This is a genomic window from Streptomyces sp. NPDC037100 (assembly GCF_055606225.1).
Map to the genome: position 1 here is coordinate 282,760 of NZ_JBVJSX010000011.1, position 49,944 is coordinate 332,703.

The window sequence follows — 49,944 nt, forward strand, 5'->3', positions numbered from 1 at the left end:
CCGTCCCCGTGGGTCCGTGGGCGGGCGTTCCGCGGGGCGGAGCGCCCGCCCACGGACCGCCCCGGGCCGCCCACCGGTGGCACCCTCAGGTGCCCAGCCACTGGACCACCTGAGCCGCCCTCCCTCCCGCCCACTAAAATCCGCACGTCAGGGCACTGAACACCGCCGCAACAGGAGCCGCACCTCATGGCCGAACATCCCGCCTACCCCGTAGGTCTCCGCCTCACCGGCCGTCGTGTGGTCGTCCTCGGCGGCGGCCAGGTCGCCCAGCGTCGCCTCCCGGCACTGATCGCGGCGGGCGCGGACGTCCTCCTCGTGTCCCCCGAGGCGACCCCCTCGGTCGAGGCCATGGCGGACGCCGGCGAGATCACCTGGCAAAGGCGCCCGTACCAGGAGGGCGACCTCGCGGACGCCTGGTACGCCCTGATCGCCACCAGCGACACGGGGGCGAACGGCAGGGCATCGGCCGAGGCGGAGCGGCACCGCGTCTGGTGCGTCCGGTCCGACGACGCCGACCTGGCGACGGCCTGGACTCCGGCCACCGGCCACAGCGAGGGGGTCACGGTCGCCGTCCTGACCACCGACGCCAAGGGGCGCGACCCCCGCCACACCGCCGCCATCCGCGACGCGGTCGTCGAGGGCCTGCGCGACGGCACGCTGGTCGCCCCGCACCACCGCACCCGCACCCCCGGCGTCGCCCTGGTCGGCGGCGGCCCCGGCGACCCGGACCTGATCACCGTGCGCGGCCGCCGCCTGCTCGCCGAGGCGGACGTCGTCATCGCGGACCGCCTCGGCCCGCGCGATCTCCTCGCCGAACTCCCGTCCCACGTCGAGGTCATCGACGCGGCGAAGATCCCCTACGGCCGCTTCATGGCCCAGGAGGCCATCAACAACGCGCTGATCGAGCACGCGAAGCAGGGCAAGTCGGTCGTCCGCCTGAAGGGTGGCGACCCGTACGTCTTCGGCCGCGGCATGGAGGAGCTCCAGGCCCTCGCCGAGGCCGGCATCCCCTGCACGGTCGTCCCCGGAATCTCCAGCTCGATCTCGGTCCCGGGCGCGGCCGGCATCCCGGTCACCCATCGCGGGGTCGCCCACGAGTTCACCGTGGTCAGCGGCCATGTCGCGCCCGACGACGAGCGCTCCCTGGTCGACTGGCCCTCTCTGGCCCGGCTGACCGGCACACTCGTGATCCTCATGGGCGTCGACAAGATCGGAAAGATCGCCGAGACGCTGGTCACCCACGGAAAGCCGGCCGACACCCCCGTCGCCCTCGTCCAGGAGGGCACGACCGCCGCTCAGCGCCGCGTCGACGCCACTCTCGCGACGGTCGCGGAGACCGTGCGTACCGAGGACGTGAAGCCTCCGGCGGTCATCGTCATCGGCGAGGTCGTGAAGGTCGGCTCCCCGGCCTCGGCGACACATGAGTAACCCCGGGTAACCAACCCGTCCCGAGCCGTTGGCACCGCACCCAGGACAAGGCAGTATCACCCTGTGGCCGATCTCATCACCGTCGAGGATCCCGACGACCCGCGTCTGCGCGACTACACCGGCCTGACCGACGTGGAGCTGCGCCGCAAGCGCGAACCCGCCGAGGGCCTGTTCATCGCCGAGGGCGAGAAGGTCATCAGAAGGGCCAAGGAGGCGGGCTACGAGATGCGGTCCATGCTGCTCTCCGCCAAGTGGGTCGACGTCATGCGCGACGTCATCGACGAACTCCCCGCCCCGGTCTACGCCGTCAGCCCGGAGCTCGCCGAGCAGGTCACCGGCTACCACGTGCACCGTGGCGCGCTCGCCTCCATGCAGCGCAAGCCCCTGCCCACCGCCGCCGACCTCCTGCGGACCGCCCGCCGCGTCGTCATCATGGAGTCGGTCAACGACCACACCAACATCGGCGCCATCTTCCGATCGGCCGCCGCCCTCGGCATGGACGCCGTGCTGCTCTCGCCCGACTGCGCCGACCCCCTCTACCGCCGCAGCGTGAAGGTCTCCATGGGTGCGGTCTTCTCCGTCCCGTACGCCCGTCTGGACACCTGGCCCAAGGGCCTGGAGTCGGTCCGCGAGGCGGGCTTCACCCTGCTCGCCCTCACCCCCGACGAGAAGGCCCGGTCCCTCGACGAGGCCGCCCCGCACACCATGGACCGCGTCGCCCTCATGCTCGGCGCCGAGGGCGACGGCCTGTCCACCCAGGCCCTGGTCGCCGCCGACGAGTGGGTCCGCATCCCCATGTCCCACGGCGTCGACTCCCTCAACGTGGGCGCGGCCGCCGCCGTGGCCTTCTACGCCGTGGCCACCGGCCGGCACACGATCTAGGGGCGTCCGTGGAGCAGCGCGAGGCGATCGTCGCCGTGCTCCGGCGCGGCGAGCGCCTCCTCGCGATCCGGCGCGGCCCGGCCGTCGCCCGGCCCGGCTACTGGCAGCCCCTCAGCGGCAGAATCGAGCCGGGGGAGACCCAGGAGCAGGCGGTCGTCCGGGAGGTCCACGAGGAGGTCGGCCTCACCGTCGTCCCGGAGGCCAAGGTCTGGGAGTCGGAGACCGACGACCACCGTTTCCGTCTCCACTGGTGGACCGCCCGGGCCGACACCGGCGCGGTGGTCCCCGACCCGCGCGAGGTCGCCGAGACCCGCTGGGTCACCCCGGAGGAGTTCCTGGCCCTGGACCCGGTCTTCGACGGCGACCGCGAGTTCTTCGAGCGGATCCTGCCGCAGCTGTGACACCCCGCTGAAGCCGGGCGTCGCTCCACGGCCGCGGTCGCGCGACCCGGATTCCTAAGGTTCGAAGTTCCGCGGGCGGTCGTCCCGCTGGACGTGCTCCTGCCGTACGCCGCCCCCGTCGCCGCCGAGTCCCCGCGCCGGGCCCTGGCAGCCCTGCACCAGGGCGATACCGACTGCCACCAGCAATGTCACCACGACGAACACGAACAGTCGCTGCCGCAGCAGCCGCGGATTGGCGGGCCGTAGTCTGGTGCCCGTGTTCCTGGACGCCGGGCGCCCGGCACCGCTGTGCGGAGTGGGGCGTCCGCCGCTGCCCGACCGCGTCCCGTCGCGCCCGGTGGGCGTCGGCCGCGGCCCCGACCGCGAGGGGGTGCCGCCCCGCGAGGCACCGGGCCCGCGCATCGGGGGCCTGCCGCGGCTTCCGCTCCCCGTCGACCGGTTCCCGCCCCCGGTCGCCCGGGCTCCGCCCCGCGCCCCCGTCCCGCTCTGCGAAGCCGTACCGTCCGGCGAGGCATGGCCGTCCCGGGAGGGGGCGGAACCCCGGGGCGGGGGAGTGCCCCGACCCCGCTGCGCTCCGGTACCTTGCTGCCCCTGCGGACGCCGGGCCCGCTCGGGGTAGGTGTCGACGGGCCGGTCGCTGTCGGCACCGCGCGGCGCGGGCGGCCGGACGCCGGCGAGGTCCTGCGACTCCCGGGCCGCGATCTCCTTCAGCCGCAACGACAGTTGGAGTGTGCTGGGCCGCTCCTCGGGGTCCTTCGCCAGACACGCCCGGACGAGCGGAGCCAGCGCGTCGGGTACGCCGTGCAGCTGCGGCTCCTCGTGCACCACGCGGTACAGCATCACCTCGGAACTGCCGTGCCCGAAGGGCGAGTCGCCCATCGAGGAGTACGCGAGCGTGGCACCGAGCGAGAACACGTCCGTGGCCGGTGTGACGGCGGCACCGCGCACCTGCTCCGGCGCGAGGAAGCCGGGCGAGCCGACCGCCGTGCCCACATGGGTGAGCGTCGAGGCGCCGGTGGCCCAGGCGATGCCGAAGTCGATGATCCGCGGCCCCTTCGGGGACAGCAGGATGTTGGACGGCTTCAGGTCCCGGTGCACCACCCCGGCCTCGTGCACCGCGACCAGACCCTCCGAAAGGGCGGCACCGACGGCCGCGACATCGGCCGCGCAGAGCGGCCCCTCGGCCGCGACCTTGTCGTGCAGCGAAGGGCCGGGTACGTACTGCGTGGCGAACCAGGGGCGGTCCGCGTCGAGGTCGGCGGCCACCAGCCGGGCCGTGCAGCCACCACGGATCCGCCGGGCCGCCGAGACCTCACGGGCGAACCGGGAGCGGAACTCCTGGTCCTCCGCCAGGTCGGGACGGATGACCTTGAGCGCGACCCGCTGCCCCTTCTTGTCGGAGCCCAGGTAGACCACGCCCATCCCGCCCGCGCCGAGCCGTCTGTGAAGCTTGAACGAGCCGACGACGCGCGGGTCCTCGCGCCTCAGGCGCATCATCGCCATGTTCATCCCCGCTGCCCGGTCCTGTGACGAGCCACAGCTTACGTTTCCGCGGCCGCCCGCGCGCAGAGGCCGCGCCCTCTCAGCGTGATGGATTGTCAGTGGTGGGTGGGAGACTTGAAGGGTGGTCAGGGAGGGCGCGAAGAGGCGGACTTCGCGTGTGGAGTGATCCCAACCACCCGTCGCAGAAGGGGGATTGGTCCTGTGAAGGGTGATCGTGTGGAGATAGTCGTGGACGCGGGTGACACGACGCGCACGTATGAGGTCGTGGCGAGCAGGGCGGGCCGCAGGGTGGAGACAGCGGTACGCCGGGGTGTCGTGGAAGTGAGCGAAGTCACCCGTACCGGGGCGGTCGTGCGTACCGCCCGCTTCATGGCGAATCGGGTGCTGGCCCTGGTGGAACAGCCCGTTCCGCGGGAGGAGAGCTCGGACAGAGCGGGATGATCCAGGCGTCCCGTCGGGGAAGTCCCTGAGACCCGCGCCCCCGTCTCCACCCAGGGGAGTACATCGCAGGTGGCGGCTCATCCTCGGGGAGGCCCGGCAATCGGTACGAGGGCATGACGCCGGCGGAGGGCCGGACGCCTAGATTTGAGGTCAAGCGGCGGGTGGCAGCACTCGTCCCCCGAGGTCAGACGCCCGCCGCTGCCAACGACAACCGATACGGTCAGGAGAGGGACCATGGCCCAGACGGCACCGCGGACACTGCTCCGCGAGGAGGGACGCAAGGCGTACGCCGCCGTGTTCCGCCCCCGCCGCCAGGGTCGTCGCCACCCGCTGGTGGCGACGCTGATGGCCCTTCCCCTGGCGGTCCTGCTCCTCCTCGTCTTCGACGGGTGGGAGACAGTGGCCACACAGGCGTCGTCCGTGGGAGAGATGCTGGGGCGCTGAGCGGCGACCCCAGGCCCGGAAGAGCGGTCCGGGCGGGGACATCACACCCATGAAACCCCGTGGGGACGGGGGTGCGGCGGACGGCACAGATGCCGGCGCAGCTGGGGAGCTGCGCCGGCATTGCTTTTCCTTCCGCCGGCGGCACCCGCCTCCGCTACGGGCATGCGTGCGGCCGGCAGCGGCACCGACGGGCGCCGCGGCGCCCCGCTCCACCGGGCTACGCCCCACTCCCGACACCGAGCACCCCATGCCGGCAGTTCCCGACACTGCGCACCGATGCCGAGTTCCTCACGCCGAGCACCTGACGCCGGCAGGCCGTCCTGGCACCGAGCACCCGATGCCGACAGTTCCTGACGCCGCGCATCCCACCGCGCGTACCCTCGCCCCGTGACCCCCGCCCCACTCCTGCGCGCGCTCGCCGCCAGGGTCCGAGTCGCCGCCCACGCGCGCTCGTCGGCCTGCTCCTGCGGCGCAGCCACGCTCGCGGACCGCCCCGACGGCATCGTCGTACGCCACGCGGACACCGTCGCCAAGGCCCACCCACCGGAGAGCGACCCGGCCGAACTCGCCGGCCGCCTCACCCTGGCCACCCACCTCCCCGGCATCCTCCTGCCCCCACTCGACCCCACCCCGCTCGCCCTGCACGGCCGCCTCGTGACGTTCTGGCCGTACGGCGCCCCCGTGGATCCCGGCGACCCGGACGCCGCCCCTTGGGAAGCCGCCGCCACCCTCCTCGCCCGCCTCCACCGCACTCCGGCCCCGCCGGGCCTGCCCCCCATGCGTGGCCCTGCGAAGGCGGCCCGAGCGATGGCCCGGCTCCGCGAGGCCGGCCCGCACCCCGCGGCCGCCCCCGTCCTGCGCGCCTGGGCCACCCTCCCGCCCTGGGCCCGGGCCGAGGCCCCGATGCCGGACACCGGCACCCTCTGCCACGGCGACCTCCACCTCGGCCAGCTCGTACGCCGCCCCGCCCCCGACGGCCCCTGGCTGCTGATAGACGTGGACGACCTCGGCACCGGCGTCCCCGCCTGGGACCTCGCCCGCCCCGCCGCCTGGTACGCCTGCGGCCTGCTCCCGCCCGAGGAATGGACCCGGTTCCTCACCGCCTACCGCGAGGCCGGCGGTCCCGCCGTCCCGGTCCAGGGCGATCCGTGGCCCGCTCTCGACACCGCCGCCCGCGCCCTCACTGCGCAGACCGCGGCCCGGGCCGTCGCCAAGGCGGTCGCGGCCGGGCGCCCGCTGGACGAGGTGGAGCAGTCGGTCGTGGACGCCTGTGACCGAATGGCTACCGTCCCGCCACAGTTGGCGCAGGAGCACACGAAGTAGGGTGCAACCGACGGCAGCGGGACAGAGTCTGTCCTGGCGAGATGTGAAGCAGGACCGACCGGCGAGGAGTTGAACGACCATGCAGTGTCCGAAGTGCCGTGCGCCGATGCACACGTACAACCGCAACGGTGTCCAGATCGAGCAGTGCAGCGGCTGCCGCGGGATCTTTCTCGACTACGGCGAGCTGGAGTCGCTGACCCGCCTGGAGGCGCAGTGGTCCCAGCCTGCCCCGCCGCCCCCGCCCGCCCCGCAGGCCTACCCCGCCCCGCCGGCTCCCGCCTGGGGCGCTCCGCACGGCGGCCACGGTCATCACGGCCACCACCGCAGCAAGAGCTTCGGCCACATGCTGTTCTCGTCCTGACGCGTCGCAGAACGACGTCGCGCAACGCAAGGAGCCCCCGGCCGCGAACGGCCGGGGGCTCCTGTGTGATGTGGACGATACTGGGATTGAACCAGTGACCTCTTCCGTGTCAGGGAAGCGCTCTCCCGCTGAGCTAATCGTCCTCGGGGCCATGCATACGGAGTGCATCCGTTCATGGGCACTGCGTGCGCGATACTGGGATTGAACCAGTGACCTCTTCCGTGTCAGGGAAGCGCTCTCCCGCTGAGCTAATCGCGCGGGTGGGATCTTGAGGGATCCAGTGGACGATACTGGGATTGAACCAGTGACCTCTTCCGTGTCAGGGAAGCGCTCTCCCGCTGAGCTAATCGTCCTTGGAGGTGGAGACGGGATTTGAACCCGTGTAGACGGCTTTGCAGGCCGTTGCCTCGCCTCTCGGCCACTCCACCAGGAGTGTAGGGGACCGGGATCCCCCTCTTCCTTCGAGCGGACGACGAGGTTCGAACTCGCGACCTCAACCTTGGCAAGGTTGCGCTCTACCAACTGAGCTACGTCCGCCTGTCGTTTTCGGTCCGCTCTCGCGGCCCGGCGACGAGTTGAACTCTAGCGGATTCCGGGGCCAGTACAAAAACGCGTTTGTGCAGCGTGCTGCGCTTCACCTGCTCAACGAGGTCACAGGGCCGCCCGACGGGACATCCCCCGGCCACCCGCGAGACACCCGCCATAGACTCGACTGCGTGCTCGACCTCCCTCCTCTCGCCCGCTTCGGCGACCGCGTCGCCACCGGGCTCCTCGATGTCACCGACGACCCCGAAGCCCTGGAGTCCAGCGGCTTCTGGGCCGTCTGCGCGGACTTCGAGGGCCGTCTGACCTGCGCCCGCTTCGCGGAGGTCCGGACGGCGGACGTGCCCGTTCCCGCGCCCGGTGCATGGCGCGGCCCCGCGCCCGGTGACTGGACGTCCTCGCTCGATCGCGCCGCGTACACGGCCGGGGTGCGGCGGATCCGCGAGCACATCGCGGCCGGCGAGGTCTACCAGGCGAATCTGTGCCGCGTGCTGTCGGCGCCCGTCCAGCCCGGCGCCGACGTGGACGCCCTCACGGCGCTGCTCGCCCGCGGCAACCCGGCACCGTATGCGGGAACGATTCGCCTGCCCGGACACGGCGTGGAGATCGCCACCGCCTCTCCCGAACTGTTCCTGCGGCGCGAAGGCCGGATCGTCGAGTCCGGGCCGATCAAGGGCACCGGCAGGACGGAGGCGGACCTGCTGGAGAAGGACTACGCCGAGAACGTGATGATCGTGGACCTCGTCCGCAACGACATCGGGCGGGTGTGCGCCACGGGCAGTGTCACGGTGCCCGACCTGTGCGCCGTCGAGAAGCACCCCGGGCTGGTCCACCTCGTCTCGACGGTCCGCGGCGAGCTGGGCCACGGGGCCGGCTGGGCCGAGCTGATCGGCGCCGCCTTCCCTCCGGGGTCGGTCACCGGCGCGCCCAAGTCCAGCGCCCTGCGGATCATCGACACGCTGGAGACGGCGCCCAGAGGGCCGTACTGCGGCGGGATCGGCTGGGTCGACGCCGACCGGGGGGCAGGAGAGCTGGCCGTCGGCATCCGCACCTTCTGGATCGACCGGGCCGAGGGCGTACTGCGCTTCGGAACCGGTGCCGGCATCACCTGGGGTTCCGATCCCGAGGCGGAGTGGCGGGAGACCGAGCTGAAGGCGTCCCGGCTGCTCGCGATAGCGTCGGGAGCGTACGAGGTGAGTGGAGAGGACCTGCGGGAGGACCTGACGTGAAGATCTGGCTCGACGGCGGACTGCAGGACATCGAGTCCGCCCGCGTCTCCGTCTTCGACCACGGCCTGACCGTGGGCGACGGCATCTTCGAGACGGTGAAGGCCGTGCACGGCCGGCCGTTCGCCCTCACCCGGCACCTCGACCGGCTGACCCGGTCCGCGCGCGGCCTGGGCCTGCCGGACCCGGACCACGACGAGGTGCGCCGCGCCTGCGCCGCGGTCCTCGATGCCAACCCCGTGCCGCTCGGCCGTCTCCGCATCACCTTCACCGGCGGCCACGGCCCCCTCGGCTCCGACCGCGGTGAGCACGGCCCGACCCTCGTCGTCGCCCTCGGCGAGACGACCCGCCGCCCCGACTCCACCGCCGTGATCACCGTGCCCTGGACCCGCAACGAGCGCGGCGCCCTCACCGGCCTGAAGACCACCTCGTACGCCGAGAACGTGGTCGCTCTCGCCCGGGCCCGCGAACAGGGCGCCTCCGAGGCCCTGTTCGCCAACACGGTGGGACAGCTGTGCGAGGGCACCGGGTCGAACGTCTTCGTCGTCCTCGACGGCGAGATCCACACTCCGCCGGTCGCCTCGGGCTGCCTCGCGGGCATCACCCGCGCGCTGGCGGTCGAATGGACCGGCGCGAAGGAGACCGACCTGCCGCTGGACGTCCTGGAGCGGGCCGAGGAGATCTTCCTGACGTCCACCCTGCGGGACGTGCAGGCCGTGCACCGCGTCGACGACCGTGAGCTGCCCGGCGCGCCCGGCCCGGTGACCGTCAAGGCCATGCGGACATTCGAGGAGCGGGCCGGGAACGACCTCGACCCCTGACAGCCTCCGGAAATTCGGCTGAACAGGGCCCTGGTTGCGGGTAGAACACCCCTGATGACCACGACCCTGCGGCCGACCGAGCCGCTTCAGCAGAACGCCGACGGGACGCGCTCACGCCACTACCAGGTGTGCGTGAACAGCCGTCCCGTGGGGGCGATACACCTCGGCACGCATCCCGTGTTCGGCGGGGCGGTGGCCCGGATCATGAAGCTGCACATCGACGAACCGGACCGCAGGCGGGGCCGGGGCACGGTCGCCGCGCTCGCCGCGGAGGAGGTGGTGCGCGGCTGGGGGTGCCGCCGCATCGAGGCGGCGGTCCCTGCCACGTCCGAGGCGGGCCTCCGGCTCGCCACGGCGCTCGGTTACGTCGTCCGCAACCGCGGCATGGAGAAGCAGCTCGGCGACACCCCGCCGGAGCTGCCCGAAGGCAGCCGTGCCCGGCCCATGACCGAGGCCGAGTTCGGCCCTTGGCTGGAGAAGGGCAAGGAGCACTACGCGCGCGGCTGGATCGAGCGAGGCGTCCCGGAGGCCGAGGCCCGGGCCAAGTCGGAGCGCGACCACGCCACTCTGCTGCCCGACGGCCCTGCCACCCCCGGCATGCTGATCAGCGTCGTCGAGCACCTGGGGACACCGGTGGGCACGCTGTGGCTGGCGGTGCGCGCGGACAACGCCTTCGTCTTCGACGTCGAGACCGACGCCGCCCACCGCGGAAAGGGCCACGGCCGCACCCTGATGCTGCTGGCCGAGGCTCAGACGATCGCGGAGGGCAGGCGGACCCTCGGTCTCAACGTCTTCGCCGGCAACACCCCGGCCGAGCGGCTGTATACGTCGCTCGGCTACGAGACCGAGCAGTACGCCATGTACAAACCGCTGCTCTAGCGCCGCGGCAGACAACGTTCGCCCCGTCGCGACGCCCGGCACCTCTCGCCGCACCGTCCGAAGGCCCGAGCGCGCCCAGCTCGAGGGCTTCCGGCCGGCACTTCCCCGGCCTGCGGCCGGGGGCCCGGAGCACGCACCGGACGCCGCTCCTCGACGGGCAAACGTTGGCTGCCGCGACACCAGCGGCCCGGGAGCCGGGAGCGGGGCGAGGAAGTCAGTGTTCCTGCCCGGCCAGCAGCCGGTCCGCGATCTCCTCGATCCGCTCGCGCAGCCCCTCCTGGCTCTTGCCGCCGTCGAGCCGCTCACCGCCGATGACGTACGTCGGGGTGCCGGTCACGCCGATCGCCTTGCCCTCGGCCTGGTCGGCGTCCACGATCAGGATGTGCCGGCCGTCGACCAGCGCGGTGTCGAACTCCTCGGCGTCCAGGTCCAGTTCGCGGGCCACCTCGACCAGGAAGGGTTCCCCCTCACGGGCCAGTTCCTCGACCCGCCCCAGCAGGGCCTCCACGTACGGCCACCCCCGGCCCTGCTCCCACGCCTCCTCCGCTGCCTGGGCGGCGGCGAAGGCGTGCTTGTTCTTCTCCAGCGGGAAGTGCCGCAGCCGCAGCTCCAGACGGTCGCCGTAGCGGGCGCGCAGGGCACGGAGATCGTTCAGCGCGGTACGGCAGTCCGGGCACTGGAGGTCGCACCAGACCTCGAGGACGGGGGCCGTGGAACGGTCGGAGGAGTCACTCATACCGACAGTCTTCCAGCAGGTGCGACCGGGAGCGCAGCCCGCATCGGCACCTGCGGAGGAGGAGACCCGGAGATGTCCCTGATGTCGGGCCCGGAGCATGGCCCGCCGGGGTGCGGCGGGTGCAGGATGGAGGGGACGAAGTGTTGTGACCCGACCGCGCCACGCCTGGAGGACCGGATGATTGCCGAGACCGTCTGCTCCGCCGTGTCCGCGGCAGGCCTGGGCATTGCGGTCGTCACGGCGTACCGCAAGCGCTACCTCGCGGCGGTCCGTATCGCGGCCTACTCCCTCGTCCCGATCGGCCTGGTGATGACCGGGATCGTCGAGTGGCTGGCCGACACCGCGTTCAGTCCGACGGCCTGGGCCGGGTTCGGGGTGCTCGGCGTCGCGTGGGTGCTCTTCATGACCACACGAGTCGTGGAGCGCCGCCGTGGCGGCACCCGTAAGGAGCGCAGGGCCGCGGCCCGGGCGGCCGAGCGGCCCGACGCGGTGGCACCCGCCTCGGCGCCCTCCCTGGGCCAGGGCTCCCGCCCGGCGGCCCGGCCCGCGTCGGCGTCCCGCGGCGAGGACGACTTCAGCGACATCGAGGCCATCCTCAAGAAGCACGGCATATGACGGCCACCCGGCCGGCGGCTGAATCGTCACAGTGAGTCCGCTGACGCGCGGAAGTGATCACAACCCGAACGGGACCTCGCGGAATCGGCGCACTCCCGCACGGAACGAGCGCACTGATCGCGTTCGGCCGGGCGGCTGCGTCATCATCGCCGCGAGATGCTGGACACGACGAAACAGAGCGACCCCGCACCGCCGCAGGACGAGCCATGTCCTGAGCGGGACGAGCCCTTTCTCCCACAGGACGAGCCACGTCCTCGGCAGGACGAGCCGCGCGGTTGCCTCTTCGCCCTCTCCCAGCCACCGCTGATGATCTTCCTGGCGGTGATCGGGAGCCTGCTGCTCATGGCCTCGTTGCACGATCTGCTGTTGCTGTGAGCCTGACCCGCGGTACCCGGCGCCACCCGCCGGGGCCGTGTCGGCATCGACGACCTCCACATGGGCCCCCTCGGCACCGACGATCTCCACAGCCACCGGGCCGGCGACGGCTGTCAGCCCGCGGCCTCCTTGCGGCGCGCGCGATAGGCGGCCACGTGCAGGCGGTTTCCGCAGGTGCGGCTGTCGCAGTAGCGCCGCGAGCGGTTGCGGGACAGGTCGACGAAGGCGCGCCGGCAGTCGGGCGCTTCACAGCGCCGCAGCCGCTCCTGCTCCCCGGCGACGACGAAGAACGCCAGCGCCATCCCGCAGTCGGCGGCCAGGTGATCGGCGACGGAGGCACCGGGGGCGAAGTAGTGCACATGCCAGTCGTAGCCGTCGTGGTCCGTGAGCCGGGGCGTGGTGCCGGCGGCCGCGACCAGCTCGTTGATCTGGCCGGCCGCGGCCCGGGCGTCCGGGGCGGCGAACACGGCGGCGAAGCGTTCGCGGATCTTGCGCACCGCGGCGAGGTCGAACTCCGAGAGCACCCCGACATCGCTGATCTCGTGGTTCCGCACGAAGTCCGTGAGGGTCGCCACGTCCGGCAGCCCGTCCGACGCCGTGTCGTCCTCCGGTGCGGTGTTCACCAGATCGACCACGGTGTCGAGGGCGCACCGGGTGTCGTGGGTGATCAGCACGATTCGCTCCCTGGCCTGAGGGTCGGGCGGGCGCCCGCCGATGCTGGCCGATGGTAACGGCTCCACCACCGCCGGACCCTCCACATGCCCGCACATGGCTTCGAATACAACGCCGCAGGGCCCGCGGGGGTTCCCGAGCGGTGCGGGCGAGCGGCGGAGGGGCGCACACGCTGACCGGCGCCGTACCGCGTGAGCCGCGGTATCGGCGCCGGTGTCATCCCGTATGCGGTTGTCCGGGCCCGAGCCGTCTCCCCGAGTCGACGGCGCCGGGCGGCTTTGTGGGGGTCTCGCTCTAGCTTTCCGCCAGGATGTGCGAGAGCTCCTGGTCGAGGTCGAAGTGCCGGTGTTCCGTGCCGGGCGGCACGGCGGCGTCGGTCCGCTTCAGGAAGGACTCCAGGGCCCGTGCCGGGGCCTCCAGCAGGGCCTCGCCCTCCGGCGAGCTCAGGGCGATGCACACGACGCCCTGGCCGTGACTGCGCGACGGCCAGACGCGGACGTCGCCGGTGCCCGTAGGGCGGTGAAGTCCCTCGGCGAGGAGGTCGCGGGCGAACACCCACTCGACGGTTTCCTCGGCTCCGGTGTGGAAGGTGGCGTGCACGGCGTAGGGGTCGGCCGTGTCGTACCGCAGGCCTGCGGGGACAGGCAGGGAGGACTCGCTCGACACAACGAGGCGCAGGTGCAGCTCGCAGCTGACCGTGGTGTTCATAAGCGCCAGGGCCTTTCGCTCAGTGTGCGCTCGGGGATTCGCACGTCGGCGAAATCGACATGCCACCTACGGTGCCGTTGTAAACCCCTCTGAGTGTTTTGCGTGCCTTTACGTAACTCTTCCGGCCGAGAGATCGTTCGCGTCGTGCGTCCATTCCGGTGACTGGTTTCGCTCGGGTAGTGTTCGGCCGTATGAATACGGGGAGTAACGAGCCGGGCGAGGTGGCCGTGGCGTCGGACGGGACGGGGCCGGGCGAGGTGCACGGCGAGCAGGACCGCGGGCTCGGCTCGCGGGCGCCGGAATTCATCAAGGCGCGCCGGGCGCTGCACGTGAGCTGGCAGGTCGGTGTTTTCATCATCGGGCTCGCGGTCGTGGTGGCCGGCATCATCATGCTGCCCCTTCCCGGGCCGGGCTGGGTCGTGATCTTCGGCGGCATGGCGATCTGGGCGACGGAGTTCGTCTGGGCCCAGCTGGTGCTCCGCTGGACCAAGCGGAAGGTCACCGAGGCGGCCCAGCGTGCCCTCGATCCCAAGGTGCGGCGCCGCAACATCATCCTGACGTCGATCGGGCTGGTGATCGTGGGCGTGCTGGTCGGCTTCTACCTGTGGAAGTTCGGCATCACGATGCCGTGGAAGATCAAGGACCAGTGAGCGTCACAGGCACCCCCTGACATGGGGTAATGTTCTTCCTGCGTCCGGGCGATTAGCTCAGTGGGAGAGCGCTTCGTTCACACCGAAGAGGTCACTGGTTCGAACCCAGTATCGCCCACCCGGACCGGCAGCCCACCTGCGATGACGCAGGTGGGCTGCCGTTGTTGTGTCTGCGGGGCATCGTCGGGCCTCCGGGTCGAGGGGCGGAGTCGCGAGATTGCTGACGGAAGCCTTGCCCGCGGCGGTCAGTGCCGTCCGGAGGCGTGGCCGGAACGTCGCCCTCGCCGATGATCGCTCGGCAGGGTGCCGCGCGCGCCTCCAGGTCCCCCTGGTGACAGGGAGGCCCCCCGCTGAGGGCTGTCGCATCCTCCGTCGGACGGGGGCTCCGGCAAGCCGCGGGGGAGCGGTCGGCCCCCGGGCGCCGCGCTCAGCCCGGCCCGGCGGCCACAACGACTCGGCAGGGACATGGCCGAGTGGGGGAGCGGCCGGTCCCGGGCGCCACGCTCAGCCCGGCCCGGCGGCCACAACGACTCGGCAGGGACGTGGCCGGAAAGGGCCCCCACTCCCGCACCCTCGGTCCGTCGGCCCGGCGTCGCTTTTCGGTCGCGCCCGAAAGCGGACCGGATCGCCCCTCCGTGTTCGGCGCCTCGGTCACATCGTCGTCACCAGCGATGTCGCCCGACCCGGTCCAAGGCCTCACCTGCACGGTCCGCTCCGGCGCCCACCGCCTCGGTAAGAAATTCTTGTCCGAATCATTGACGCACTCTCAGCCCCTCCGTACCTTGTGCCAGCAAGCGCTTACTTGAAACGATTCATGCGAGCGGGACGACGTGCGGGGAGGTCCAACCGTGGTGAACGGCAGGAATGTTGAGAGACGTACGATCCTGAAGGCGGCCGGAGCCACGGCGGCCACGCTGGGGCTGGCCGCGACGACCGGCTGCGGTGGTGACGGAGGGGCCTCCGCGGACGGGACGGTGACGATCCGTTACGCGTGGTGGGGTGCGGAGGACCGCGCCGAGAGAATCAACAAGACGATCGCCCTCTTCGAGAAGAAGTATCCGAAGATCAAGGTGAAAACGGACTTCCAGCCTTATCTCGACTTCTGGAAGAAGTTCAACACCCAGGCCTCCGGCGGGAATCCGCCGGACGTGTTCCAGAATGCCATCGGCTTCCTCCGGAAATACGACGCGAAGAACGTGCTGCTCGATCTCGGCGAGCAGGTCGAGGCCGGCAACCTGCGGATGGACGGATTCCGCGCGGGCCTCGAGAAGTTCGGTGAGATCGACGGCAAGCTCCTCGGCGTTCCGGTCGGTTCGAACTCCATGGCCCTGGTCATCGACAAGCCCGTCTACACGCGGGCCGGGGTGAAGCCGGAGCAGGGCTGGACCTGGGACGACTACCACGCGGCGATGAAGAAGATCCGTGACAAGACGGGACGTGCCGGTGACACCGGCCCGTACAACGTCATGTACCTCTACGACCTCTACCTGCGCCAGAACGGCAAGGCGTTCTTCACCGAGGACGCGCTCGGCTTCACCGAGGCGGATCTGACGGACTGGTGGACGAAGGCCGAGGAAGGCGTCGAGGACGGCAGCTACGCCAACCAGAAGAAGGTCGCCCAGATCAAGCCCAAGTCGGCGGTCGCCGGGGAGATCTCCGGCGGTGAGTTCACCTGGGACAACTTCACCGTCCGCTACACCTCCGAGGGCAAGAGCGAGTACGGCCTGGCCCCCATCCCGACCACGGACGGCAAGAAGACCGGCCAGTACCTCGGCTCCCTCATGCTGAGCGCATCCAAGCGCACCCAGCACCCCAAGGAAGTCGCCCAGTTCATCGACTTCATGGTGCACGATCCCGAGGTCGCCAAGATCATGGGCTACGACCGCGGCGTGCCCGCGACACAGGCGCAGTACGACGCGTACAAGCCGACCGACGAGGTCAACAAGGCGATCGCCGCCTACGAGGAGTCCCTCGTCGAGGCGGGCGTTCTGGAGCCCATCACCCCGCACCCGAACGGCGCGGACGTCTGCGAGGCCGCCTTCCTGCGCATCGGCGAGGAGCTCGGCCTGGGCAAGCGCTCGGTGGGCGAGGCCGTCAAGCAGTTCTTCACCGAGTCGAAGACGGCTCTCGGCACCTGATGGGAACCACCGTGACACACGCCCCTGCGATGGAGGGCCTGTCCCAGGACTCCGAGCCGCGGCACGGTCCGGTGACGCCCGAGCGCCCCGCCGCCCTCAAGCGGCGGCGGCGCCGGGAGAACCTGGCCGGCTATCTCTTCATGTCCCCGTGGATCGCCGGGTTCCTGCTGCTCACCGCGGGCCCGATGATCGCCTCGCTCTACTACGCCTTCACCGACTACAACCTCTTCGACGCCCCCCGGTGGATCGGCCTCGACAACTTCTCCGAGATGTTCGGCGATCCGCGCTGGCGCCACTCGGTGCAGGTGACGCTCTGGTACGTCGCCGTGGGTACGCCGCTCAAGCTGATCGCCGCCCTCGGCGTGGCCCTGCTGCTCGCCCAGAGCCGGCGCGGGCAGGCCTTCTACCGGGCCGCCTTCTACGCGCCGTCGCTCATCGGTGCGAGCGTCTCCGTCGCGATCGTGTGGAAGGCGATCTTCTCGGACGACGCGATCGTCGACCGTACCCAGAAGATCTTCGGCATCGACGTCGGCGGCTGGACCGGCGACCCGGACATGATCATCTACAGCCTGGTGGCGCTCACCGTCTGGCAGTTCGGCGCCCCCATGGTCATCTTCCTGGCCGGCCTCAAGCAGGTCCCGCGCGAGCTGTACGAGGCGGCCGAGGTCGACGGGGCGGGCAAGCTGCGGCGGTTCTGGAACATCACGCTGCCGATGATCTCCCCGGTCCTCTTCTTCAACGTGCTGCTGGAGACGATCCACTCCTTCCAGATCTTCAGTTCGGCGTACATCGTCGGCGGCGGCGCCGGAGGCAACGCCTGCGGTCCGGCCGACGGGTCGATGGTCTACACCTGCTACCTCTACGTCCAGGGCTTCGAGAACAGCCGCATGGGTCTGGCCTCCGCGATGGCCTGGCTCCTGCTCATCGCGGTCGCCCTGGTGACGGCGGTGCTGTTCTGGTCCCAGAAGCGCTGGGTGCACTACGAGGAGGGCGCCCGATGAGTGCGCAGGCCACCGACGCCAAGGCCACAACCGCAGCCGGAGCGCTCCGGCACAAGCTGCCCGGCTCCCTCGCCTGGCACATCGGCTCCCTGCTGATCCTCGCGGTGATCCTCTATCCCGTGTTCTGGGTCGTCGGCGGGTCCTTCAAGAAGAGCGAGGACATCGTCGGCAGCCTGGACCTGTTCCCGGGCGACCCGGTCATCGCCAACTACACGAGCCTCGCCGACGGCATCGCCGACATCTCGATCTCCACGTTCTTCTTCAACTCGCTCTTCCTCGCGGTGGGTTCCGTGATCGGGGTCCTGGTGTCCTGCTCGCTCACGGCGTACGCCTTCGCGAGGATCCGGTTCGCGGGCCGCAATCTGCTGTTCACCCTGATGATCGGCACGCTCCTGCTGCCGTACCACGTGCTGCTGATCCCGCAGTACGTGCTGTTCCGCAACCTGGAGCTGATCAACACCTACACGCCGCTGCTGCTCGGGAAGTACCTGGCCATCGAGGCGTTCTTCGTCTTCCTGATGGTGCAGTTCATGCGCAACATGCCCAAGGAGCTGGACGAGGCGGCCCGCCTCGACGGCTGCGGGCACGTCCGGATCTACTGGTCGATCGTGCTGCCGCTGAGCCGGCCGGCCCTGATCACCAGCGCGATCTTCACCTTCATCAACTCCTGGAACGACTTCATGGGCCCGCTGATCTACCTCAACGAGCCCGACAAGTACACGGTCTCGCTCGGCCTGAAGATGTTCGTCGACCAGGAAGGGCTGGCCAACTACGGCGGCATGATCGCCATGTCGCTGGTCGCGCTGCTGCCGGTACTCGCCTTCTTCCTCGCTTTCCAGCGCTATCTCATCGACGGCATGGCCACGTCGGGGCTGAAGGGCTGAGGCGGGCATGGCCGGGACACGGGTGAAGGCACGGGGGGAGTCGGTGTTCGCCAATGGGGCGTCCCCTGCTCGAGCGGAGTCGAGAGCTTGGGGAAGGTTCGCGGTGTTCGCCGAGTGTCTGCTGACGGGCGTGTGGATCGCGGTGGCCTCACTGGGAGTCGTCACCTACCCCGCCGCGTTCGCGGCCGGGGCGCGGCATCTGCGGCGTCGCACCGCCCATGAGGGCGGAGGCCGGCGGGAGTTCGTCGCCGACTTCCGCGCGGCCCTGCGCGGCGGGTGGCTCGCCGGGCTCGCCGGGTGGGCGGCGGTGGCCGCGGTCTGGGTGGACGTGCAGGCGGCGCGGGCGGGGATACCCGGCGGACCGCTCGTGGGGGCCGTGGGAGTCGTCGCGCTGATCGGGCTCGTCGTCGCCGGCCTGCGTGCGGCGGCGGTCTGGGCGCCCGGAGCGCGCTGGCGCACGCTGCTGGCCGAAGCCGGGCGGCGCACGGTGCTCGATCCGGCCGGGTCCTTCCTGATCGTCGGCGGACTGGCCGTGGTGGCGGCGTCCGCTTGGTTCTCCGCACCGCTGGCAGCCCCTGTCCTCGGGGCCGTCGCGGCGGCGGCCGTCGCCGTGGAGGAGCGCTACCGGCACCGCTGAGCGGCGGTGCCTTTCTTCCAGGTCGGCGCCCAGACGCCGCACCTCTCCCTGTCATGCCCCTGACCAGCGTACGGAACCGCTTCCCGCACGGACAAGGAAAGGCAGCATCGCCATGTCTCCCATCCCCCGCAGGTCCCTCCTCAAGGCGGCCGCCGTCACCGGAGCCGCCGCCCAGTTCAGCTGGGCGCTGGGAGCCCGGGACGCCCAGGCCGCGCCCGGAGCCGAACCCGCCGACGCGGACCCGGTGACCCTGGACTGGCTGGAGGACGGCGGCCTCGGCGCCGCACCCGGCTCCACCGTCGGCGTGCCCTGGCCGAAGGGCGCCTACCGGAAGGACCAGACCTTCGCGCTGACGGACGCCGACGGCAAGTCCGTCCCCGTGCAGTCCTGGCCGATCGCCTACTGGCCCGACGGCTCCCTGAAGTGGACCGCGCACGCGGTCGCCTCGGGCGACGGCAAGCTCACCCTCGCCGCCGGGACGCCCGCCGCACCCGAGAAGAAGGTCACCGTCGAGAAGCGCGGCGGCACCATCGGCATCTCGACCGGCGTCATCACCGCGAAGATCGCCACGTCCGGCTCCACGATCGTCAAGTCCGTCACCCGCGGCTCCACCGAGATCGCGAAGAACGGCCGGCTCGTGCTGATCCGCCAGCCCGAGATCGAGGACGAGGACCAGGGAGCGGTCAGGACCGAGCGCTTCGACGGCGCGATCTCCAAGGTCGAGGTCGAGCAGGCCGGCCCGGTCCGCGCTGTCGTCCGCATCGACGGCAAGCACCGCAAGGGCGGCCGCAGCTGGCTGCCCTTCTCGATCAGGCTCTACTTCTACGCCGGCGCCGACTCCTTCCGCATGGTGCACACCATCACCTACGACGGCACGCAGGAACCCGGCAAGGCCAGCGGGGACTTCATCCGCGGCCTCGGCGTCCGCTTCACCGTGCCCCTGCGGGACGAGTCGTACGACCGCCACATCCGCATCGGCGGTGACGGCACCGGACTGCTGCGCGAGGCCGTCAAGGGCATCACCGGACTGCGCAGGGACCCGGGGGCGGCCGTGCAGGCGGCCCAGTTCGAGGGCAGGAAGCTGCCCGATCCCGCCACCTGGGACCAGCGGGTGACGACCCGGCTCCAGTACATCCCCGAGTGGGGCGACTACACCCTCACCCAGCTCTCCGCCGACGGCTTCACGCTGCGCAAGCGCACCAAGAAGGGGCACGGCTGGGTCGCCGCGGGCGGTGGCCGGCGCGCGTCCGGCTTCGGCTACGTGGGCGGGGCGAGCGGCGGATTGTCCTTCGGGCTGCGCGACTTCTGGGAGAAGTTCCCCGCCCAGCTCGACATCCGGGACGCCCACACCGACGAGGCCGAGGTCACCCTCTGGCTCTGGTCGCCCGAGGCGCAGCCCATGGACATGCGCTTCTACCACGACGGCATGGGCCAGGACACCTACCCCGAGCAGCTCGAAGGCCTCAACATCACCTACGAGGACTACGAGCCGGAGTTCGGCACCCCGTACGGCATCGCCCGCACCTCCGAACTCCTCTTCTGGGCCAACGACTCGACCCCGAGCCCCGACCGGCTCGCCGAGCAGGTCGAGGCCGTCCGCGTGCTGCCGCAGCTGGCCGCCCCGCCTAAGCAGCTCATCAGCGCCAAGGTCTTCGGGCCGGGCCTGTACTCCGAACCCGACCGCTCCACCCCCGCCAAGGCGAAGATCGAGGACCACCTCGACTTCCTCTTCACCTACTACAAGGACCAGGTGGAGCAGCGCCGCTGGTACGGCTTCTGGGACTACGGCGACATCATGCACACCTACGACACCTTCCGGCACCAGTGGCGGTACGACATCGGCGGCTACGCCTGGGACAACTCCGAGCTGTCGCCGGACCTGTGGCTCTGGTTCGCCTACCTGCGCTCCGGCCGCGCCGACATCTTCCGCTTCGCCGAGGCGATGACCCGCCACACCGGCGAGGTCGACGTCTACCACCTGGGCAAATGGGCGGGCCTGGGCACCCGGCACGGTGTGCAGCACTTCGCCGACAGCGCCAAGCAGCAGCGCATCGCCAACACCACCTACCGGCGCTACTACTACTTCCTCACGGCGGACGAACGCGTCGGCGACCTCATGCACGCCAACGTCGACTCCGACGAGACGTTCCTCGTCCTCGACCCCATTCGCAAGATCCGCACCGAGCCCTACACACCCGACCGGCACGCCCTGTCGATCGGCTTCGGCACGGACTGGAGCGGCCTGGTGTCGGCCTGGCTGACGGAGTGGGAACGCAAGGGCCCCAAGTGGGAGAAGGCCAAGGCCCGCGTGCTGTCCACGATGGAGACCATCGCCGCCCAGCCGAACGGCTTCGTCCAGGGCACCGGGCTCTACGACCTCGACACCGGCAAGTTCGCGATCGCGGACAAGCCAGTGGTGAGCGTGTCCCACCTGTCGGCCGTGTTCGGCCTCAACGAGCTGTGCGCCGAGCTCATCGACCTCGTCGACATGCCGAAGTTCAACGAGGCGTATTTCGACTACTGCCGCCACTTCAACGCCACCAAGGCCGAACAGAAGGCCCGCTACGGCTCCGACTTCGGCAGTCTGCTGCTGTTCCAGGGCCACTCACGCCTGGACGCGTACGCGGCCGTCAAGACCGGGGACGAGAAGCTCGCCAGGCGGGCCTGGGAGAAGTTCTACAACTCCGACGGCTACAAGGAGTCGGCACCCTGGCGGACGGAGAAGGTGAGCGGCCCGGTCGCGCTGGTGCCGGGCAGCGAGGCCACCTGGGTGTCCACGAACGACACCGCGCTGTACGGTCTCGCCGCCATCGAGAACCTGGCGCTGCTGGGCGACAAGATGCCGTAGCGGGAAGCCGGACCAGCGGAAGGCCGTGACGAGCGGTTCCCGTGGCGACGCCGTGGCGGGAACCGCTCGTCCTGGATGATCGATTCCAAGGGGTCGGTGATCGTAGGGGGAAGGCAAATCGTTCGTGTAACTCCCGATCACGGAAGATGCATCTTTGGACCGCGCGCTGGGATTCGCCGGCGCCCCAGTCGATCTCCTCCAGGTGGAAGCCGACCGCACCACGGCCCATCACGTTCTGGTCCTGCGCGATCAATAGCGCCACGAAGCGAAGGTCCCAGGCCTCGGATGCAAGATCGGACACAGCGAGCATCAGCGCCTCAACAAACGCCTCGGTGCCGCCGTTGGACAGATCCAGCTCCCGGCACGAAGGCGAAGTGGCTGCTCGCGTAGTGGGGTGCGACCCGTGGGCGCGGATCTGCCGCAAGGCGCAGGGACGTGAGCGGCAGCGCGTGCAGCCGGCGATCCTGCCGTGGGACGCCCTCGATGAGTAGTCCTGGCCCGGCATGACGGAGATGGTGCCGGCCGACATCGCCCGTGTCCTCGGCCTGTACGCGACCCGGGTCATCACGTTTGCAACGGCGCACACCGCGAGCAGAGTTGTCGGTGGGTGATGAGGCGGCACGCGAGGCCGGGAGCATTGTGGCTGTCGGCTTGTCGTTCCCAGCGGCTGCGCGGGCGTCGGAAGCCGACCCCGGCCGACCGCCGGCCGAGCCGGCCATGGCGGCCGGGCACCCCGCCGCGGCCGCGGCGTCCATCGACCCGAACTGCCGAGCGCGGACATCCATCACCTGCACCGCGAGCCCACCAGTCCCGACGTCGCTGTAGCGTGCTTGCCGAAGTAAACGGGCAGCAACAAGCGGGACAGGAGCGAAAATGCCAGGTGGCATAGACCGCAGCATGGTGACACCGGCGGACAGTGCGGATCAGCCGCCCGCTGAGGCCGTGGCACCGTGGAAGTCGGTGCGGCGTACCCTCGCGTTGGTGGCCTTCGGGTGGGCGACCGCTGTGGGTACTGCCGGCGTCGCGTACCTGACGTTGGGGTCGGAATGGATCCCCATCATGGTCGGGGTGGTGCTGTGCCTGGCGTTCGCTGTGGCGCTGCTCTTGCTCCATCGGGCCCTGTGGCTGACGGTCCTGTCTTCGGTGCCGGCGCTCTTCGTACTCGTTGGGGCCGTGCAGTACGCGCCTGAAGCGGCGCTGGAGTTGCGCGGTGTTAGGGAGAACGTCGTCATCGTGGCCGACAGTGCGGCCGGAACGTCGAGTAACAATCATCGCTTCACCCTTCGGGCCACCAACGGGGACGAGCTGGAGGAGAAGCTGGGCTACGACGGTGACGCGTGGGTTCCCAAGGTGGGAGACCGGCTCGACGTTATTCGTGATCCGAAGGGTGACGTTCCGATGGAGCAGGCGGATGACGTGGACGCTGCGGGGCGGATGAGTGGCCTGATCTCCGGCACGGTGGGTTGGACACTGATCGCGGTTCTGGCCGGCTGGCGTGGCCACGTCCGACGCCGCCGGGGCCACGGCGAGTCCTTGCTGCTTCAACTCGCGTACTGACGGCGGCTCCCGAGGAGCCATCGCGCTGACGAACCTTCGGATTCCCTGAATTCACGGGACACAGGCAATCCCGACCCCTCCCTGGGCCCCAGTGGTCACCACCCTCGCCGGAGCGAGCGCCTGAAATCGCTGGGCTGGTCGCCGGAGTCTGGCTGTGGGGCAGGTGTTCGGGTTAGACGGGGCCGCTTCAGCGCCGCCGGCCACCCCGCAGCCCTCCGTCTCCGCATCAGCCGGCCGCTGGTGGTCCAGCGGTGGTCGCTGTTTCGACACCCGCGCAGCCAGGCCGAGTGGCTGGCGACAGCCCTCGTCGCCGTCGCGGCGGTGGTCCTGGCTGTCCGGATGGTCACAATGGCGACGAGGGGCGCCTGCAGGATCTGAACAGGCTCCCCTGAAGCCGGAGTCGCCGTTGGAGCACACCACCAGGAGGGACCAGTGTCATACCCGCATCTGCTCACCCCCGAGGAGAAGCTCGCCGATGCGAAGAAGCTGTTGAGCCTCCCGCGTATCGTCGTGATCTGCGGCTCCACCCGCTTCACGACCGAGATGAACGAGGCCGATCTGCGGGAGACCGCAGCCGGAAGGATTGTCGTCAAACCAGGCTGTGACATGAAGTCGCCGCACGAACTTTGGTCCGATCCTGTCGATGCCGAGGCACTGAAGGTTCGATTCGACGATCTGCACCGGGCGAAGATCCGGCTCGCTGATGAGGTGCTCGTAGTCGGCGACTACATCGGAGACAGCACCCGAGCGGAAATCGCCTACGCCCGGTCGCTGGGCAAGCCCGTGCGGTTCATGCACCCCGAAGTCGACCCTGACGCCTGACCGCCCGCTGCCACCTCGACAACCAGGGCCGGCAGTCCGCCGCCTGACCGTCTCGCGGTGGCTTCGGCCGCCGCCTACCCCCACCCTCCGCAGGCGTCCCTTGGAATTGATCATCTAGTCGATGATCTGGTTGAAGAACAGGACGGCCGGGGCCACCACCCCGCCTCCGACGCTCACCGCGACCGGCCACATGTTGCCGGCCAGTGCCGCCAGGACGGTGGCACCGATACCGACCAGGGCTGCCAGCAGGAAGACGATCGCGGCGCGCTGACTGATGAGCGGTCCGTCCCGGCCGGGCCCTCGGCGGTCGGCCTGTGCCACCCCGGCTCCCTACACCACGCCGTGAGCGGGCTCGTGCGCCCGTGGCCGCACGGACACGCCGTGGCCGCCCGGGCCCGGCACGTCCCAGGGGTCCTGCGCGGGACGCAGGAGTTCGAAGCGGACACCGCCGCCGGCACCGCTCGTCCGGACCCCGTACACGGCGGGTTCGGGCAGGCTGTTGTAGTGGAACGGCGTCGAGAAGTAGTAGGCGCCGGTGTCCGGGACGGTGATGAGGTCACCGGGTTCCAGAAGGGGCAGAGCGCGATCGCGCGCCAGCAGGTCCCCGGCGAAGCAGGCGGGTCCCGCGATGTCCTGGCGGACCGGTCCGCCCCGCTTTGCCCTGCCGCTCGCGTCGTGCGCCTCGATCCGCAGCGGCCAGGCGTCGGGGTTGAACACCGTACGGGTCGCCACCTGCACACCGGCGTGGGTGACCGCGATCGGCCGGCCGCCCATGCTCTTCGTGTACTCGACGTACGCGGCGGTGAACCCGTTCTTGGCGAGGACGGACCGCCCGAACTCGGTGACGATCTCGTACCCGCCGGAGAACAGGGCGGGAGCCTGGGCGCGCAGCTGCCGGGCGTACGTGTCGAAGGTGGGCGTGGTCTCGTCGTCGGCGAAGTTGACGGGGAGTCCGCCGCCGATGTCGATGCCGACGACCTGGCGCCGCCCGAGCGAGGCGTTGACCTCCTCGGCGAACGCCACCGCCTGCCCGACCCCGCCGGCCATGAGGTCGAGCGGGCAGCCCTGCGAACCTGCGTGCGTGTGAACCCAGGTCAGCCACGGGTGGTCGTGGTAGGCGCGCAGCAGCCGCTGCCGGCTTCCCGGGTCCGCCAGGGGGACGCCGAACTTCGAGGTGCTCGTCGCCGTGCTCATCGCGGCGATGCTGCCGCCGCCGAGCTGGGAGTTGACGCGCACCCCGATCCGCGAGACCGGGACACGGCCGCCCAGTGCCCGGTCGATCCTCGCCAGTTCCTGGTAGTTGTCCGCGTTGACGGTCACACCCAGGTCGAGGGCGTGCCGCAGTTCGGCCTCCGTCTTGGCGGGGGAGTCGAAGACGATCCGGTCCGGCGCGAACCCGGCGGCCAGCGCGCGGGCCAGCTCACCCGCGGTGGCCACCTCGCAGCCCATGCCGAGCCGCCGCAGCTCCGCCAGCACCGGCACCAGGCAGTTCGCCTTGGCGGCGAACGCGTGCAGCACACGCGGCGCGGAGGGGAAGGCGCGGTGCAGGGACGCGACGGTCGCGGCGACGCCGTCGAGGTCGACGAAGGCGGCCAGCTGGGACCGGCCGGCGTCCAGCAGCCCCTGCCGCACCGCTTCCTGGAGGATCCGTTCGCGCCGCTCGGCGGCGGTGGTCAGTCCGGTCATGGTGAGCCTTCCGGTGTCGTACGCGGCACCCGGGACCGCCCCGGGTGTAACACCAGGCTGCGGTCCGCACCGGCGCGGCGTCTTCGTCGAGTCGGCAAGGACGCGGGCCTCACCCACGGCGTTCGGACGCAACAACTCCTCAGCCGGGCAGCGGCATTGTGCGATACGACAACACGGAGGCCCTTCGACGGTGGCCCGGGCCGAACGGCTGACGGCACGCGCGATGGCGCCTCGCCGCCGGACGCTCGGGGGCGTGCGCCTCAGGCCTCCCCGCCCAGACGCAACTGCAGCGATGGCGCCTCGCCGCCGGTCGCTCGGGGGCGTGTGCCTCAGGCCTCCCCGCCCAGACGCAACTGCACCTGGGCGAGCAGCCGGGCGTCGGGATTCTCCAGGTCCAGTCCTGACACCTGCCTGATCCTGCGCAACCGGTAGCGCAGACTGTTGGCGTGCACGCCCAGCGCGCGCGAGGCGGCGGACACGTCGCCGAAGTGGTCGAGGTAGGCGCGCAGGGTCTCCACCAGGCAACTGCCGCCGTGATCGGCGTCGAACTCCCTCAGCCGGGCCACCGAGGTCCTCGGGGGCAGCGCCAACCCGCGCAGGGCCTCGACGACCTGGAGGACGCCCACGGTGTCCGCGACGTCCTCGCTCCGCGCGACGGTGTGCGGCCCGGCGGCCGCGATGAGCGCCTGCAGGGCCCGCTGCGCCGACCGGCGGGATGCGGATGCCCCTGCCAGGCCGGGCACCACGTCGCCGAGCCCCACCCGCACCGTCGAGCCGATCGTCGCCGACAACTGATCGGCCAGTGCGTTCCCGAGCCGCCTCACCTGGCCGTCGGCCCGTTCGTGATCGCGTTCCAGCCCGCTCAGCAGCACCAGGGCCCCGCCGCCCGCCGGGACCACCACGACTCGGTGGCCCAGGGCCGCGCAGTGCAGGGTCAGCAGGCCGTACAGCCCGGACGGACCGTCGTCCGTGGGGTCGCCGGACCCGATGCCCACCGCCAGGACGGCACAGGGCTCCCGGGGCGGCAGCGAGGCCCGCTCCGCCAGCACCTCGACGGACCCCCGGTCCTCCAGCAGCGCCCGGGCCGCATCCTCCACCAGTCGGCCGTCCGAACGGTGGGTGCGGTGATGGAGCAGGTGGGCGGCGGCGGTCCGGACCGCCGCGCGCAGCGTCTGTGCGGCGTTCGGCGACAGCGGGCGGCCGGCCACCGCCGCCACCCAGATGGACCCGAGCGCCTCTCCACCCGCTCGCACGGCGCCCACCAGACGCTCCGGATCCTGCCCGTGCGCGGGCCGGTGCAGCACATCGCCCGCACCCCACAGCGCCTGGAAGAACCCCGCCTCCCGCATGGCCGCCACCCGCCAGGGCGGCACACGACGGCCGAGGATGGTCAGCCGGCGCATCTCGTCCACGTTCTCCTCGGTGGACGAGTACGCCAGTACCCGCGACTCCGTGTCCTCGATCGTCACCGAGCCTCCCACCAGGGCGGCCACCGCATCGGCCAGTGAGTCCAGATCGCCCAGGGACACGCCGCCGGCAGCGGGCATCGGGGGAGCACCCGCCGCGGCCAGCCCGGCCCTCAGCACCCCCACGAGTTGTGCCCAGGTACACCAGGCGGTGCGGAAGAGCACCGCCGTGCCGCCTTCCTCCGCGGCCGCCTGCAACGCCCGTGCGGTGGGCTCGGGCCGGCCCGGGCCGAACACCACACCCGACGCGCCGGCCTCACCGGCCCGGCGCACCACGTCGACCGCATGCGCGGAGCTCGGGTCGACGCCGACCGCGAGCAGTAACTCCCGCGGTCTGATGACCGGTTCCAGGGCGTCCAGCACATGGACGCCGGTGACCTGCGTCCGCAGGCCCTCCGGGGCCGTGAGCAACTCCACGGCTCCCACCCCCACCACCGAGAGCAGGCGCTCCAGTGACCCCTGGTCCCCGGCGCCCGTGCCGCCGCCCCGCGATTCCCTCAGGTCCGTCATGCCGCCCCCTGTCCCCGCCCGAGCGTGCCGTTGTCGCGGCGGCCGATCGGAGAACGTATGACATCACGGGATTCGTCCGCGGTCGAGACGGCCTCAGCGCACCTGGTGCCGCACCATCGACCGCCGCGGCTCTAGTTCATCCTCCCCAGGACCTCCCGCACCCGCCGGACGTCCCGGATCCGCTGCTCGTACGTCGCGCCGAGGGCGAGCAGCAGGAGCCCGGCGAGGGCGGGGGGTGCCCAGCGGGGGAGGGCTCCCGTCACCTGCACGACGTACGGGGCGAGTTCGTGCAGGGTGACCAGGGCCAGCACCGAGCCGCCGAGCACCAGGGGTGCCCTGAGGTGGTGCCGGGCGCCCAGCAGGGTGACCAGCAGCGCCGCGCCGCCGAGCAGCAGCGGCCGCGTCCACAGCGGGTCGGCCCACGCGGCGACCAGGCTCGGCAGGAGGGTCGCGGCGAGCCCGGGGCCGTACGCCGTCCAGGAGGAGGCCTGCGGGTCGCGGCGTCGGCGCAGTGCTCCGACCAGCAGCGCCGGGACGGTGACCGGGAGGGTGTAGGCCTCGGGCGTGCCGACATCCCAGGCGGCCAGCCGGACCCAGGCGGCCAGCACGAACAGGGCCGTGGCCGCGTAGCCGACGGGACGGCGCCCGGCGCGCAGGGCCGTGCCCGTCGCGATCACTCCGCACAGGGCCAGCACCAGCGCGAGCATCGGCGGGTCGGTGACGGCAAGCGCAGCGGCGAGCACACCGAGGGCGGCTCCCACGGATTCGACGGGCACCGTGGCCCGCGACGCACCGGGACGCGCCGCCAGAAGAGCGGCGGCAGCCGCAACCGCCAGGATCAGCAGGGCTGTTCGGGCCGCCGGCCAGTCCGCCGCGGCACCCGTCGCCGAAGCCAGTGCGGCGGCGTACACGAGAGCCGCCGGAGCGGTGAACGGGGAGACGTCCGACCGCCACGAGGCCGCGGCGAACAGCGCCGTCAGCACGGACAGCACCACGAGGGTCGCGGACTGGGACGCGAGGGAGACCAGGGTGAGACCGGCGGCCGTGACCAGGGCGAGGACGAGTGCCGTGACCTGCGCGGCCGACGCCGTGATTCGGCACGCGGACAGCGCGGCCGCCGTCATGACGCCCAGGACCAGCATGCCGGCGGCATACGGGATCTCCAGAACCGCCGGGAGGATCAGTGCCGTGCCCCAGAGGAGGCCGAGAGCGCCGAGCCGGGCCCGTGAACGCCACACCTCCGCACGGATCGCCAGGGCGAGCACGGCCGCCACGGCCCCCAGCACCACCGGAGTCACGGCCGCGTGCGGCGGCCAGGGCGCATCGACTGCCACCGCCGCACGGGAATCCGACGGCGCCCCGCTCCACACCCGGCCCAGCCATCCGGCCGGGCCCAGCAGCACCACGGTCACGACGGGCAGCGTCCACAGCACGGCGAGCGCCTGTACGGCACCGGAGGCCCAGGCCAGCCCCTGCCGCATCGCGTCCGGCAGCCGTTCGACCCGTACCAACGCAAGCAGGGCGATGCCGACGACCAGGTGAGCCGGAACCGCCCACTGCGACGGCAGCCCGGAACGCGCCACCCCACCGAGCGCCCCCACGACGAGCAGCCCGGCCGTGATCGCGAGGCCCAGGGCGTGCCCGACTCCCGGCCCTCGCCGGGCCGAACCCACCGCGATCGCCGCGGCGAGCAGGAGCAGCGCCCCGGCGCGGGAGGCGTCGACCGGGCCGCCGGCCGTCAGGGACAGCCAGCCGGCACCCAGAACGCCCAAGCCGCCCACGCCGTACGCACCCACGACGGCGGTGATCCGCACCGCCCCGGCCGGCAGCCGCACCACCGCGACCGCGTCGAGCCCGGCCGTCACCAGCAGCGCGGCCGTGATCGGGTGCGGACCCGCGTCGGCGGCCAGGGCCCCCAGCAGCAGCGGGAACTGGGCCGCCGCCAGGGCGCAGGGCCGGGGCAGACGCAGCGCGGACGTGGCCGGCAGCAGGCCGTACGCGGTCCAGGTCGCCGCCAGCACCGCCGTCGCGGCGGCCGCGTACCCGGTCCCGTCCGTCCCGGCGAGGGCCGCCGCGTGCAGCGCGTAGGCGTCCAGGACGGTCAGGGCGAGCCCGAGGCCCGCCACGGACTCGGCCGTCGACCGCAGCCCCCGCTTCAGCAGGGCCACGGGTGCGGCGAGCGTGGCCACCGTGACCGCGCCCAGCACCAGGGCACGCCCGGCGATCCCCATGTGCCCCCAGCTGACCAGCGTGAACACCGCCGCCGCGAGCGTGAGCAGGACACCGCCGAGGACCAGCAGCACGTTCTGCACGCTGGGCGCGGCCGTCTCAGGCCGGGGCGGTGCGGGTGCGGCGTGCGGCGGCTGCGGCGACGCCTGGGCGGGCGACGGCTGCTGCGTCCGGTGCAGGGCCGCGACCAGCCAGGCGCGACGGGTCAGCAACTGGGCCCGTCGGGCGTCCAGTTGCCGGAGCTCGGCATCGAGGAGCCGCAACTCCTCGGCCGGGGGCGGAAGGTGGGTCATGGATCGCAGTGTGGTCCGCGTCACCTCGCACGGCATGAGTGCGAGTACTCAGGCGCGTACTCAGACAGTCCAGGCGGGAAGTGGGCAGACTGCCGGAATGGACTGGAACCATTACCGCTTCCGCAGTCTGTGGACCCTCCCGGCGCCCTCAGTGACCGTGTACGGCGTGCTGGAGCGCCCCGAGGACTACCCCCGCTGGTGGCGCCAGGTCCAGGAGGTGACCAGGCTCGACGACGCCACCGGGGTGATCCGCATCCGCTCCGCCCTGCCGTACGACATGACCTTCACGGCGCGGGAGGTGCGGCGCGACCCCGCGGCCGGTGTGCTGGAGACCGCCCTGTCCGGGGACATCGAGGGCTGGGCACGCTGGACCGTCACACCGCACGGGGCGGGCAGTCTCGCGCGGTACGACCAGGCCGTCAGTGTGCACAAGCCGCTGCTGCGTCGCTTCGCCGTACCAGGACGGGCCCTCTTCCGCGCCAATCACGCGGTGATGATGCGGTCCGGGCGGCTCGGACTCCTGCGGCACCTCCGAGCGGTTTGAAGGAAGCGTGCCCGGACCTGTATGGTTCAGTGCGTTCCCGGGCGATTAGCTCAGTGGGAGAGCGCTTCGTTCACACCGAAGAGGTCACTGGTTCGAACCCAGTATCGCCCACCGGAAACAGCCGGTCCGTCGCAGACGGACCGGTTTTTTTCATGCCCTCGCGGGCGCCACGCCAGGTGCGTGCTCAGGCCGCCGCCGGCAGGTCCGGACGCAGCGGCCACGCCGGGTCGACCGCCTCGTCCACCCCGCTGCGCGCGAACCACGCCTGCAGTCCCCGCGCCTGCGCCGCGTGCCACACCGCCTGCAGGGTGTGCAGCTCACCCGGGGCGAGACGCTCCAGCCGGGACGCGAACCGGCGGCCCACCGCCCGGGTGACCTCCAGTGCCGCCACGGCGTCGGCCGCCGCGTCGTGCGCGCCCTCCAGGGCCACGCCGTAGTGCGCGCACAGGTCGGTCAGGGTGCGGCGGCCCTTGCGGTAGCGGTCCAGGTGCTTGTCCAGGACCCGCGGGTCGAGCACGGACAGCGGCGCGGACTCGAACCAGCGGCCGAGCGCAGAGGCGCGGTGGCGGCGCAACTCCCGGTCGAGCAGGGTCAGATCGAACGGCGCGTTCATCACCACGACCGGGCGCCCGGCGTGCGCCTGCTCGGCCAGCGCCTGCGCTATCTCGTACATCACCGGCGCCGGCCACCGGCCGTTGCGCTGCAGGTGCTCCTCCGTCAGGCCGTGCACCGCCGTCGCCTCGGCGGGCACCGGCACCCCCGGGTTCACGAGCCAGCGGCTCACCCGCGGCCGGATGCCCGGCGCATCCTGGACCACGACGGCGGCCGACACGATCCGGTCGGTCTCGACGTCCACGCCCGTCGTCTCCGTGTCGAAGGCGGCCAGCGGCCCCTCGTACCAGTACGTCGTCATAGCCACACAACCCCTCGTTCACCTTCGGCAGTTGACGCACCGTCCGCTGCCCGATCCGGTGATACCCGGGCTGTTTGCGCCGTACGCCGGAAGGAGACAACAGGAGTACGGGTTGTTGCAGTTCAGCGGCCCGCAACGGGGAAACACTTGTTCTGGAAGGCTGTTGGCCATGGCCATTGCGCAGCCCGAACGGGGCGGGCTGCTGCCCGAGCGCACGGCTCCCTCTCGCGGCACTCTCGCCACCACCGCCTGCATGGAGACACTGCAGGTCGGCTATCTGCACGCCGTCGCGGCAGCCGCCGGCTGTTCGCTGTCCCAGCCCTTTCCCGACAACGGCATCGACTGGCACGTCAGCCACAGCGCCCCCGGGCACACGGTCGACGACGAGGTCACCATCAAGGTGCAGCTCAAGGCCACCTACCAGGTGCCGCCCAACCCACCGGGCCGCACCTTCTCCTTCACCCTCGACAACGACCACCTGGCGAAGCTCGCCCGCACCCCCGTGTCGGTGCACAAGATCCTCGTGGTGATGCTGGTGCCACGCTCCCAGGACGACTGGCTGCGCGCCGGCCACGACCGGCTGGACCTCAGGCACTGCTGCTACTGGACCAACCTCGCCGGACAGCCGATCACCGGCCGCCGCCGCACCACCGTGCGGATACCGACCTCACGCATCTTCGACGACCGGGCCCTGTGCGAGATCATGACGCGGGTCGGGACGGGAGGGAAACCGTGACGCACCGTCCGACCGAGGAGCCACTGAGGCAGGTCCGGCCGCACCCCGAGGACACCACCTGGAGCGGCTCACCGCCCGAGCCGCCCGAGACCGCCGACATCGACCCGGCCGTGCTGGGCGCCCTGCTGCGCCGGCACGGCTGGCAGCGGCGCGGCGGCGCCCCCGGACGCTACGGCCGCTGGACCCCGCCCGGCCCCGGCGGCACCGGCACCAGCCTCCTGGTGCCGGAGAGCCGCGCCTTCCCCGACAGCGACGAGCTGCTCGGCGAGGCCCTGCTCGCCCTCTCCCGCAGCGGCTCCCCCTCCGCCCGTGAGGTCCTCGTCTCCCTCGCCGTGCCCAGCGACGAGATCCGCTGGTGGCACGACGTCCCGGCCGGGCCCGCCGGCGCCGCGTCCTGGACCGTCGAGGACCGGCTGCGCGGCGCGGCCCGCCGGATGCTGCTCGCCGCGGCCCTCGCCACCCGCGCCCGGGCCGGCTACCACGGCGCCCGCCACCGTCGCTCCGCCGCCGCGGCCCTGGACAACGTCCTCGTCGGCTCCGCCACCGACGGCCGGCTCACCGCGTTCGTGCCGGTCGCCGGCGGCCGCCCCCTGGCCGTACGCCTCCACCAGGCGCTGTTCGCCGCCCGGGAGGCCATCGACTACCAGCGGGCCACCGGCGGCATGGACGGCTTCGACACCGCCGTCGAGGCCGGGGTGAGCCACGAGCTCACCGAGGCGCTGGTGACCCTCGTCCGGGGCACGGAGGGGGCCCGGATCGCCGTCGAGTGGGCCCCGGCGGCGGGCGTGCCCGAGGGCTGCGCGCCCTCCGCCGAGCCCGTCGAGTTCTCGCCCGGCGACCTGGCCGTGCTGCGTGAGGCCGGCGCTCGCTACCTGCGTGAGGAACCCGCCGTGCCGGTGCGGATCACCGGAGCGGTGGTGCGGCTGCGCCGGTCCGGGCCGCGCGGCGACGGCACCGTACGGCTGCGCGTGCTGGCCGGGGCCGACGTGCCGAACGTCCGGATCACCCTCGACGAGGACGCGTACCGGATCGCCGGGCACGCCCATCTCGTGGGACTTCCGGTCCGGGTGCAGGGGCGGCTGGAGAGCCGGGGCGGGTTCCGCCGCCTCACCGGCGCCCACGGCGTCGTGCCCGTCCAGGTCGACGACGCCGAGCGGGACCGCCTGATGAAGGAGCTCCACGAGAACCTCGACTTCTTCGAGGGGGCCTGCGAAGGGGACTGACGAAGCTTGCGGCGGGGGACTGACGAGGTCTGCGGCGGGGGCTGCCGAAGCTTGCGGCGGGGGATTGACGAGGTCTGGGGCGGGGGCTGCCGAAGCTTGCGGCGGGGGATTGACGAGGTCTGGGGCGGGGGCTGCCGAAGCTTGCGGCGGGGGATTGACGAGGTCTGGGGCGGGGGCTGCCGAAGTCTGCGGCGGGGGACTGACGAAGTCTGCGGCGGGGGGCTGCCGAGGCCTGCGGCGGGGGACTGACGAAGCCTGCGGCAGCGGACTGCCGAGGCCTGCCGGAGGGGGCTGCCGGGACTGATTTCGCGTCGGGCGGTCCCGGGTCGGTACGATCCTTACTCGTGCGCGCGCTCGGGTATGGCGCCGCAGCCCCCTTCAGTCAGGAGAGACCGGTGTCAGACGTCCGTGTGATCATCCAGCGCGATTCCGAGCGGGAAGAACGCGTGGTGACGACGGGCACTACGGCCGCCGAGCTCTTCGCCGGCGAGCGCTCGATCATCGCCGCGCGCGTGGCAGGCGAACTCAGGGACCTGTCGTACGCCCTGTCCGAGGGCGACGAGGTCGAGGGCGTCGAGATCTCCTCCGAGGACGGCCTGAACATCCTGCGCCACTCCACCGCGCACGTCATGGCGCAGGCCGTGCAGGAACTCTTCCCCGAGGCCAAGCTCGGCATCGGCCCGCCCGTCAAGGACGGCTTCTACTACGACTTCGACGTCGAGAAGCCCTTCCACCCCGATGACCTCAAGGCCATCGAGAAGAAGATGCAGGAGATCCAGAAGCGCGGCCAGCGTTTCTCCCGCCGTGTCGTCACCGACGACGAGGCCCGCGAGGAGCTGGCCGACGAGCCCTACAAGCTGGAGCTGATCGGCCTCAAGGGCTCCGCCTCGTCCGACGACGGCGCGGACGTCGAGGTCGGCGCCGGCGAGCTGACGATCTACGACAACCTGGACGCAAAGACCGGTGACCTGTGCTGGAAGGACCTCTGCCGCGGTCCCCACCTGCCCACCACCCGGAACATCCCGGCGTTCAAGCTGATGCGCAACGCGGCCGCCTACTGGCGCGGCAGCGAGAAGAACCCCATGCTCCAGCGCATCTACGGCACCGCCTGGCCCACCAAGGACGAGCTCAAGGCGCACCTGGAGTTCCTCGCCGAGGCCGAGAAGCGCGACCACCGCAAGCTCGGCAGCGAGCTCGACCTGTTCTCCGTTCCGGAGCAGATCGGCTCCGGCCTCGCCGTCTTCCACCCCAAGGGCGGCATCATCCGCCGGGTCATGGAGGACTACTCGCGGCGCCGCCACGAGGAAGAGGGCTACGAGTTCGTCTACACCCCGCACGCCACCAAGGGGAAGCTCTTCGAGACCTCGGGCCACCTGGACTGGTACGCCGACGGCATGTACCCGCCCATGCAGCTCGACGAGGGCGTGGACTACTACCTCAAGCCCATGAACTGCCCGATGCACAACCTGATCTTCGACGCGCGCGGGCGGTCCTACCGTGAACTGCCGCTGCGCCTCTTCGAGTTCGGGACCGTGTACCGGTACGAGAAGTCCGGTGTCGTGCACGGCCTGACCCGGGCCCGCGGCTTCACCCAGGACGACGCGCACATCTACTGCACCCGTGAGCAGATGTCGGAGGAGCTCGACAAGACGCTCACCTTCGTCCTCGGCCTGCTGCGCGACTACGGCCTGACCGACTTCTACCTGGAGCTGTCCACCAAGGACCCGGAGAAGTTCGTCGGCTCGGACGAGGCGTGGGAAGAGGCGACGGAGACGCTGCGTCAGGTCGCCGAGAAGCAGGGCCTGCCCCTCGTCCCCGACCCGGGCGGCGCCGCCTTCTACGGCCCGAAGATCTCCGTCCAGACCAAGGACGCCATCGGCCGCACCTGGCAGATGTCGACCATCCAGCTCGACTTCAACCTGCCGGAGCGCTTCGACCTGGAGTACACCGGTCCCGACGGCGCCAAGCAGCGCCCCGTCATGATCCACCGCGCGCTGTTCGGTTCGATCGAGCGCTTCTTCGCGGTGCTCCTGGAGCACTACGCGGGTGCCTTCCCGGCGTGGCTCGCCCCCGTCCAGGCCGTCGGCATCCCGATCGGCGACGCGCACGTGGAGTACCTGGAGAAGTTCGCCGCCGCGGCCAAGAAGAAGGGCCTGCGCGTCGAGGTCGACTCCTCCTCCGACCGCATGCAGAAGAAGATCCGCAACGCCCAGAAGCAGAAGGTGCCCTTCATGGTCATCGCGGGCGACGAGGACATGTCCCACGAGTCCGTGTCCTTCCGCTACCGCGACGGCTCACAGGAGAACGGCATCCCCTTCGACGAGGCCATCGCGAAGATCCTGAAGGTCGTCGAGGAGCGCGCCCAGGTCTGATCACGCGGTGCACGGGCCCCCGGGGAGATCGCGGGGGCCTTTGCCGTCCCCCCAGCTCGACGCCATATGCTGCACTGCATGACGAGTGAGCCGGAGCAGCAGCTGGGAGTGGGGACGCAGGACGCGTTCCAGCGTCTGTGGACGCCCCATCGGATGGCCTACATCCAGGGTGAGAACAAGCCCACCGGCCCGGGCGCCGGCGACGGCTGCCCCTTCTGCTCGATCCCGGCCAAGTCCGACGAGGACGGGCTCGTCGTCAGGCGCGGCGAGCAGGTCTACGCGGTGCTCAACCTCTACCCGTACAACGGCGGCCACCTGATGACCGTGCCCTACCGGCACGTCGCCGACTACACCGACCTCACCGCGGGGGAGACCGCCGAGCTCGGCGAACTCACCAAGCAGGCGATGACGGCCCTGCGCACGGCCTCCGGCGCCCACGGCTTCAACATCGGCATGAACCAGGGCACGGTCGCCGGCGCCGGCATCGCCGCACACCTGCACCAGCACATCGTGCCGCGCTGGGGCGGGGACACGAACTTCATGCCGGTGGTGGGGCACACGCGCGTGCTGCCGCAGCTGCTGGCCGACACGAGGAAGATGCTGGCAGAGGCCTGGCCTACCAGCTAGGGGCGCTGAGCCTGCGGGCAGTCGTGCCTCCCCCCAGTGCCTTAAGGGCCTGGGAGGTGCCCCCAGGGCGGCACGGGTGGGCGCAGGCGGCGCCTCGCAGCGCCGAGTCGCGCACGCCCCGCCCCCGCCCAAACGCCGGGCACCTCAGCACCTAGGCATCGTAAACGTCGGCCTTCTTCGGCGAAGCCTCCTGCACCGCCCCGCTGAGCGCCGCCGACCTGGACCCGAACTTCTCCACGTCCACCCCGTTCTCCCGCAGCACCTTCAGCGCCGCCGTATGCACCACCCGCAGCACCGGCGTAGCCGCCCGCAGCGCGTCGTCGGCCATGAACCGGTGCCGCCACGGCTGGTCGGCCCACGCGTGCCGCAGGCCGAACGGCTCCGGCAGCGTCAGACTGCCGCCGAGCCAGTTCAGCACCGGCGGGTACCAGGTCAGCGGGGCGCGCGCGGCCAGCCGTACCACCTCGTCGGCGTCGATCAGCGGGAGCTTCACCGTGCGGGTCTCCCAGAACCGGAGCGACTTCTGGACCGTCTTCTCCTTGGCGGCGGGCTTCTCGTTGAACAGGGAGTTCACCGGCCCCAGGGCATGCCCGGTGACCTCGATGCGCAGCGTGTCGTGCAGCACGGTCACCGTGATCAGCATCGTGATCACCAGGTGACCGTCCCACAGGGTCCACTGCACGCCCAGGTAGTGCCGGTCGCCGCTGCCGAACTGCTGCTTGTTGCAGATGTCCTGGATGGCATGCGTCCGGACCGTGTACGCGTCGACGTCCGTGCCGCTCGGCCGGGACACCTCCGTCGCCTTCTCGCCGATCGGCGTGACGACCCAGTGCGTGATGGACGGCTTGGGGAAACCGCCGGTGTTGATGGACGTACGCTCCAGCATGCCGAGACCGCCCTGGATCGCCACGATGACATCCCAGCTGCGGAACGGGTGGAACTCCTTGCCCGGCTCGGCGGAGACCAGCTCCTCGGCCAGCTGCCAGCTGCCCCACCGCGTGCCCATGCCGAGTATGCCCTTGGGGCCGGCGTAGAAGACCGAGTTGGACCGCTGCTCGGCGGCGAGGCGGGCCAGCTCCTTGCGGACCTGCTCGGCCGCGTCACCGGGGTTGCCGGGGACGGCCTCGGGGATCTTGGCGCCGACACCGCCGCCCGACAGCAGGCTCGACCAGCGCTCCCGCAGGTCCCGGGCGGTCCGCTCGCAGATGTGCTTGGCCCAGAACCAGCCGACGACCGGCATGATCACCGCCGCGCGCCCGTACAGGGCCCAGAAGCCGGTGAACGGCATGCGGATCAAGAACAGGACGGCGAGCGCGCCCACGGCGACCAGCAGGGTCGTGGCGAGGGCGCCCGCGCGCTTGTCCTCGCGCTTGGCCATGGTGGTGCGCAGGGTGAACACCAGCAGCCACACGAGGAAGCCCGGCAGGAACAGGAGCCCGCAGATCACCGTGATCGCCGACAGCCGGTTGTCGCGGTCGCGGCGGATGCGGTGGGCCGCCAGGCAGTGCTCCACGACGACCTGGGGCTCGATGCCGAAGGACTGGATGACCGGCTTGCGCCCGGCACCCAGCATCCGGTCGATCACCGCGCGCGAGAAGGCCTCGCCGAGCCTGGGGCGGAAGATCTTCGCCCAGGAGCGCGGCGGAGTCACCTTCGACTGGTGCCACTCGTTGTCGGCGGCCAGGATCTTGGTGACCTCGTCGTCCCGGTACGCCGCCGCGGCCAGCGCGTAGGTCGCCGCCGTCTGGCCGCTCGCACCCGCGAGAGGAACCTGGGCTCCCGGGCTGAAGTCGAATCCGTCCGTCACTGCCGCCCCCATCGCTGCCGCATCCGCATCTGCGGCCTTCCCGACTTCCGCGCTCCGCACACCTGTTGATCAGGTCATCAGCGTATCCGTCCGCACCGGCGTGCGGGGGCGGGCGGCCCGTCAAGCCGTCCGCCCCCGCGGAGGGAAGCCCACACAGGGGCACTTGGTGGCGCCGGGCGCCAACTACGAGGCCTTGCGCTCCTCTTCGCGCACCCGGTCCGCGACCTGCTGCGGCATCGGTTCGTGCCGCGCGTACCGGCGGCTGAACCCCGCCGTGCCGTGCGCCATCGACCGCAGGTCGATCGCGTACCGGCCGATCTCGATCTCGGGCACCTCGGCACGGATCAGGGTGCGCCCGCCGGGGGTCTGCTCGGTGCCGAGCACCCGACCGCGCCGCCCCGACAGGTCGCTCATCACGGCGCCCACGAAGTCGTCGCCGACCAGCACCGACACCTCGGCCACCGGCTCCAGCAGATGGATCCTCGCGTCGGCCGCGGCCTCCCGCAGCGCGAGCGCGCCGGCCGTCTGGAACGCGGCGTCGGAGGAGTCCACCGAGTGCGCCTTGCCGTCCAGGAGGGTCACCCGCACGTCGATGAGCGGGTATCCGGCCGCGACTCCCTTCGCCGCCTGGGCCCGTACGCCCTTCTCCACCGACGGGATGAACTGCCGGGGCACCGCGCCGCCCACGACCTTGTCGACGAACTCGATGCCGGACCCGCCCGGCAGCGGTTCGACCTCGATCTCGCAGATGGCGAACTGCCCGTGCCCGCCGGACTGCTTGACGTGCCTGCCCCGGCCGGCCGACTTGGTCGCGAACGTCTCGCGCAGCGACACCCGGTGCGGCACGACGTCGACCTGGACCCCGTACCGGCTGCGCAGCCGCTCCAGAGCGACGTCGGCGTGCGCCTCGCCCAGGCACCACAGCACCACCTGGTGGGTGTCCTGATTCTGTTCCAGTCGCATCGTCGGGTCCTCGGCCACCAGCCGGGCCAGACCCTGGGAGAGCTTGTCCTCGTCCGGTTTGCTGTGCGCCTGGATGGCCAGCGGCAGCAGCGGGTCGGGCATCTGCCACGGCTCCATGAGCAGCGGGTCGTCCTTGGCGGACAGGGTGTCTCCGGTCTCGGCGCGGCCCAGCTTCGCCACACAGGCCAGGTCGCCCGCGATGACGTGCGACACCGGGCGCTGCTGCTTGCCGAACGGCGTGGACAGGGCGCCGATCCGCTCGTCGACGTCGTGGTCCTCGTGCCCCCGGTCGGCCAGCCCGTGCCCGGAGACGTGGACCGTCTGGTCGGCGCGCAGGGTGCCGGAGAACAGCCGGATCAGCGACAGCCGGCCCACATACGGGTCGGAGGAGGTCTTCACGACCTCCGCGACCAGCGGAGCGCCCGGGTCGCAGGGCTTGAGCTCGCGCGGCTTTCCGTCGATCGTCGTCACCCGCACCGTCTCGTGCTCCAGTGGCGTCGGGAAGCCCCGCGTGATCAGTTCCAGCAGCTCCAGGGTGCCGAGCCCCTGCCGTGCGCCCTCACCCGCCGGCGCGGCGGCCAGGACGGGGAAGAAGACGCCCCGTGCGACGGCCCGCTCCAGATCCTCGACGAGCGTGTCGACGTCGATCGGCTCCCCGCCGAGGTAGCGGTCCATGAGGGTCTCGTCCTCGCTCTCGGAGATGATCCCCTCGATGAGCCGGTTGCGGGCCTCCTCGATCAGCGGCAGCTGGTCCTCGCCGGGCTCGGACTCCTTGCGCTCGCCGGTCGAGTAGTCGAACAGCTTCTGCGACAGCAGCCCGATCAGCCCGGTCACGGGCGCGTGCCCGTCGGGGGCCTGGGGGCCGTGCAGCGGCAGGTAGAGCGGCAGGACCGCGTCGGGGTCGTCCGCTCCGAAGGCCTCCGCGCAGGTCCGGGTCATCTCCTCGAAGTCGGAACGCGCCGACTCCAGGTGCGTGACGACGATGGCCCGGGGCATGCCCACGGCCGCGCACTCCTCCCACACCATGCGGGTCGAGCCGTCCACGCCGTCCGAGGCCGAGACGACGAAGAGGGCCGCGTCCGCCGCGCGCAGACCGGCCCTGAGCTCACCGACGAAGTCGGCGTATCCGGGGGTGTCGAGGAGGTTGACCTTGATGCCGTCCCACTCGACGGGCACCAGGGAGAGCTGTACCGAGCGCTGCTGCCGGTGCTCGATGTCGTCGTAGTCGGAGACGGTGCCGCCGTCCTCCACGCGGCCCGCCCGGTTCACCGCCCCCGCCGTGAGAGCGAGGGCCTCCACCAGCGTGGTCTTGCCCGATCCGGAGTGGCCGACCAGCACCACATTCCGTACGGACTGAGGGTGGTCGGCCGCTTGTGCCCTGCCGGCGGCCCCAGGGTGTGTCTGTGCCTTGTCGCCCATGATCCTGCCTCCCGTGCACGGTGAGGTCCCTGTGGGCGCGGACACGCGGGATCCGCGTGCGGTGCGGCTCCGGCGACGCCCGCGGTCATTCGACCTTCCCACTCCCGTCACGGCGCGTCCATACGAACGACGTGAGCGCGCCGCCCACCAGGGGCTCGCGGGTTCCCCCGAAAGGGGTCCGGGTGCCCGCCCCTCGCCCACGCGCGCGCGTGACTACGATGGGCCAGCCGGTGGTCAGCAGGGGCCATGCGGCGACACCGACCCTCGGGAAGGCCATGCTGAACAAGTACGCGCGTGCATTCTTCACGCGTGTCCTCACACCGTTCGCCGCGTTTCTCATCCGCCGGGGCGTCAGCCCCGACACGGTCACGCTCATCGGCACCGCCGGCGTGGTCGCGGGCGCGCTGGTCTTCTACCCCATGGGCGAGTTCTTCTGGGGCACGGTCGTGATCACGCTGTTCGTGTTCTCCGACCTCGTCGACGGCAACATGGCCCGTCAGCTCGGCCGCTCCAGCCGCTGGGGCGCCTTCCTGGACTCCACGCTCGACCGGGTCGCCGACGGCGCGATCTTCGGCGGCTTCATCCTCTGGTACGCCGGCGGAGGCGACGACCTCGTCCTGTGCGCCGTCTCGATCTTCTGTCTGGCCAGCGGTCAGGTGGTGTCCTACACCAAGGCCCGGGGCGAGTCGATCGGACTGCCGGTAGCGGTCAACGGGCTCGTCGAGCGGGCCGAGCGGCTGGTGATCTCGCTCGTCGCCGCGGGATTGGCGGGCCTGCACGCCTTCGGTGTGCCGGGCATCCAGTACCTGCTGCCCGTCGCCCTGTGGATCGTCGCCGTGGGCAGCCTGGTCACGCTGATCCAGCGGGTCGTCACCGTACGCCGGGAGTCCGCGGAGGCCGAGGCCGCCGCGGCGCAGGACGGCCAGGACACGCAGGACAATGAGGACGAGCAGCAGAACGCCTCTCACGGGAGCGAGGCGGCCACGTGAGCGCGCAGGACCGACTGACGGACGCGCTGTACGGCCTCGGCTGGAGCACGGTCAAGAAGCTCCCCGAGCCGGCCGCCGTACGGCTCGGCCGGACCATCGCCGACCTGGCCTGGAAGCAGCGCGGCAAGGGCGTCCAGCGACTGGAGAGCAACTACGCGCGCGTGGTGCCCGGCGCGAGCCCCGAGCGGCTCGCCGAGCTGTCCCGGGCGGGCATGCGCTCCTATCTGCGCTACTGGATGGAGTCGTTCCGGCTCCCGGCCTGGAGCAAGGAGCGGATTCGGGACGGGGTCGACGTCAAGGACCTGCACTACCTCACCGAGGGCATGGCCGCGGGCAAGGGCGTCGTACTCGCCCTGCCGCACCTGGCCAACTGGGACTTCGCCGGCGCCTGGGTCACCACCCAGCTCGGCATTCCCTTCACCACGGTCGCCGAGCGCCTGAAGCCGGAGACGCTCTACGACCGGTTCGTCGCCTACCGCGAGGGCCTCGGCATGGAAGTCCTGCCGCACAGCGGCGGCACCGCCTTCGGCACCCTGGCCCGGCGGCTGCGCGACGGCGGCCTGGTCTGCCTGGTCGCCGACCGTGACCTGTCGGCCTCCGGCGTCGAGGTGGACTTCTTCGGCGACACGGCCCGGATGCCGGCCGGACCCGCCCTGCTCGCCCAGCAGACCGGCGCCCTGCTGCTGCCCGTCACCCTCTGGTACGACGACTCGCCCATGATGCGGGGCCGCGTCCACCCGCCCGTCGAGGTGCCGGAGTCAGGCACCCGCGCCGAGAAGACGTCTGCCATGACACAGGCGCTGGCCGACGCCTTCGCCACCGGGATCGCCGACCATCCGGAGGACTGGCACATGCTGCAGCGCCTGTGGCTCGCGGACCTCGACCCCGCGAAGGGACGCCCGTGAGAATCGGCATCGTCTGCCCGTACTCCTGGGACGTACCAGGCGGCGTCCAGTTCCACATCCGTGACCTCGCCGAGTACTTCATCCGCCTCGGTCACGAGGTGTCCGTCCTGGCCCCGGCCGACGACGACACCCCGCTGCCGCCCTACGTCGTCTCGGCCGGACGGGCGGTGCCGGTGCCGTACAACGGGTCGGTGGCCCGGCTGAACTTCGGTTTCCTGAGCGCCGCCCGGGTGCGCCGCTGGCTGCACGACGGCGCGTTCGACGTGATCCACATCCACGAGCCGACCTCGCCGTCGCTGGGCCTGCTGACCTGCTGGGCCGCCCAGGGGCCGATCGTCGCCACGTTCCACACGTCCAACCCGCGCTCCCGCGCGATGATCGCCGCGTACTCGATCCTCCAGGCCGCCCTGGAGAAGATCAGCGCCCGCATCGCGGTGAGCGAGTACGCCCGCCGCACGCTCGTGGAGCACCTCGGCGGCGACGCGGTCGTGATCCCCAACGGCGTCGACGTCGACTTCTTCTCCGAGGCCGAGCCCAAGGCCGAGTGGCAGGGCGACACGATCGGCTTCATAGGACGTATCGACGAGCCCCGCAAGGGACTCCCGGTGCTGATGAGGGCCCTGCCCAAGATCCTCGCCGCGCGCCCGCAGGCCCGGCTCCTCGTCGCCGGGCGCGGCGACGAGGAGGAGGCCGTTCAGTCCCTTCCGGCCGACCTGCGCTCCCGCGTCGAGTTCCTCGGCATGGTCAGCGACGAGGACAAGGCCCGCTTCCTGCGCAGCGTCGACCTGTACGTCGCGCCCAACACCGGCGGCGAGAGCTTCGGCATCATCCTCGTCGAGGCCATGTCCGCCGGAGCCCCCGTGCTCGCCTCCGACCTGGACGCCTTCGCCCAGGTCCTGGACCGCGGAGCGGCCGGCGAACTGTTCCCCAACGAGGACGCCGACGCCCTGGCCGACGCGGCCGTACGGCTCCTGGCGGACCCGGAGCGGCGGGCGGAGCTGCGTGCGCGGGGGAGTGCCCACGTACGGCGCTTCGACTGGTCGACGGTCGGTGCGGACATCCTGTCCGTCTACGAGACGGTCACGGCGGGAGCGGCGGCGGTGGCCGAGGACGAGCGGACGACCGGCCTGTGGGGGCGGCTGGGGTTCGCCCGGGACTGATGCCGGGCCGCCACCGGGCCGGCGGTCGACCACGGGCGGGGCGGGGTGAACGGCGAGGCTGCGCGTGCCGCTAGCCTTGCCGCCCGTGACCACCACTCTCATCTGGATCGCCGTCGCCCTGGTCGCGGTCGGGCTGTACCTGAGCTGGACCGCCGGCCGGCTCGACCGTCTCCACGCCCGGATCGACGCCGCCCGGGCCGCCCTGGACGCCCAGCTGCTGCGCCGGGCCTCGGTGGCGCAGGAACTGGCGACCTCGGGTGTCCTGGACCCGGCCGCCTCGATCGTGCTGTATGAGGCGGCACACGCCGCCCGGCAGGCCGAGGAGGACCAGCGGGAGGTCGCCGAGAGCGAACTGAGCCAGGCGCTGCGGGCCGTCTTCGGAGAGGCCCCTCAGGTGGAGGCGGTGCGGGAGGCCCCCGGGGGAGAGGAGGCGGCCGGGGAACTGACCGAGGCCGTCCGCAGGGTGCCGATGGCCCGGCGCTTCCACAACGACACCGTACGGGCGGCCCGGGCCCTGCGCCGGCACCGCAAGGTGCGCTGGTTCCGCCTGGCCGGACACGCGCCCTTCCCGATGGCCTTCGAAATGGACGACGAGCCTCCGGCGGCCCTGGTGGACCGCGCCGCCTGAGTCCCGTTCACCCGGCAGTTCCCGGCCGTCCGCCGCAAAAGGATCCACGGCGTTCGCATTGGCCCTTGCTGTGGCCTGGTTCTCTCACGTTTCCTCAGTGCTGCAGAAACCCCCTTTCCCCTCAGCGAGGTCACCCGTGTCCATCTCCGAAAACCAGGCTCCCGAGACCGGTACCGCCCGTGTGAAGCGCGGCATGGCCGAGCAGCTCAAGGGCGGCGTCATCATGGACGTCGTCACCCCGGAGCAGGCGAAGATCGCCGAGGACGCGGGCGCCGTGGCCGTCATGGCCCTGGAGCGGGTCCCGGCCGACATCCGCAAGGACGGCGGCGTGGCCCGTATGTCCGACCCGGACATGATCGAGGGCATCATCGACGCCGTCTCCATCCCGGTCATGGCCAAGTCCCGCATCGGCCACTTCGTCGAGGCCCAGGTCCTGCAGTCCCTCGGGGTCGACTACATCGACGAGTCCGAGGTCCTCACCCCGGCCGACGAGGTCAACCACTCCGACAAGTGGGCCTTCACCACGCCGTTCGTCTGTGGCGCCACCAACCTGGGCGAGGCCCTGCGCCGCATCGCCGAGGGCGCGGCCATGATCCGCTCCAAGGGTGAGGCCGGCACCGGCAACGTCGTCGAGGCCGTCCGCCACCTGCGCCAGATCAAGAACGAGATCGCCCGCCTGCGCGGCTACGACAACAACGAGCTGTACGCCGCCGCCAAGGAGCTGCGCGCCCCGTACGAGCTGGTCAAGGAAGTGTCCGAGCTCGGCAAGCTCCCCGTGGTGCTGTTCTCCGCCGGCGGCGTGGCCACCCCGGCCGACGCGGCCCTGATGCGTCAGCTCGGCGCCGAGGGCGTCTTCGTCGGCTCCGGCATCTTCAAGTCCGGCGACCCGGCCAAGCGCGCCGCCGCCATCGTGAAGGCCACCACCTTCTACGACGACCCGAAGATCGTCGCCGACGCCTCCCGCAACCTGGGCGAGGCCATGGTCGGCATCAACTGCGACACCCTCCCCGAGGCCGAGCGCTACGCCAACCGCGGCTGGTAAGGCACAGGAATCCATGAGTGACACCCCCGTGATAGGCGTCCTGGCCCTCCAGGGCGATGTACGGGAGCACCTCGTCGCCCTGGCCGCGGCCGATGCCGTGGCCAGGCCGGTGCGGCGCCCCGAAGAGCTCGCCGAGGTGGACGGCCTCGTCCTCCCCGGCGGCGAGTCCACCACCATCTCCAAGCTGGCCGTCCTGTTCGGCCTGATGGAGCCGCTCCGCGCGCGCGTGCGTGACGGCATGCCCGTCTACGGCACCTGCGCCGGCATGATCATGCTCGCCGACAAGATTCTCGACCCGCGCTCGGGCCAGGAGACCATCGGCGGCATCGACATGATCGTGCGCCGCAACGCCTTCGGACGGCAGAACGAGTCCTTCGAAGCGGCCGTCGGCGTCAAGGGCGTCGAGGGAGACCCGGTGGAGGGCGTCTTCATCCGGGCCCCCTGGGTCGAGTCCGTCGGCGCCCGGGCCGAGGTGCTCGCCGAGCACGACGGCCACATCGTCGCGGTCCGCCAGGGCACCGCGCTGGCCACGTCGTTCCACCCGGAACTGACCGGCGACCACCGGGTGCACGCCCTGTTCGTCGACATGGTGCGGGGGAACCGGGCAGCCGAGTCCTTGTAGGATTCCTGCGTTCGTTGCTGAGATGGGTTACGCGAAGGAGACAGGCAGATGTCCGGCCACTCTAAATGGGCCACGACGAAGCACAAGAAAGCCGTCATCGATGCCAAGCGCGGCAAGCTCTTCGCGAAGCTGATCAAGAACATCGAGGTCGCGGCGCGGATGGGCGGCGTCGACCTCGAGGGCAACCCGACGCTCTACGACGCCGTCCAGAAGGCCAAGAAGCAGTCGGTTCCGAACAAGAACATCGACTCCGCCATCAAGCGTGGTGGCGGTCTCGAGGCCGGCGGCGCCGACTACGAGACGATCATGTACGAGGGTTACGGCCCGAACGGTGTGGCCGTGCTCATCGAGTGCCTCACCGACAACCGCAACCGCGCGGCCTCCGACGTCCGCGTCGCCATGACCCGCAACGGCGGCTCGATGGCCGACCCGGGCTCGGTGTCGTACATGTTCAGCCGCAAGGGCGTCGTCATCGTCCCCAAGGGCGAGCTGACCGAGGACGACGTCCTCACGGCCGTCCTGGACGCGGGCGCCGAGGAGGTCAACGACCTCGGTGAGTCCTTCGAGGTCATCAGCGAGGCCACCGACCTGGTCGCGGTCCGCACCGCCCTCCAGAACGCCGGCATCGACTACGACTCCGCCGACTCCAGCTTCGTGCCGTCCGTCCAGGTCGAGCTGGACGAGGAAGGCGCCAAGAAGATCTTCAAGCTGATCGACGCGCTCGAGGACAGCGACGACGTGCAGAACGTCTTCGCCAACTTCGACGTCAGCGACGAGGTCATGGAGAAGGTCGACGCGTAACGCCGCGAGAGCTGCACGGGCTCAACGGGCCGACGGGACACACCCGTCGGCCCGTCGCATTGTCAGCGGTACCCGATAGCCTGCACAAACAGGTGAGCGAAGGAGGGGCGGTGCGCGTACTCGGGGTGGACCCCGGACTGACGCGGTGTGGTGTGGGCGTCGTCGAGGGGGTCGCGGGCCGGCCGTTGACGATGCTGGGCGTCGGCGTCGTCCGCACGCCCGCGGACGCCGAGTTGGGCCACCGCCTCGTCGCCGTCGAGCAGGGCATCGAGCAGTGGCTCGACGAGCACCGGCCCGAATGCGTCGCCGTCGAGCGCGTCTTCAGCCAGCACAACGTCCGTACGGTCATGGGCACCGCCCAGGCCAGCGCCGTCGCCATGCTCTGTGCCGCCCGCCGCGGGATCCCCGTGGCGCTGCACACCCCGAGCGAGGTCAAGGCGGCCGTCACCGGCAGCGGCCGCGCCGACAAGGCGCAGGTGGGCGCGATGGTCACCCGCCTGCTCCGGCTCAGTGCGCCGCCCAAGCCCGCCGACGCCGCCGACGCCCTCGCCCTCGCCATCTGCCACATCTGGCGCGCCCCCGCGCAGAACCGACTCCAGCAGGCCGTCGCCCTGCACACATCGAAAGGCCGGACGGCATGATCGCCTTCGTCAGCGGCACGGTCGCCGCGCTCGCCCCCGACGCCGCGGTCGTCGAGGTCGGCGGCGTCGGCATGGCCGTCCAGTGCACGCCGAACACGCTGTCCACGCTCCGCATGGGCCAGCCCGCCAAGTTGCACACCTCCCTCGTCGTGCGCGAGGACTCACTGACCCTGTACGGCTTCGCGGACGACGACGAGCGGCAGGTCTTCGAACTGCTCCAGACGGCCAGCGGTGTCGGTCCCCGGCTGGCCCAGGCCATGCTGGCCGTGCACAGCCCGGACGCGCTGCGCCGGGCCGTCGCGACCGCCGACGAGAAGGCCCTCACCGCCGTCCCCGGCATCGGCAAGAAGGGTGCGCAGAAGCTGCTCCTGGAGCTGAAGGACCGGCTCGGCGCGCCGGTCGGCGCACCCGCCGTCGGCGCCCCGGTCAGCACCGGCTGGCGCGACCAGCTGCACGCGGCCCTGATCGGCCTCGGCTACGCGACCCGGGAGGCCGACGAGGCCGTGACCGCCGTCGCCCCGCAGGCCGAGGCCGCCGAGGGCACGCCCCAGGTGGGGCAGCTGCTGAAGGCGGCCCTGCAGACGCTGAACCGAGCCCGCTGATCCACGACCCTCTGAGGCACATCTATGAACTGGGACGACACGACCGACACCACCGCCGGCGAGCGGCTGGTGGACTCTGTCGCCGACCGTGAGGACCAGGCCGTCGAGGCAGCCCTGCGCCCCAAGGACCTGGACGAGTTCATCGGCCAGGAGAAGGTCCGCGAACAGCTCGACCTCGTGCTGCGCGCCGCACGTGCGCGTGGCGCGACGGCCGACCACGTGCTGCTTTCCGGTGCCCCGGGCCTCGGCAAGACCACCCTGTCGATGATCATCGCGGCCGAGATGGGCGCCCCTATCCGCATCACCTCGGGCCCCGCCATCCAGCACGCCGGCGACCTCGCCGCGATCCTCTCCTCCCTCCAGGAGGGCGAGGTCCTCTTCCTCGACGAGATCCACCGCATGTCCCGGCCCGCCGAGGAGATGCTGTACATGGCGATGGAGGACTTCCGCGTCGACGTCATCGTCGGCAAGGGCCCCGGCGCCACGGCCATTCCCCTGGAGCTGCCCCCCTTCACCCTGGTCGGCGCCACCACCCGCGCGGGCCTGCTGCCGCCCCCGCTGCGCGACCGCTTCGGCTTCACCGCGCACATGGAGTTCTACGAACCGGCCGAACTGGAGCGGGTCATCCACCGCTCGGCCGGCCTCCTGGAGGTGGAGGTCCGGCCGGAGGGCGCCGCCGAGATCGCCGGCCGCTCCCGCGGCACGCCCCGTATCGCCAACCGCCTGCTGCGCCGCGTCCGCGACTACGCGCAGGTCAAGGCCGACGGGCTGATCACCAGGGACATCGCGGCGGCCGCCCTCGCGGTGTACGAGGTGGACGCGCGCGGCCTCGACCGCCTCGACCGGGGCGTGCTGGAGGCCCTCCTCAAACTGTTCGGCGGCGGCCCGGTCGGCCTCTCCACGCTCGCTGTCGCGGTGGGGGAGGAACGTGAGACCGTGGAGGAGGTCGCCGAGCCCTTCCTCGTACGGGAGGGACTGCTGGCCCGCACCCCCCGCGGCCGGGTCGCCACGCCCGCCGCATGGGCACATCTCGGCCTCACCCCGCCACGCTCCCAGACCACCGGAAACGGACAACAGGACCTGTTCGGGGCGTGAGGGGACCGTCACCGCTCCGGGGCGGCGAGGTCAGTGGCCGGACCAGGAACCCCGGTGCCATGCTGAGCGTTGTTCCATGCGCGCGGACTCGCTTAGACTCCGCCGATGCCGCCTTTGACGGCGGCGTACACACCCCCAACCATCTGGCCGCTCACAGCGCGGTCGTGTGAAGGAAGTACCGACCCGTGAGTCTCCTGACCCTCCTCCCGTTCATCGTGCTCATCGGGGCCATGTTCCTGATGACCCGGTCGGCAAAGAAGAAGCAGCAGCAGGCCGTGGACATGCGGAACCAAATGCAGCCAGGCAGCGGCATCCGCACCATCGGGGGCATGTACGCCACGGTCAAGGAGGTCAACGAGGACACCGTCCTCGTCGACGCCGGTCCAGGCGTCGAGCTCCTCTTCGCCAAGAACGCCGTCGGCGCCGTCCTCACGGACGACGAGTACAACCGCATCGTCCACGGCGTCGAGCACGACCTGAAGTCCGACGCCGACCTCGTCCCGGACGACGCCTCCTCCCTCACCGAGACCGGCGACTCCGCCGCCCCCGCTGACGACAAGGCCGTCGACCTCGGCAAGAAGGACACGGCCGAGCCGGCCGACGAGGCGACCGAGGCGAAGACGGACGCAGAGCCGAAGAAGACCGACGGCGACTCCGAGGCGAAGTAGTCGTGTCCCGGGGGGGGGGGGGGAAGGGAAGGGAAGCCAAAAGCAAAAAAAAAACCCACAGGACGCAAAAACAACACCCCCCCCACCCACCACACCGCTTCCAAGAAG

Annotated in this window: 47 protein-coding genes, 7 tRNA genes and 1 pseudogene; 39 read left to right on the forward strand and 16 right to left on the reverse strand. The window is 71.4% G+C overall.

The window, feature by feature from the left end:
• Window positions 1-186: 186 nt before the first annotated feature.
• The 3 genes from cobA (at window position 187) to ACZ7EG_RS31660 (ending at window position 2,711) form a co-directional block, all read left to right on the forward strand.
• The gene (gene cobA / locus ACZ7EG_RS31650) at window positions 187-1,428 is read left to right on the forward strand and encodes a uroporphyrinogen-III C-methyltransferase (protein ID WP_471086357.1); all 1,242 of its coding nucleotides are present in this window, start codon (window positions 187-189) and stop codon (window positions 1,426-1,428) included.
• Window positions 1,429-1,491: 63 nt separating this feature from the next.
• The gene (locus ACZ7EG_RS31655) at window positions 1,492-2,310 is read left to right on the forward strand and encodes a TrmH family RNA methyltransferase (RefSeq protein WP_471086360.1); all 819 of its coding nucleotides are present in this window, start codon (window positions 1,492-1,494) and stop codon (window positions 2,308-2,310) included.
• A gap of 8 nt (window positions 2,311-2,318) precedes the next feature.
• Window positions 2,319-2,711 (forward strand): NUDIX domain-containing protein, encoded by a 393-nt coding sequence (locus ACZ7EG_RS31660; RefSeq protein WP_471086363.1) that lies wholly within the window; start codon window positions 2,319-2,321, stop codon window positions 2,709-2,711.
• A 54-nt stretch (window positions 2,712-2,765) separates the two neighbouring features.
• Here ACZ7EG_RS31660 and ACZ7EG_RS31665 read toward each other — a convergent pair whose 3' ends face one another.
• Window positions 2,766-4,220, reverse strand: coding sequence for a serine/threonine-protein kinase (locus ACZ7EG_RS31665; RefSeq protein WP_471086366.1), 1,455 nt, complete (start codon window positions 4,218-4,220; stop codon window positions 2,766-2,768).
• A 195-nt stretch (window positions 4,221-4,415) separates the two neighbouring features.
• On the opposite strand from ACZ7EG_RS31665, the gene ACZ7EG_RS31670 reads away from it, so the two are divergent.
• From ACZ7EG_RS31670 to ACZ7EG_RS31685, 4 genes are all read left to right on the forward strand, one after another.
• Window positions 4,416-4,655, forward strand: coding sequence for a hypothetical protein (locus tag ACZ7EG_RS31670; protein WP_471086369.1), 240 nt, complete (start codon window positions 4,416-4,418; stop codon window positions 4,653-4,655).
• 234 nt (window positions 4,656-4,889) lie between these two features.
• Window positions 4,890-5,099: a hypothetical protein gene (locus ACZ7EG_RS31675; RefSeq protein ID WP_362240376.1), complete on the forward strand. Its 210-nt coding sequence runs from the start codon at window positions 4,890-4,892 to the stop codon at window positions 5,097-5,099.
• Between the two features lie 387 nt (window positions 5,100-5,486).
• Window positions 5,487-6,422 (forward strand): phosphotransferase family protein, encoded by a 936-nt coding sequence (locus tag ACZ7EG_RS31680; RefSeq protein WP_471086372.1) that lies wholly within the window; start codon window positions 5,487-5,489, stop codon window positions 6,420-6,422.
• A gap of 79 nt (window positions 6,423-6,501) precedes the next feature.
• Window positions 6,502-6,783 (forward strand): TFIIB-type zinc ribbon-containing protein, encoded by a 282-nt coding sequence (locus ACZ7EG_RS31685; protein ID WP_471086375.1) that lies wholly within the window; start codon window positions 6,502-6,504, stop codon window positions 6,781-6,783.
• A 71-nt stretch (window positions 6,784-6,854) separates the two neighbouring features.
• Here ACZ7EG_RS31685 and ACZ7EG_RS31690 read toward each other — a convergent pair.
• The 5 genes from ACZ7EG_RS31690 to ACZ7EG_RS31710 form a co-directional block, all read right to left on the reverse strand.
• Window positions 6,855-6,926 (reverse strand) — tRNA-Val (locus tag ACZ7EG_RS31690).
• 43 nt (window positions 6,927-6,969) lie between these two features.
• A tRNA-Val gene (locus ACZ7EG_RS31695) sits at window positions 6,970-7,041 on the reverse strand.
• A gap of 23 nt (window positions 7,042-7,064) precedes the next feature.
• Window positions 7,065-7,136, reverse strand: a tRNA-Val gene (locus ACZ7EG_RS31700).
• 1 nt (window position 7,137) lies between these two features.
• Window positions 7,138-7,211 (reverse strand) — tRNA-Cys (locus ACZ7EG_RS31705).
• Window positions 7,212-7,247: 36 nt separating this feature from the next.
• Window positions 7,248-7,320, reverse strand: a tRNA-Gly gene (locus tag ACZ7EG_RS31710).
• 179 nt (window positions 7,321-7,499) lie between these two features.
• Between ACZ7EG_RS31710 and ACZ7EG_RS31715 the strand changes: the two genes are divergently transcribed.
• Genes ACZ7EG_RS31715 through ACZ7EG_RS31725 form a run of 3 tightly spaced genes read left to right on the forward strand, consistent with a single transcriptional unit; the run spans window position 7,500 to window position 10,252 of the window.
• On the forward strand, window positions 7,500-8,555 hold the full coding sequence (locus ACZ7EG_RS31715; protein WP_471086378.1) for a chorismate-binding protein: 1,056 nt from the start codon (window positions 7,500-7,502) through the stop codon (window positions 8,553-8,555).
• On the forward strand, window positions 8,552-9,373 hold the full coding sequence (locus ACZ7EG_RS31720) for an aminotransferase class IV (RefSeq protein WP_471086381.1): 822 nt from the start codon (window positions 8,552-8,554) through the stop codon (window positions 9,371-9,373). Before ACZ7EG_RS31715 ends, ACZ7EG_RS31720 begins: the two co-directional genes overlap by 4 nt.
• Window positions 9,374-9,427: 54 nt before the next feature.
• A complete protein-coding gene (locus ACZ7EG_RS31725) occupies window positions 9,428-10,252 on the forward strand; it encodes a GNAT family N-acetyltransferase (RefSeq protein WP_471086384.1) in 825 nt (274 codons plus the stop codon).
• A gap of 214 nt (window positions 10,253-10,466) precedes the next feature.
• On the opposite strand, the gene ACZ7EG_RS31730 is transcribed toward ACZ7EG_RS31725, so the two are convergent.
• Complete coding sequence (locus ACZ7EG_RS31730; protein WP_471086387.1) at window positions 10,467-10,988, reverse strand: DsbA family protein; 522 nt, start codon at window positions 10,986-10,988, stop codon at window positions 10,467-10,469.
• 177 nt (window positions 10,989-11,165) lie between these two features.
• On the opposite strand from ACZ7EG_RS31730, the gene ACZ7EG_RS31735 reads away from it, so the two are divergent.
• A complete protein-coding gene (locus ACZ7EG_RS31735) occupies window positions 11,166-11,603 on the forward strand; it encodes a hypothetical protein (protein ID WP_471086389.1) in 438 nt (145 codons plus the stop codon).
• 156 nt (window positions 11,604-11,759) lie between these two features.
• Window positions 11,760-11,978, forward strand: coding sequence for a hypothetical protein (locus ACZ7EG_RS31740; RefSeq protein WP_471086392.1), 219 nt, complete (start codon window positions 11,760-11,762; stop codon window positions 11,976-11,978).
• A 113-nt stretch (window positions 11,979-12,091) separates the two neighbouring features.
• On the opposite strand, the gene ACZ7EG_RS31745 is transcribed toward ACZ7EG_RS31740, so the two are convergent.
• On the reverse strand, window positions 12,092-12,652 hold the full coding sequence (locus tag ACZ7EG_RS31745; protein ID WP_471086395.1) for a CGNR zinc finger domain-containing protein: 561 nt from the start codon (window positions 12,650-12,652) through the stop codon (window positions 12,092-12,094).
• A gap of 292 nt (window positions 12,653-12,944) precedes the next feature.
• Window positions 12,945-13,358 carry an SsgA family sporulation/cell division regulator gene (locus ACZ7EG_RS31750; protein WP_004002642.1) on the reverse strand — a complete coding sequence of 138 codons (414 nt, stop codon included), beginning with the start codon at window positions 13,356-13,358 and terminating at the stop codon, window positions 12,945-12,947.
• 191 nt (window positions 13,359-13,549) lie between these two features.
• On the opposite strand from ACZ7EG_RS31750, the gene ACZ7EG_RS31755 reads away from it, so the two are divergent.
• The 10 genes and pseudogenes from ACZ7EG_RS31755 to ACZ7EG_RS31800 all read left to right on the forward strand — a co-directional run bounded on the left by ACZ7EG_RS31755 (window position 13,550) and on the right by ACZ7EG_RS31800 (window position 23,895).
• Complete coding sequence (locus ACZ7EG_RS31755; RefSeq protein WP_471086398.1) at window positions 13,550-14,008, forward strand: TIGR02611 family protein; 459 nt, start codon at window positions 13,550-13,552, stop codon at window positions 14,006-14,008.
• A gap of 46 nt (window positions 14,009-14,054) precedes the next feature.
• Window positions 14,055-14,126 (forward strand) — tRNA-Val (locus ACZ7EG_RS31760).
• A gap of 730 nt (window positions 14,127-14,856) precedes the next feature.
• Complete coding sequence (locus tag ACZ7EG_RS31765) at window positions 14,857-16,146, forward strand: ABC transporter substrate-binding protein (RefSeq protein ID WP_471086401.1); 1,290 nt, start codon at window positions 14,857-14,859, stop codon at window positions 16,144-16,146.
• Window positions 16,146-17,147, forward strand: a complete 1,002-nt coding sequence (locus tag ACZ7EG_RS31770) for a carbohydrate ABC transporter permease (RefSeq protein WP_471086403.1) — start codon at window positions 16,146-16,148, stop codon at window positions 17,145-17,147. Before ACZ7EG_RS31765 ends, ACZ7EG_RS31770 begins: the two co-directional genes overlap by 1 nt.
• Window positions 17,144-18,031, forward strand: a complete 888-nt coding sequence (locus tag ACZ7EG_RS31775) for a carbohydrate ABC transporter permease (RefSeq protein ID WP_471086406.1) — start codon at window positions 17,144-17,146, stop codon at window positions 18,029-18,031. Before ACZ7EG_RS31770 ends, ACZ7EG_RS31775 begins: the two co-directional genes overlap by 4 nt.
• 7 nt (window positions 18,032-18,038) lie before the next feature.
• Complete coding sequence (locus tag ACZ7EG_RS31780) at window positions 18,039-18,668, forward strand: hypothetical protein (protein WP_471086409.1); 630 nt, start codon at window positions 18,039-18,041, stop codon at window positions 18,666-18,668.
• Window positions 18,669-18,780: 112 nt separating this feature from the next.
• Complete coding sequence (locus ACZ7EG_RS31785) at window positions 18,781-21,516, forward strand: exo-rhamnogalacturonan lyase family protein (protein ID WP_471086412.1); 2,736 nt, start codon at window positions 18,781-18,783, stop codon at window positions 21,514-21,516.
• 366 nt (window positions 21,517-21,882) lie between these two features.
• A pseudogene (locus ACZ7EG_RS31790) lies at window positions 21,883-22,085 on the forward strand (hypothetical protein); the annotation flags it as partial.
• A gap of 304 nt (window positions 22,086-22,389) precedes the next feature.
• The gene (locus ACZ7EG_RS31795) at window positions 22,390-23,073 is read left to right on the forward strand and encodes a hypothetical protein (RefSeq protein ID WP_471086415.1); all 684 of its coding nucleotides are present in this window, start codon (window positions 22,390-22,392) and stop codon (window positions 23,071-23,073) included.
• A 432-nt stretch (window positions 23,074-23,505) separates the two neighbouring features.
• Entirely contained in the window at window positions 23,506-23,895 is a 390-nt protein-coding gene (locus ACZ7EG_RS31800) for a hypothetical protein (protein WP_471086418.1), read from the forward strand.
• Window positions 23,896-24,009: 114 nt separating this feature from the next.
• Here ACZ7EG_RS31800 and ACZ7EG_RS31805 read toward each other — a convergent pair whose 3' ends face one another.
• From ACZ7EG_RS31805 to ACZ7EG_RS31820, 4 genes are all read right to left on the reverse strand, one after another.
• Window positions 24,010-24,216, reverse strand: coding sequence for a hypothetical protein (locus ACZ7EG_RS31805; RefSeq protein ID WP_471086421.1), 207 nt, complete (start codon window positions 24,214-24,216; stop codon window positions 24,010-24,012).
• A 9-nt stretch (window positions 24,217-24,225) separates the two neighbouring features.
• On the reverse strand, window positions 24,226-25,581 hold the full coding sequence (locus ACZ7EG_RS31810; protein WP_471086424.1) for a type III PLP-dependent enzyme domain-containing protein: 1,356 nt from the start codon (window positions 25,579-25,581) through the stop codon (window positions 24,226-24,228).
• Window positions 25,582-25,910: 329 nt separating this feature from the next.
• Window positions 25,911-27,557: a helix-turn-helix domain-containing protein gene (locus tag ACZ7EG_RS31815; RefSeq protein WP_471086427.1), complete on the reverse strand. Its 1,647-nt coding sequence runs from the start codon at window positions 27,555-27,557 to the stop codon at window positions 25,911-25,913.
• A gap of 131 nt (window positions 27,558-27,688) precedes the next feature.
• Window positions 27,689-30,079 (reverse strand): SCO7613 C-terminal domain-containing membrane protein, encoded by a 2,391-nt coding sequence (locus tag ACZ7EG_RS31820; protein ID WP_471086430.1) that lies wholly within the window; start codon window positions 30,077-30,079, stop codon window positions 27,689-27,691.
• 97 nt (window positions 30,080-30,176) lie between these two features.
• Between ACZ7EG_RS31820 and ACZ7EG_RS31825 the strand changes: the two genes are divergently transcribed.
• Both ACZ7EG_RS31825 and ACZ7EG_RS31830 read left to right on the forward strand, forming a co-directional pair.
• Window positions 30,177-30,623, forward strand: coding sequence for an SRPBCC family protein (locus ACZ7EG_RS31825; protein ID WP_471086433.1), 447 nt, complete (start codon window positions 30,177-30,179; stop codon window positions 30,621-30,623).
• Window positions 30,624-30,662: 39 nt separating this feature from the next.
• Window positions 30,663-30,734 (forward strand) — tRNA-Val (locus ACZ7EG_RS31830).
• Between the two features lie 73 nt (window positions 30,735-30,807).
• On the opposite strand, the gene ACZ7EG_RS31835 is transcribed toward ACZ7EG_RS31830, so the two are convergent.
• Window positions 30,808-31,536: an exonuclease domain-containing protein gene (locus ACZ7EG_RS31835; RefSeq protein ID WP_471086513.1), complete on the reverse strand. Its 729-nt coding sequence runs from the start codon at window positions 31,534-31,536 to the stop codon at window positions 30,808-30,810.
• Window positions 31,537-31,705: 169 nt separating this feature from the next.
• Here ACZ7EG_RS31835 and ACZ7EG_RS31840 point away from each other — a divergent pair, with 169 nt between their 5' ends.
• The 4 genes from ACZ7EG_RS31840 (at window position 31,706) to ACZ7EG_RS31855 (ending at window position 36,494) form a co-directional block, all read left to right on the forward strand.
• On the forward strand, window positions 31,706-32,272 hold the full coding sequence (locus ACZ7EG_RS31840; protein ID WP_053668277.1) for a DUF4365 domain-containing protein: 567 nt from the start codon (window positions 31,706-31,708) through the stop codon (window positions 32,270-32,272).
• Window positions 32,269-33,495 (forward strand): hypothetical protein, encoded by a 1,227-nt coding sequence (locus ACZ7EG_RS31845; RefSeq protein WP_471086437.1) that lies wholly within the window; start codon window positions 32,269-32,271, stop codon window positions 33,493-33,495. The genes ACZ7EG_RS31840 and ACZ7EG_RS31845 overlap by 4 nt, the downstream gene beginning before the upstream one ends.
• 395 nt (window positions 33,496-33,890) lie before the next feature.
• Window positions 33,891-35,867: a threonine--tRNA ligase gene (gene thrS, locus ACZ7EG_RS31850; RefSeq protein ID WP_471086440.1), complete on the forward strand. Its 1,977-nt coding sequence runs from the start codon at window positions 33,891-33,893 to the stop codon at window positions 35,865-35,867.
• Between the two features lie 66 nt (window positions 35,868-35,933).
• Complete coding sequence (locus tag ACZ7EG_RS31855) at window positions 35,934-36,494, forward strand: HIT family protein (protein WP_184597249.1); 561 nt, start codon at window positions 35,934-35,936, stop codon at window positions 36,492-36,494.
• A 151-nt stretch (window positions 36,495-36,645) separates the two neighbouring features.
• Here ACZ7EG_RS31855 and ACZ7EG_RS31860 read toward each other — a convergent pair whose 3' ends face one another.
• Both ACZ7EG_RS31860 and ACZ7EG_RS31865 read right to left on the reverse strand, forming a co-directional pair.
• A complete protein-coding gene (locus ACZ7EG_RS31860; RefSeq protein WP_471086443.1) occupies window positions 36,646-38,313 on the reverse strand; it encodes a hypothetical protein in 1,668 nt (555 codons plus the stop codon).
• A 171-nt stretch (window positions 38,314-38,484) separates the two neighbouring features.
• Window positions 38,485-40,683 carry an elongation factor G-like protein EF-G2 gene (locus tag ACZ7EG_RS31865; protein WP_471086446.1) on the reverse strand — a complete coding sequence of 733 codons (2,199 nt, stop codon included), beginning with the start codon at window positions 40,681-40,683 and terminating at the stop codon, window positions 38,485-38,487.
• 218 nt (window positions 40,684-40,901) lie between these two features.
• On the opposite strand from ACZ7EG_RS31865, the gene pgsA reads away from it, so the two are divergent.
• From pgsA to yajC, 11 genes are all read left to right on the forward strand, one after another.
• Window positions 40,902-41,672 (forward strand): phosphatidylinositol phosphate synthase, encoded by a 771-nt coding sequence (gene pgsA / locus ACZ7EG_RS31870; RefSeq protein WP_471086516.1) that lies wholly within the window; start codon window positions 40,902-40,904, stop codon window positions 41,670-41,672.
• Complete coding sequence (locus ACZ7EG_RS31875; protein WP_471086449.1) at window positions 41,669-42,577, forward strand: phosphatidylinositol mannoside acyltransferase; 909 nt, start codon at window positions 41,669-41,671, stop codon at window positions 42,575-42,577. The genes pgsA and ACZ7EG_RS31875 overlap by 4 nt, the downstream gene beginning before the upstream one ends.
• The gene (locus ACZ7EG_RS31880) at window positions 42,574-43,737 is read left to right on the forward strand and encodes a glycosyltransferase family 4 protein (RefSeq protein ID WP_471086451.1); all 1,164 of its coding nucleotides are present in this window, start codon (window positions 42,574-42,576) and stop codon (window positions 43,735-43,737) included. Before ACZ7EG_RS31875 ends, ACZ7EG_RS31880 begins: the two co-directional genes overlap by 4 nt.
• 85 nt (window positions 43,738-43,822) lie before the next feature.
• Complete coding sequence (locus ACZ7EG_RS31885; RefSeq protein ID WP_471086454.1) at window positions 43,823-44,365, forward strand: hypothetical protein; 543 nt, start codon at window positions 43,823-43,825, stop codon at window positions 44,363-44,365.
• A gap of 136 nt (window positions 44,366-44,501) precedes the next feature.
• Complete coding sequence (gene pdxS, locus ACZ7EG_RS31890) at window positions 44,502-45,407, forward strand: pyridoxal 5'-phosphate synthase lyase subunit PdxS (protein ID WP_053668287.1); 906 nt, start codon at window positions 44,502-44,504, stop codon at window positions 45,405-45,407.
• 13 nt (window positions 45,408-45,420) lie between these two features.
• Window positions 45,421-46,029: a pyridoxal 5'-phosphate synthase glutaminase subunit PdxT gene (pdxT, locus tag ACZ7EG_RS31895; protein ID WP_471086457.1), complete on the forward strand. Its 609-nt coding sequence runs from the start codon at window positions 45,421-45,423 to the stop codon at window positions 46,027-46,029.
• A gap of 48 nt (window positions 46,030-46,077) precedes the next feature.
• Window positions 46,078-46,830 (forward strand): YebC/PmpR family DNA-binding transcriptional regulator, encoded by a 753-nt coding sequence (locus ACZ7EG_RS31900; protein WP_471086460.1) that lies wholly within the window; start codon window positions 46,078-46,080, stop codon window positions 46,828-46,830.
• A 110-nt stretch (window positions 46,831-46,940) separates the two neighbouring features.
• Complete coding sequence (gene ruvC / locus ACZ7EG_RS31905; RefSeq protein ID WP_471086463.1) at window positions 46,941-47,471, forward strand: crossover junction endodeoxyribonuclease RuvC; 531 nt, start codon at window positions 46,941-46,943, stop codon at window positions 47,469-47,471.
• The gene (gene ruvA, locus ACZ7EG_RS31910; protein WP_361306689.1) at window positions 47,468-48,073 is read left to right on the forward strand and encodes a Holliday junction branch migration protein RuvA; all 606 of its coding nucleotides are present in this window, start codon (window positions 47,468-47,470) and stop codon (window positions 48,071-48,073) included. Before ruvC ends, ruvA begins: the two co-directional genes overlap by 4 nt.
• A 24-nt stretch (window positions 48,074-48,097) precedes the next feature.
• Window positions 48,098-49,168 carry a Holliday junction branch migration DNA helicase RuvB gene (gene ruvB / locus ACZ7EG_RS31915; protein ID WP_352098101.1) on the forward strand — a complete coding sequence of 357 codons (1,071 nt, stop codon included), beginning with the start codon at window positions 48,098-48,100 and terminating at the stop codon, window positions 49,166-49,168.
• Window positions 49,169-49,353: 185 nt separating this feature from the next.
• A complete protein-coding gene (gene yajC / locus ACZ7EG_RS31920) occupies window positions 49,354-49,836 on the forward strand; it encodes a preprotein translocase subunit YajC (RefSeq protein WP_471086467.1) in 483 nt (160 codons plus the stop codon).
• Window positions 49,837-49,944: the final 108 nt, after the last annotated feature.

Excerpts from the sequence above, each read along its gene's own strand:
- cobA (WP_471086357.1), top strand. The coding sequence starts at position 187 with ATGGCCGAACATCCCGCCTACCCCGTAGGTCTCCGCCTCACCGGCCGT.
- ACZ7EG_RS31665 (WP_471086366.1), bottom strand. The coding sequence starts at position 4,220 with ATGAACATGGCGATGATGCGCCTGAGGCGCGAGGACCCGCGCGTCGTC.
- ACZ7EG_RS31675 (WP_362240376.1), top strand. The coding sequence starts at position 4,890 with ATGGCCCAGACGGCACCGCGGACACTGCTCCGCGAGGAGGGACGCAAG.
- ACZ7EG_RS31685 (WP_471086375.1), top strand. The coding sequence starts at position 6,502 with ATGCAGTGTCCGAAGTGCCGTGCGCCGATGCACACGTACAACCGCAAC.
- ACZ7EG_RS31725 (WP_471086384.1), top strand. The coding sequence starts at position 9,428 with ATGACCACGACCCTGCGGCCGACCGAGCCGCTTCAGCAGAACGCCGAC.
- ACZ7EG_RS31730 (WP_471086387.1), bottom strand. The coding sequence starts at position 10,988 with ATGAGTGACTCCTCCGACCGTTCCACGGCCCCCGTCCTCGAGGTCTGG.
- ACZ7EG_RS31735 (WP_471086389.1), top strand. The coding sequence starts at position 11,166 with ATGATTGCCGAGACCGTCTGCTCCGCCGTGTCCGCGGCAGGCCTGGGC.
- ACZ7EG_RS31740 (WP_471086392.1), top strand. The coding sequence starts at position 11,760 with ATGCTGGACACGACGAAACAGAGCGACCCCGCACCGCCGCAGGACGAG.
- ACZ7EG_RS31750 (WP_004002642.1), bottom strand. The coding sequence starts at position 13,358 with ATGAACACCACGGTCAGCTGCGAGCTGCACCTGCGCCTCGTTGTGTCG.
- ACZ7EG_RS31755 (WP_471086398.1), top strand. The coding sequence starts at position 13,550 with ATGAATACGGGGAGTAACGAGCCGGGCGAGGTGGCCGTGGCGTCGGAC.
- ACZ7EG_RS31770 (WP_471086403.1), top strand. The coding sequence starts at position 16,146 with ATGGGAACCACCGTGACACACGCCCCTGCGATGGAGGGCCTGTCCCAG.
- ACZ7EG_RS31775 (WP_471086406.1), top strand. The coding sequence starts at position 17,144 with ATGAGTGCGCAGGCCACCGACGCCAAGGCCACAACCGCAGCCGGAGCG.
- ACZ7EG_RS31780 (WP_471086409.1), top strand. The coding sequence starts at position 18,039 with ATGGCCGGGACACGGGTGAAGGCACGGGGGGAGTCGGTGTTCGCCAAT.
- ACZ7EG_RS31785 (WP_471086412.1), top strand. The coding sequence starts at position 18,781 with ATGTCTCCCATCCCCCGCAGGTCCCTCCTCAAGGCGGCCGCCGTCACC.
- ACZ7EG_RS31795 (WP_471086415.1), top strand. The coding sequence starts at position 22,390 with ATGCCAGGTGGCATAGACCGCAGCATGGTGACACCGGCGGACAGTGCG.
- ACZ7EG_RS31810 (WP_471086424.1), bottom strand. The coding sequence starts at position 25,581 with ATGACCGGACTGACCACCGCCGCCGAGCGGCGCGAACGGATCCTCCAG.
- ACZ7EG_RS31815 (WP_471086427.1), bottom strand. The coding sequence starts at position 27,557 with ATGACGGACCTGAGGGAATCGCGGGGCGGCGGCACGGGCGCCGGGGAC.
- ACZ7EG_RS31820 (WP_471086430.1), bottom strand. The coding sequence starts at position 30,079 with ATGACCCACCTTCCGCCCCCGGCCGAGGAGTTGCGGCTCCTCGATGCC.
- ACZ7EG_RS31825 (WP_471086433.1), top strand. The coding sequence starts at position 30,177 with ATGGACTGGAACCATTACCGCTTCCGCAGTCTGTGGACCCTCCCGGCG.
- ACZ7EG_RS31835 (WP_471086513.1), bottom strand. The coding sequence starts at position 31,536 with ATGACGACGTACTGGTACGAGGGGCCGCTGGCCGCCTTCGACACGGAG.
- ACZ7EG_RS31840 (WP_053668277.1), top strand. The coding sequence starts at position 31,706 with ATGGCCATTGCGCAGCCCGAACGGGGCGGGCTGCTGCCCGAGCGCACG.
- ACZ7EG_RS31855 (WP_184597249.1), top strand. The coding sequence starts at position 35,934 with ATGCTGCACTGCATGACGAGTGAGCCGGAGCAGCAGCTGGGAGTGGGG.
- ACZ7EG_RS31860 (WP_471086443.1), bottom strand. The coding sequence starts at position 38,313 with ATGGGGGCGGCAGTGACGGACGGATTCGACTTCAGCCCGGGAGCCCAG.
- ACZ7EG_RS31865 (WP_471086446.1), bottom strand. The coding sequence starts at position 40,683 with ATGGGCGACAAGGCACAGACACACCCTGGGGCCGCCGGCAGGGCACAA.
- pgsA (WP_471086516.1), top strand. The coding sequence starts at position 40,902 with ATGGGCCAGCCGGTGGTCAGCAGGGGCCATGCGGCGACACCGACCCTC.
- pdxT (WP_471086457.1), top strand. The coding sequence starts at position 45,421 with ATGAGTGACACCCCCGTGATAGGCGTCCTGGCCCTCCAGGGCGATGTA.
- ACZ7EG_RS31900 (WP_471086460.1), top strand. The coding sequence starts at position 46,078 with ATGTCCGGCCACTCTAAATGGGCCACGACGAAGCACAAGAAAGCCGTC.
- ruvA (WP_361306689.1), top strand. The coding sequence starts at position 47,468 with ATGATCGCCTTCGTCAGCGGCACGGTCGCCGCGCTCGCCCCCGACGCC.
- ruvB (WP_352098101.1), top strand. The coding sequence starts at position 48,098 with ATGAACTGGGACGACACGACCGACACCACCGCCGGCGAGCGGCTGGTG.